This window comes from Streptomyces formicae, assembly GCF_002556545.1.
GTDB classification, from domain to species: domain Bacteria; phylum Actinomycetota; class Actinomycetes; order Streptomycetales; family Streptomycetaceae; genus Streptomyces; species Streptomyces formicae_A.
This window is the reverse complement of the sequence record NZ_CP022685.1, coordinates 3,161,372-3,219,042: the sequence shown is the minus strand read 5'-3', so window position 1 is coordinate 3,219,042 and position 57,671 is coordinate 3,161,372. Positions and strand designations below refer to the sequence as shown.

The 57,671-nt window shown below is 71.6% G+C and carries 47 protein-coding genes, 2 tRNA genes and 1 pseudogene (2 of these 50 running past the window's edge); 41 read left to right on the top strand and 9 right to left on the bottom strand.

The features are described from left to right. Both KY5_RS13760 and KY5_RS13755 read right to left on the bottom strand, forming a co-directional pair. Nucleotides 1-724, bottom strand: partial view of a sensor histidine kinase gene (locus KY5_RS13760; RefSeq protein ID WP_159072524.1) — the 5' portion only. 413 nt of this gene lie to the left of the window's left edge; 724 of the gene's 1,137 nt are visible here — the first part of the coding sequence; its start codon is at nucleotides 722-724; the stop codon falls past the left edge of the window. Nucleotides 725-733: 9 nt separating this feature from the next. Continuing rightward, nucleotides 734-1,372, bottom strand: coding sequence for a hypothetical protein (locus KY5_RS13755; protein ID WP_199843067.1), 639 nt, complete (start codon nucleotides 1,370-1,372; stop codon nucleotides 734-736). Between the two features lie 159 nt (nucleotides 1,373-1,531). Here KY5_RS13755 and KY5_RS13750 point away from each other — a divergent pair, with 159 nt between their 5' ends. Next, nucleotides 1,532-2,692: a sensor histidine kinase gene (locus KY5_RS13750; protein ID WP_098247236.1), complete on the top strand. Its 1,161-nt coding sequence runs from the start codon at nucleotides 1,532-1,534 to the stop codon at nucleotides 2,690-2,692. A 246-nt stretch (nucleotides 2,693-2,938) separates the two neighbouring features. On the opposite strand, the gene KY5_RS13745 is transcribed toward KY5_RS13750, so the two are convergent. Beyond that, nucleotides 2,939-3,955, bottom strand: a complete 1,017-nt coding sequence (locus KY5_RS13745; protein WP_098242517.1) for a rod shape-determining protein — start codon at nucleotides 3,953-3,955, stop codon at nucleotides 2,939-2,941. Nucleotides 3,956-4,099: 144 nt separating this feature from the next. On the opposite strand from KY5_RS13745, the gene folC reads away from it, so the two are divergent. The 18 genes from folC to obgE all read left to right on the top strand — a co-directional run bounded on the left by folC (nucleotide 4,100) and on the right by obgE (nucleotide 27,592). After that, nucleotides 4,100-5,632 (top strand): bifunctional tetrahydrofolate synthase/dihydrofolate synthase, encoded by a 1,533-nt coding sequence (folC, locus tag KY5_RS13740; protein WP_098247235.1) that lies wholly within the window; start codon nucleotides 4,100-4,102, stop codon nucleotides 5,630-5,632. Nucleotides 5,633-5,637: 5 nt separating this feature from the next. Then, the gene (locus KY5_RS13735; RefSeq protein WP_098242516.1) at nucleotides 5,638-5,982 is read left to right on the top strand and encodes a DUF4233 domain-containing protein; all 345 of its coding nucleotides are present in this window, start codon (nucleotides 5,638-5,640) and stop codon (nucleotides 5,980-5,982) included. Between the two features lie 140 nt (nucleotides 5,983-6,122). Continuing rightward, nucleotides 6,123-6,536 carry a nucleoside-diphosphate kinase gene (gene ndk, locus KY5_RS13730; protein ID WP_098242515.1) on the top strand — a complete coding sequence of 138 codons (414 nt, stop codon included), beginning with the start codon at nucleotides 6,123-6,125 and terminating at the stop codon, nucleotides 6,534-6,536. 303 nt (nucleotides 6,537-6,839) lie between these two features. Beyond that, the gene (locus KY5_RS13725) at nucleotides 6,840-7,859 is read left to right on the top strand and encodes a rod shape-determining protein (protein WP_030362602.1); all 1,020 of its coding nucleotides are present in this window, start codon (nucleotides 6,840-6,842) and stop codon (nucleotides 7,857-7,859) included. Nucleotides 7,860-8,030: 171 nt separating this feature from the next. Then, the gene (gene mreC / locus KY5_RS13720) at nucleotides 8,031-8,984 is read left to right on the top strand and encodes a rod shape-determining protein MreC (protein ID WP_098242514.1); all 954 of its coding nucleotides are present in this window, start codon (nucleotides 8,031-8,033) and stop codon (nucleotides 8,982-8,984) included. A 12-nt stretch (nucleotides 8,985-8,996) separates the two neighbouring features. Continuing rightward, nucleotides 8,997-9,668, top strand: coding sequence for a rod shape-determining protein MreD (gene mreD / locus KY5_RS13715; protein WP_098242513.1), 672 nt, complete (start codon nucleotides 8,997-8,999; stop codon nucleotides 9,666-9,668). 76 nt (nucleotides 9,669-9,744) lie between these two features. Then, entirely contained in the window at nucleotides 9,745-11,919 is a 2,175-nt protein-coding gene (gene mrdA, locus KY5_RS13710; RefSeq protein WP_098242512.1) for a penicillin-binding protein 2, read from the top strand. After that, on the top strand, nucleotides 11,919-13,112 hold the full coding sequence (gene rodA / locus KY5_RS13705) for a rod shape-determining protein RodA (RefSeq protein WP_098242511.1): 1,194 nt from the start codon (nucleotides 11,919-11,921) through the stop codon (nucleotides 13,110-13,112). Before mrdA ends, rodA begins: the two co-directional genes overlap by 1 nt. 74 nt (nucleotides 13,113-13,186) lie before the next feature. Next, the gene (locus KY5_RS13700) at nucleotides 13,187-14,821 is read left to right on the top strand and encodes a CYTH and CHAD domain-containing protein (protein WP_098242510.1); all 1,635 of its coding nucleotides are present in this window, start codon (nucleotides 13,187-13,189) and stop codon (nucleotides 14,819-14,821) included. Nucleotides 14,822-14,884: 63 nt separating this feature from the next. Beyond that, nucleotides 14,885-16,807 (top strand): TIGR03960 family B12-binding radical SAM protein, encoded by a 1,923-nt coding sequence (locus KY5_RS13695; RefSeq protein ID WP_199843065.1) that lies wholly within the window; start codon nucleotides 14,885-14,887, stop codon nucleotides 16,805-16,807. A gap of 16 nt (nucleotides 16,808-16,823) precedes the next feature. Further along, entirely contained in the window at nucleotides 16,824-17,369 is a 546-nt protein-coding gene (locus tag KY5_RS13690; protein ID WP_418952772.1) for a GNAT family N-acetyltransferase, read from the top strand. A gap of 6 nt (nucleotides 17,370-17,375) precedes the next feature. Next, entirely contained in the window at nucleotides 17,376-18,560 is a 1,185-nt protein-coding gene (locus KY5_RS13685) for a hypothetical protein (protein WP_098242508.1), read from the top strand. 47 nt (nucleotides 18,561-18,607) lie between these two features. After that, complete coding sequence (locus KY5_RS13680; RefSeq protein WP_098242507.1) at nucleotides 18,608-19,408, top strand: TIGR03936 family radical SAM-associated protein; 801 nt, start codon at nucleotides 18,608-18,610, stop codon at nucleotides 19,406-19,408. A 237-nt stretch (nucleotides 19,409-19,645) separates the two neighbouring features. Next, entirely contained in the window at nucleotides 19,646-23,623 is a 3,978-nt protein-coding gene (locus KY5_RS13675) for an Rne/Rng family ribonuclease (protein ID WP_098242506.1), read from the top strand. A gap of 220 nt (nucleotides 23,624-23,843) precedes the next feature. Next, nucleotides 23,844-25,196 (top strand): phospholipase D-like domain-containing protein, encoded by a 1,353-nt coding sequence (locus KY5_RS13670; RefSeq protein ID WP_098242505.1) that lies wholly within the window; start codon nucleotides 23,844-23,846, stop codon nucleotides 25,194-25,196. A 197-nt stretch (nucleotides 25,197-25,393) separates the two neighbouring features. Then, nucleotides 25,394-25,714, top strand: coding sequence for a 50S ribosomal protein L21 (gene rplU, locus KY5_RS13665; RefSeq protein ID WP_055555985.1), 321 nt, complete (start codon nucleotides 25,394-25,396; stop codon nucleotides 25,712-25,714). A gap of 14 nt (nucleotides 25,715-25,728) precedes the next feature. Next, on the top strand, nucleotides 25,729-25,986 hold the full coding sequence (rpmA, locus tag KY5_RS13660) for a 50S ribosomal protein L27 (protein WP_055555987.1): 258 nt from the start codon (nucleotides 25,729-25,731) through the stop codon (nucleotides 25,984-25,986). Between the two features lie 166 nt (nucleotides 25,987-26,152). After that, entirely contained in the window at nucleotides 26,153-27,592 is a 1,440-nt protein-coding gene (obgE, locus tag KY5_RS13655) for a GTPase ObgE (protein ID WP_098242504.1), read from the top strand. A gap of 124 nt (nucleotides 27,593-27,716) precedes the next feature. Here the strand turns inward: obgE and KY5_RS13650 are convergent, their stop codons facing one another. Continuing rightward, nucleotides 27,717-29,813, bottom strand: coding sequence for a hypothetical protein (locus KY5_RS13650; RefSeq protein ID WP_098242503.1), 2,097 nt, complete (start codon nucleotides 29,811-29,813; stop codon nucleotides 27,717-27,719). A 294-nt stretch (nucleotides 29,814-30,107) separates the two neighbouring features. Between KY5_RS13650 and proB the strand changes: the two genes are divergently transcribed. The 5 genes from proB to KY5_RS13625 all read left to right on the top strand — a co-directional run bounded on the left by proB (nucleotide 30,108) and on the right by KY5_RS13625 (nucleotide 35,142). Continuing rightward, nucleotides 30,108-31,235, top strand: a complete 1,128-nt coding sequence (gene proB, locus KY5_RS13645; RefSeq protein ID WP_098242502.1) for a glutamate 5-kinase — start codon at nucleotides 30,108-30,110, stop codon at nucleotides 31,233-31,235. A 214-nt stretch (nucleotides 31,236-31,449) separates the two neighbouring features. Further along, a complete protein-coding gene (locus tag KY5_RS13640) occupies nucleotides 31,450-31,938 on the top strand; it encodes a hypothetical protein (protein WP_199843063.1) in 489 nt (162 codons plus the stop codon). A gap of 60 nt (nucleotides 31,939-31,998) precedes the next feature. Then, nucleotides 31,999-33,291 carry a glutamate-5-semialdehyde dehydrogenase gene (locus KY5_RS13635; protein ID WP_098242500.1) on the top strand — a complete coding sequence of 431 codons (1,293 nt, stop codon included), beginning with the start codon at nucleotides 31,999-32,001 and terminating at the stop codon, nucleotides 33,289-33,291. An 82-nt stretch (nucleotides 33,292-33,373) separates the two neighbouring features. Next, nucleotides 33,374-33,985, top strand: a complete 612-nt coding sequence (locus KY5_RS13630; protein WP_199843062.1) for a hypothetical protein — start codon at nucleotides 33,374-33,376, stop codon at nucleotides 33,983-33,985. Between the two features lie 92 nt (nucleotides 33,986-34,077). Further along, nucleotides 34,078-35,142 carry a hypothetical protein gene (locus KY5_RS13625; RefSeq protein WP_098242498.1) on the top strand — a complete coding sequence of 355 codons (1,065 nt, stop codon included), beginning with the start codon at nucleotides 34,078-34,080 and terminating at the stop codon, nucleotides 35,140-35,142. A gap of 33 nt (nucleotides 35,143-35,175) precedes the next feature. Here KY5_RS13625 and KY5_RS13620 read toward each other — a convergent pair whose 3' ends face one another. After that, nucleotides 35,176-36,288 carry a M48 family metallopeptidase gene (locus KY5_RS13620; RefSeq protein ID WP_098242497.1) on the bottom strand — a complete coding sequence of 371 codons (1,113 nt, stop codon included), beginning with the start codon at nucleotides 36,286-36,288 and terminating at the stop codon, nucleotides 35,176-35,178. Nucleotides 36,289-36,386: 98 nt separating this feature from the next. Here KY5_RS13620 and KY5_RS41415 point away from each other — a divergent pair, with 98 nt between their 5' ends. The 7 genes from KY5_RS41415 to KY5_RS13585 all read left to right on the top strand — a co-directional run bounded on the left by KY5_RS41415 (nucleotide 36,387) and on the right by KY5_RS13585 (nucleotide 40,832). Further along, nucleotides 36,387-36,710: a hypothetical protein gene (locus KY5_RS41415; RefSeq protein ID WP_107645697.1), complete on the top strand. Its 324-nt coding sequence runs from the start codon at nucleotides 36,387-36,389 to the stop codon at nucleotides 36,708-36,710. A gap of 86 nt (nucleotides 36,711-36,796) precedes the next feature. Then, on the top strand, nucleotides 36,797-36,961 hold the full coding sequence (locus KY5_RS42140) for a hypothetical protein (protein ID WP_098242496.1): 165 nt from the start codon (nucleotides 36,797-36,799) through the stop codon (nucleotides 36,959-36,961). 65 nt (nucleotides 36,962-37,026) lie between these two features. After that, the gene (gene nadD, locus KY5_RS13605; protein ID WP_098242495.1) at nucleotides 37,027-37,653 is read left to right on the top strand and encodes a nicotinate-nucleotide adenylyltransferase; all 627 of its coding nucleotides are present in this window, start codon (nucleotides 37,027-37,029) and stop codon (nucleotides 37,651-37,653) included. Nucleotides 37,654-37,669: 16 nt separating this feature from the next. After that, nucleotides 37,670-39,442, top strand: coding sequence for an LCP family protein (locus tag KY5_RS13600; protein WP_098242494.1), 1,773 nt, complete (start codon nucleotides 37,670-37,672; stop codon nucleotides 39,440-39,442). Nucleotides 39,443-39,595: 153 nt separating this feature from the next. Next, a complete protein-coding gene (gene rsfS, locus KY5_RS13595) occupies nucleotides 39,596-40,039 on the top strand; it encodes a ribosome silencing factor (RefSeq protein WP_098242493.1) in 444 nt (147 codons plus the stop codon). Continuing rightward, nucleotides 40,036-40,677, top strand: a complete 642-nt coding sequence (locus KY5_RS13590; RefSeq protein ID WP_098242492.1) for a histidine phosphatase family protein — start codon at nucleotides 40,036-40,038, stop codon at nucleotides 40,675-40,677. The genes rsfS and KY5_RS13590 overlap by 4 nt, the downstream gene beginning before the upstream one ends. Before the next feature lie 82 nt (nucleotides 40,678-40,759). Then, a tRNA-Ala gene (locus KY5_RS13585) sits at nucleotides 40,760-40,832 on the top strand. A 22-nt stretch (nucleotides 40,833-40,854) separates the two neighbouring features. On the opposite strand, the gene KY5_RS13580 is transcribed toward KY5_RS13585, so the two are convergent. Beyond that, entirely contained in the window at nucleotides 40,855-41,811 is a 957-nt protein-coding gene (locus tag KY5_RS13580; RefSeq protein ID WP_098247233.1) for a helix-turn-helix transcriptional regulator, read from the bottom strand. A gap of 130 nt (nucleotides 41,812-41,941) precedes the next feature. Between KY5_RS13580 and KY5_RS13575 the strand changes: the two are divergent. The 3 genes and pseudogenes from KY5_RS13575 (at nucleotide 41,942) to KY5_RS13565 (ending at nucleotide 43,899) form a co-directional block, all read left to right on the top strand. Next, nucleotides 41,942-43,409: pseudogene (locus KY5_RS13575) on the top strand (MFS transporter). A gap of 70 nt (nucleotides 43,410-43,479) precedes the next feature. Next, nucleotides 43,480-43,662 (top strand): hypothetical protein, encoded by a 183-nt coding sequence (locus tag KY5_RS13570; RefSeq protein WP_098242491.1) that lies wholly within the window; start codon nucleotides 43,480-43,482, stop codon nucleotides 43,660-43,662. Nucleotides 43,663-43,665: 3 nt separating this feature from the next. Continuing rightward, nucleotides 43,666-43,899 (top strand): hypothetical protein, encoded by a 234-nt coding sequence (locus KY5_RS13565; protein ID WP_023588762.1) that lies wholly within the window; start codon nucleotides 43,666-43,668, stop codon nucleotides 43,897-43,899. Here KY5_RS13565 and KY5_RS13560 read toward each other — a convergent pair. After that, complete coding sequence (locus KY5_RS13560; protein ID WP_098242490.1) at nucleotides 43,868-45,085, bottom strand: glycosyltransferase 87 family protein; 1,218 nt, start codon at nucleotides 45,083-45,085, stop codon at nucleotides 43,868-43,870. The two genes, KY5_RS13565 and KY5_RS13560, sit on opposite strands and share 32 nt — an antisense overlap. A 121-nt stretch (nucleotides 45,086-45,206) precedes the next feature. On the opposite strand from KY5_RS13560, the gene KY5_RS13555 reads away from it, so the two are divergent. After that, nucleotides 45,207-45,279, top strand: a tRNA-Ala gene (locus tag KY5_RS13555). Between the two features lie 101 nt (nucleotides 45,280-45,380). Here the strand turns inward: KY5_RS13555 and KY5_RS13550 are convergent. Both KY5_RS13550 and KY5_RS13545 read right to left on the bottom strand, forming a co-directional pair. Beyond that, nucleotides 45,381-46,973, bottom strand: coding sequence for an NADH-quinone oxidoreductase subunit NuoF family protein (locus KY5_RS13550; protein WP_098242489.1), 1,593 nt, complete (start codon nucleotides 46,971-46,973; stop codon nucleotides 45,381-45,383). Beyond that, nucleotides 46,970-48,037 (bottom strand): hypothetical protein, encoded by a 1,068-nt coding sequence (locus tag KY5_RS13545; protein ID WP_199843061.1) that lies wholly within the window; start codon nucleotides 48,035-48,037, stop codon nucleotides 46,970-46,972. The genes KY5_RS13550 and KY5_RS13545 overlap by 4 nt, the downstream gene beginning before the upstream one ends. Before the next feature lie 428 nt (nucleotides 48,038-48,465). Here KY5_RS13545 and leuS point away from each other — a divergent pair, with 428 nt between their 5' ends. The 6 genes from leuS to KY5_RS13515 all read left to right on the top strand — a co-directional run. Continuing rightward, nucleotides 48,466-51,366, top strand: coding sequence for a leucine--tRNA ligase (gene leuS, locus KY5_RS13540; RefSeq protein ID WP_098242487.1), 2,901 nt, complete (start codon nucleotides 48,466-48,468; stop codon nucleotides 51,364-51,366). Nucleotides 51,367-51,516: 150 nt separating this feature from the next. Continuing rightward, complete coding sequence (locus KY5_RS13535) at nucleotides 51,517-52,257, top strand: hypothetical protein (protein WP_098242486.1); 741 nt, start codon at nucleotides 51,517-51,519, stop codon at nucleotides 52,255-52,257. 130 nt (nucleotides 52,258-52,387) lie between these two features. After that, nucleotides 52,388-53,233: a DegV family protein gene (locus tag KY5_RS13530; protein WP_098242485.1), complete on the top strand. Its 846-nt coding sequence runs from the start codon at nucleotides 52,388-52,390 to the stop codon at nucleotides 53,231-53,233. A 101-nt stretch (nucleotides 53,234-53,334) separates the two neighbouring features. Continuing rightward, nucleotides 53,335-54,489, top strand: coding sequence for a ComEA family DNA-binding protein (locus KY5_RS13525; protein WP_098242484.1), 1,155 nt, complete (start codon nucleotides 53,335-53,337; stop codon nucleotides 54,487-54,489). Continuing rightward, nucleotides 54,486-57,107, top strand: a complete 2,622-nt coding sequence (locus KY5_RS13520; RefSeq protein WP_098242483.1) for a ComEC/Rec2 family competence protein — start codon at nucleotides 54,486-54,488, stop codon at nucleotides 57,105-57,107. Before KY5_RS13525 ends, KY5_RS13520 begins: the two co-directional genes overlap by 4 nt. 192 nt (nucleotides 57,108-57,299) lie before the next feature. Beyond that, nucleotides 57,300-57,671, top strand: the 5' end (the start) of a protein-coding gene (locus KY5_RS13515) for a serine hydrolase domain-containing protein (RefSeq protein ID WP_199843060.1). 819 nt of this gene lie beyond the right edge of the window; 372 of the gene's 1,191 nt are visible here — the first part of the coding sequence; the start codon lies at nucleotides 57,300-57,302; its stop codon lies off the right edge, out of view.

The following is a 57,671-nucleotide window of genomic DNA, read 5'->3' as shown; positions in this document are numbered from 1 at the left end:
AGATCCCCGCGGCCTCCGCGCGCGGCAGCAGCTCGCTGGTGAGGCGCCCGAGGAGCCGTGCCATGTCCACGCGCGCGTACGTCGTCTCCGCGCGGGCGCCCGCGCGCGTCGAGGCGTGCAGGAGCCCGTCGACCATCTCCTGCATCCGGTGGGCGTTGCGCTGGATGGTGTCCAGGTAGGTGCTCTGGGTGGGGGACAGCGGCCCTGCCGACGGCGGCGTGAGCAGTTCGCAGAAGCTGAGGATCGTGGCGAGCGGGGTGCGCAGCTCGTGCGAGGCGCGGGCGGTGAACTCGGCGCGCTCGCGGGCGAGGTCCCCCAGGGTGTGGACATGGCGCCGCAGGTCGCTCTCGCGGCGGCGCTGGTCGGTGACGTCCCAGACCAGCCAGAGGACGCCGACGTGCTCGCCGTCCACGTCGATCGGTCTGCGACTGGTCCGCGTGACCCGGCCGTCGAGGAACCGGAACTCGGCTGTCCGGGGAAAGTGGCGCTGGTTGATCTGGCGCAGGGCGGTGCTGCCCGAGGGCAGTTGCTCCGCGACGGCGTCGGCGAGCGGTTCGATCGGCGCGCCCGGCGAGGTGTCGACGTCCTGGAGCCGTGCCAGCTCGATGAGCTGCTGGTTGACGGCGACCACGCGGTTGTCGGCGCCGACCAGGAGCGCCCCCTCGGGCACCGCCATGAGCAGCGCTTCGGCGACTTGCGAGGTCAGCCTCATGTTCCGGGGCACGGACGCGGCCTATCCGACCGGGTCCGCGACGGTCTCCGCGGCCTGCGCGGGGACCGGGCGGCCGGGCGGGCACGGCGCCGCGGGAGGCGGTGGGGCGAAGGCGAGCCCGAGCCGTTCCAGCTCGGCGGCGGCCAGCGCGTCCAGGGTCTCCGGGTCGCCGTGCCGCCAGCCCCAGGCGAGGCTGCCCGGCGTCGCGTCCGGGATCTCCGAGGCGGTCACGGCGACCTCGTCCAGCGGCCTGAGCAGCGAGCGCAGGGCGAGCAGTTCACGGCCGTCGTCACAGGTGGCGAGGTCCCTCGCGGCGCCCGCCTGCCGGATCCAGCGCAGCCGCCTGGGCAGCCAGAGGACGAGGACGAAGGCGACGGGCACGACGAAGAGGGCGACGGCGCCGACGGCCACCGCGCTCCTGACGGCCACCGGGTCCATCGTGTCGACGAAGCCCGCCACGCGCCGCAGCGCGGTGTCGGCGCGCCCGCCGATCAGGGGCAGCGGCCTGCTGTGCTCCTGGAGGGCGCGGGGGAGTGCGAGCAGACAGGCCAGCCGGTACGCGATGACCGCGGCGGTGGCCCACAGCGCGGTCCACAGGAGCACACCGGCGTCACCGGCGAGCTGATGGGTCCGCCTGGCGGAGTTCTGGGCATACCACATGGTCCGATTTGACCCCCGGTGCGGCCCGGGGCCGGTCAGCCGCGCCGTACGTACGCCCGTTGTGGCGATGCCCGGCCAAAGCGGAGCAGTGCCGCAAATCACCAAATCAAGGACGTTGGTCCGGTGAAACGGGTCGAAAGACCTTGGATGATGGAAGACATGCGCAACCTGCCCGCCGCCCAGGCGATCCGCCAGGCGACGGCCACCGCCGGTCGCCTCGCGGGGCGCTGGGCGCAGGCACCCCGCGCGCTCGACGTGCTCACGGCCCTGAGCGCGTTCGCCCTGATGAGCCTGGACGTGCCGGGCCTCGCCGAGGCGGACAACTCGCTGAACGGACCGCTCGCGGCCCTGGCCCTCGCGGTCGGCGCGGCCTCGCTGCTCGTGCGGCGCGGGGCTCCCTGGCTGACGTACCTCGTCTCGCTGTTCTTCCTGGGCTGGCTGCACGAGCTGACGCTCGCGCAGTTCGCGCTGTACTCCCTGGGCCGCTACCGGGGCCGCCGTGCGGGTGCGCTCGGCGTCATCGGGTACGTCGCGTTCGCCTACGTCATGTTCAACCAGCCCGGCTGGCCCGCGCACCGGGGCGACACGCTCAGCTCGTTCCTCAGCCTGGTCGTCCCGATCGGCGTGCTCGCGGCGGGCGTCGGCGTCGCCGCGAACCGGCGCGACCTGGTGCACGCCCTCGAGGCGCAGCGCGCCGAGACCGACACCCTGCACGCCGTCCAGCAGGAGCGCGCCCGCATCGCGCGCGACGTGCACGACTTCGTCGGGCGCGAACTGACGCTGCTCAGCGTGCGCTCGCAGGTCCTGGCGCGGCGGGCCGCGGACGGGCCCTTCGAGGAGGGGTTCGAGGAACTCTCGGAGACGGCGCGCAGCGCGCACCGCATGCTCAACGAGATCATCGTGCAGCGCGGCTGCGACGGGAGCCCCACGCCCGGGCTCGACGCGCTCCCCGACCTCGCCGAGCGCAGCGGCCGGGCGGGCAGCCCCGTGGAACTCCTGATCGACGGCGCGGCCCACCGCCTCTCACCGCTGCGGCAGGCGGCGGTGCACCGGGTGGTCCAGGAGTGCCTGACCAACGCCGCCAAGCACGCCCCCGGCCAGCCCGTCTCGGTCCGCGTGGAGATCTCGGAAGGACACCTGACCATCACGGTCCGCAACGCCCTGCCCGCCACGGCCCCCACCTCCGCCCCGATCTCCGCGGGCACGGGCACCACGGGCATGGCGGAGCGGATCCGCGCGGTCGGCGGCATGTTCTCGGCGGGCCCCCGCGCAGACACGTACGAGGTCCGGGCCCGCCTCCCCGCGGGCGACCTGACCTGACACGGGGCTGCCACCGGAACGTCCGGGCAGGGCCGGGTAGGTCAGGGGTGCGGCGATCGGGGGGCCGGGCCACGCCTGGGCTGTTTGGGGGCGCGGGGAACTGCGCGACCGGCCACGTCGGGGTCGCGGCGATCGGGGGGCCGGGCCACGCCTGGGCTGTTTGGGGGCGCGGGGAACGGCGCGACCAGCCACGACGAACCCGCACACACCCACCGGCAACGCGAAACCGCCCAAGCCAGCGCAGCGTCACGCCGCGGACATCACCCGCTCCAACCCGTCGAAGTCCTCCACACACTTCCCGCACCCCATCGCCACGCTGTCCAGCGGATCCTCGGCCACGAACACGGGGATGCCGGTCGCGGAGGCCAGCCGCAGATCGAGCCCGGGAAGCAGCGCGCCCCCGCCCGTCAGCACGATCCCGTGCTCCATGATGTCGCCGGACAGCTCCGGCGGGCACTCCTCCAGGGTCGTCTTCACGGCCGCGATGATCTGCTCGACGGGCTCGTCGAGCGCGGCCCGCACCTCACGCGCCGTCAGGTCGAGCGTCTTCGGCAGCCCGCCCACCTTCTCCCGGCCCCGCACGGTGAACGTCCGCATCTCCAGGGCGTCCTCGCCAGGAACCGGCCACGCCGACCCGATGCCGACCTTGATGTCCTCCGCGGTGCGCTCGCCGATGAGCAGCGCGTGCTCCTTGCGGACGAAGTCGGTGATGGCCGCGTCGAGCCGGTCGCCGCCCACCCGCAGCGACTGGGCCGTGACGATGCCGCCCAGGGAGATCACCGCGACCTCCGTCGTGCCGCCGCCGATGTCGACGACCATCGACCCGCGGGGCTCGGCAACGGGCAGGCCCGCCCCGATCGCCGCCGCCATCGGCTCCTCGACCAGGTGCACGGCCCGCGCCCCGGCCCGCTGCGAGGCGTGCACGATCGCGCGCCGCTCGACGGGCGTGACGCCGCTCGGCACGCAGACGACCATGCGCGTACGGGGGCGGCGACCCGGCACGGCCTTGCGCACGAAGTGCCGGATCAGCTCCTCGGCGGCTTCGTAGTCACTGATCACGCCGTCGCGCAGCGGGCGGATGGCGGTGATGGACCCGGGCGTCCGCCCGATGGTCTCCTTGGCCTCCGCCCCCACGGCGAGCACCCCGCTCTTGCCGCCCTTGTCCGCCCGCACGGCGACCACCGACGGCTCGTTGAGCACGATCCCCTTGCCGCGCACGTAGAGGAGGGTGTTCGCAGTGCCGAGGTCGATACCTATGTCCATGATCGCCAAGTTTGCCCAACGGCACCCCGAAGCGGAGGGACCAAGGTCCCGAATCGGACGGGTCGAAGGTCCCGACGAAGGTCCCGGACCGCGAGGGGGCGGTCCGGGCCGCGCGTGTCGGTGCCGCTCCGTAGACTGGCGTACGTGAGTGACCTCCCCCCGCGCGACGACGACCGCGACCCGACCGACCCCACCGACTCCGACGACGCCTTCGAGGGCATCGTCGACGCCGAGACCGACCGGGACCCCGACCTCGCCGTGATCGAGGCGGGCAGCCGCACCCTGCGCACCCAGGCGGGCCCGCCGCAGGGAGACATCCCCGCGCGCCCCACCGATCCGGAGGTGGACAGGGCGCTGCGCGAGGTCGAGACGGAGCTCGCGGGCCGCTGGGGCGAGACGAAGCTCGAGCCGTCCGTCAGCCGCATCGCCGCGCTGATGGACGTGCTCGGCGAGCCCCAGCGCGCGTACCCCTCGATCCACATCACGGGGACGAACGGCAAGACGTCCACGGCCCGCATGATCGAGGCCCTGTTCGCCGCCTTCGACCTGCGCACCGGGCGCTACACCTCGCCCCACGTCCAGTCGATCACCGAGCGCATCAGCCTGGACGGCGCCCCCATCGAGGCCGAGCGCTTCGTGGAGACGTACCACGACATCAAGCCGTACGTGGAGATGGTCGACTCCCAGCAGGAGTACCGCCTCTCCTTCTTCGAGGTGCTCACGGGCATGGCGTACGCGGCCTTCGCGGACGCCCCCGTGGACGTCGCCGTCGTCGAGGTCGGCATGGGCGGCAGCTGGGACGCGACGAACGTGATCGACGGCTCGGTGGCCGTCGTGACCCCCATCGACCTGGACCACACGGACCGCCTGGGCTCCACGCCCGGCGAGATCGCCACCGAGAAGTCCGGCATCATCAAGCCGGACGCGACGGTGATCATGGCCCAGCAGCCGGTGGACGCCGCGCAGGTGCTCCTGAAGAAGGCCGTCGAGGTCGACGCGACGGTCGCCCGCGAGGGCCTGGAGTTCGGCGTGGTGGCCCGTCAGGTCGCCGTCGGCGGCCAGCTCCTGACGCTGCGCGGCCTCGGCGGGGAGTACGAGGAGATCTTCCTGCCGCTGCACGGCGAGCACCAGGCGCACAACGCGGCGGTGGCCCTCGCCGCGGTCGAGGCGTTCTTCGGCATCGGCTCGCAGCACGCGCGCCCGCTGGACATCGAGAACATCCGCAAGGCGTTCGCCACGGTGACGTCGCCGGGCCGCCTCGAGGTCGTGCGCCGCTCGCCGACCATCGTCCTCGACGCCGCGCACAACCCCGCGGGCGCCCGCGCCACCGCCGCCGCGATCAGCGAGGTCTTCGACTTCAGCAACCTGATCGGCGTGGTCGGCGCGAGCGAGGGCAAGGACATGAAGGGGCTGCTCGAAGCCTTCGAGCCGATCTTCGCCGAGATCGTCGTCACGCAGAACACCAGCCACCGCGCGATGGACGCGGACACGCTGGCCGCGCTCGCCGTCGAGGTCTTCGGCGACGACCGCGTCCAGGTCGAGCCGCGCCTGCCGGACGCCCTGGAGGCGGCGATCACCCTCGCCGAGGAAGAGGGCGAGTACGCGGGCGGCGGCGTCCTGGTCACCGGCTCCGTCATCACGGTCGGCGAGGCCCGGCTGCTCCTGGGAAGGGGCTGACACCTGTGCGTACGCTCTGTGCTTCGACGCTGATCGGCGAGTTCTTCATCATCGGCTTCGCCGGTCTGGTCGCCATGAAGGACCCGGACCTGACCATGGGCACGGTCTGGACGGTCAGCGGCATCGCGATGCTCCTGTGCGTGCTGCTGTGCGGCGTGATCACCCGGCCCGGCGGGGTGCAGCTCGGCTGGGCTCTGCAGATCGCGCTGATCGCGAGCGGGTTCGTGGTGCCGATGATGTTCTTCATGGGGGCGGTGTTCGCCGCCCTCTGGTGGGCGTCGGTCCACTTCGGGCGCAAGATCGACGAAGCGAAGGCCAGGTTCGCCGCACAGGCCGCGGAAGCGGCTTGACGCCACGGTTCTGGTTGATCGGCACCGGGGCTGTGCCCACCCGTGCCGCCCTGCGGCACGATTGCCCACAGAGCATCGGTATCGTGCGGCCCATCCCTTGTGATCGTCAAAGATCTTAAAAACACCTCTTGGAGCCGCACATGAGCCAGCGCACCCTCGTTCTCCTCAAGCCCGACGCCGTTCGTCGTGGTCTGGTCGGCGAGATCATCGGCCGGATCGAGCGCAAGGCGGGCTGGACGATCTCCGCGCTGGAGCTGCGTTCGCTGGACCAGGAGACCCTGGAGCAGCACTACGGCGAGCACCAGGGCAAGCCTTTCTACGAGCCGCTGGTCGCCTTCATGTCGTCCGGCCCCGTCGTCGCCCTCGTCGTCGACGGTGAGCGGGTCATCGAGGGCGTGCGCACGCTCGCGGGTCCGACCGACCCGATCGCCGCGGCGCCCGGCTCGATCCGCGGCGACTTCGGCACCATCGTCCGGGAGAACCTGATCCACGCCTCGGACTCCGAGGAGTCCGCCGAGCGCGAGCTCAAGATCTTCTTCCCGGGGCTCGCGTAACCAGCTCGTATCGTCTTCTGACATCACGTCAGCGACACGCCGCCTCGACCAGGGACGGCCGATGAAATTCGGCCGTCCTTTGGCATATGCACCCCAATTGGGGGAACCCGTGCCTCCGATGGCACGTCTCCAAGGGCGGGGCGGTACATCATCTGCTGACAATGGCGAAGACCCTCGCGCCGTCTCAGCGCGGCCGAGACTACGATGGAAGCCTCCACCGCCACACAGCACCCACCTCGCCTACCTAAAAAGCCCTTACACGCTCCACTAGGGAAGGCCAGACGCATCCTCATGGGGAACAACATGTCGTTCATCGGCCGTGACATGGCTGTCGACCTCGGGACCGCCAACACGCTGGTGTACGTCAGGGGTCGGGGGATCGTACTCAACGAGCCGTCCGTCGTCGCGATCAACACCAACACCGGTGGCATTCTCGCGGTCGGCGCCGAAGCGAAGAAGATGATCGGGCGCACGCCCGGCAACATCGTTGCGGTGCGCCCGCTGAAGGACGGCGTCATCGCCGACTTCGAGATCACCGAGCGCATGCTCCGCTACTTCATCCTGAAGATCCACAAGCGGCGTTACCTCGCCCGCCCGCGCGTCGTCGTCTGTGTGCCCTCGGGCATCACGGGAGTCGAGCGCCGCGCCGTCATCGAGGCCTCCTCGCAGGCCGGCGCGCGCCAGGTGCACATCATCGAGGAGCCCATGGCCGCGGCCATCGGCTCCGGCCTGCCGGTCCACGAGGCCACGGGCAACATGGTGGTGGACATCGGCGGCGGCACCACCGAAGTGGCCGTCATCTCGCTCGGCGGAATCGTCACGGCACAGTCGATCCGCGTCGCGGGCGACGAGCTGGACAACGCGATCATCCAGCACATCAAGAAGGAGTACTCCCTCCTCCTCGGCGAGCGCACGGCCGAGCAGATCAAGATCACCATTGGTTCGGCGTACGACATGGACGCCGACGAGCACACCGAGATCCGCGGCCGGGACCTGGTCTCCGGGCTGCCCAAGACCGTCGTCATCTCCGCCGCCGAGGTCCGCAAGGCCATCGAGGAGCCGGTCAACGCCATCGTCGACGCGGTCAAGACGACCCTCGACAAGTGCCCGCCCGAGCTCTCCGGTGACGTGATGGACCGCGGCATCGTTCTCACCGGGGGCGGCGCTCTGCTGCGCGGCCTCGACGAGCGACTGCGCCGGGAGACGGGCATGCCGATCCACATCGCCGAGGACCCGCTGGACAGCGTGGCGCTCGGCTCGGGCAAGTGCGTCGAGGAGTTCGAGGCGTTGCAGCAGGTGCTCGACGCCCAGCCGCGCAGATGATCACGCGCGGATGACCTGACGCGAACACCCTTGGAAGGGGTCCGCCGTACGAGTGCCTGCCACCTCGTGCGGCGGACCGTTGATATAGAGGCAAGGCAGAGGGATCCCCCAGACCCCCCGTGGGACGCGCAGATTCCACGGAATCCGATTGAGGAAGGCACGCCGCCGCACGTGAGGGACACACGAGAGAGCCGGCTGCTCCTGGTGCTGCTGGTAGCCATCGCGTTCGCATTGATCACGGTGGACATCCGCGGCGGCGAGGACTCACCGGTCGACGGTGCCCGCCAGGCCGCCGCCACCGTCTTCGGCCCGGTCGAGGAGGGTGTCTCCTCCGCCGTCGACCCGGTCGGCAACGCGATCGGCGCGGTCCGCGACTCCGGCGACCGCCACGACCGCATCGCCGAACTGGAGCGCCAGAACGCCGCGTTGAAGGCGAAGCTCGGCAGCGACGACCGCAACCGCAGCCGCGTGCGGCAGCTCGACAGCATGCTGAAGAAGGCCGGCGCGGGACAGTACGGCATCAAGGGTGCCGAGGTCATCGGCATAGGAGCGGCCCAGGGCTTCTCCTGGACCGTCACCATCGACGCCGGCGCGAACGACGGACTCAAGCGCGACATGACCGTCCTGAACGGCGAGGGCCTCGTCGGCCGCGTCACCACGGTCGGCCCCGACACCGCGACCGTCCTGCTCGCCAACGACCCCGACTTCACCGTCGGCACCCGCATGGAGAAGACCGACGAGCTCGGCTTCGCCACCGGACAGGGCGACCGACCGCTCTCCGTCCAACTGCTCAACGGCAAGGCCAAGGTCAAGAAGGGCGACCGCTTCGTCACCTTCGGCTCGCAGAAGGACAAGCCGTTCGTGCCCGGCGTGCCCGTCGGCGAGGTCGTCCGCGTCGACCCCTCGGGCGGCGACCTCACCCGCAACGTCTACGTGAAGCCGTACGTCGGGTTCACCAAGCTCGACATCGTCGGCGTCGTCGTCCAGGCGCCCCGCGAGGACCCGCGGGACACGGTCCTGCCGCCCAAGCCCGCCAAGCCCAAGCCGACCCCGACGGTCACCGTCACGGCCACCCCGCCGGGCAAGCCCGAGGGCGACGGCGCCGACAACGGCAACGAGCAGTAGGAGACCGGACCCATGCGCTTCAACCGAATCCTGCTCTCCGCCACCCTGGTCGTCGTCGCCCTGGTCATCCAGGTCAGCGTCCTGGCCAGACTCCAACTGCCCGGCGCGGTCCCCGACCTGGTGCTGCTCACCGTCCTCGGCCTCGCCCTGGTCTACGGCCACGTCGGCGGCGCCCTGGTCGGCTTCGGCGCCGGACTGCTCTGCGACCTGGCACCGCCCGCCGACCACGCGGCAGGGCGCTACGCGCTCGTGCTCTGCGTCATCGGCTACCTCGCGGGCCTGGCCAAGCCCGAGACCGGACGGCTGCGCTCCGCGAGCGGCCCGCTCGTCGTGGTCGTCGGGGCCGCGCTCGGCTCGACCCTGCTCTACGCGGGCGTCGGCGCCCTCGTCGGCGACACCGCGGCCCGCCACGTGGGCCTGGGCGGACTCCTCTTCACCGCGGCGCTCTACGACCTGCTGCTCGCGCCGTTCACCGTGCCGCTGATCATCGCCCTGGCCCGGCGCGCGGAGAACGACCCGCTGGGCGAGGGCTCCCCGGCCAACAAGGCCGCCGACGTCTCCGCGGGCTGGCTCTCCTCCGGCACCGGACTGCGCATCGGCAACCAGCGCGGCGGCCTGCGGGCCAAGGCGGCCAAGGCACGCGTCGCACGCGCCGGACGCATCAAGGGGGTCAAGCGCCTGTGAGGTCGCAGCACTTCGCCGACCGCACCGCCGATCGCACCGGGGGACCGGGCATGGCCCACACCAGGGGAGGGGAGAAGTGACCAACATTCCGGAGACCGGCCGGACCCCACGGGTCCAGATCCGGCTCGTCGTCATCCAGATCCTCGTCGTATCCCTTCTGCTCACCCTCGGCGGGCGCCTCTGGTACCTCCAGATCCGCAACGGCGAGGAGTACGCCAAGGAAGCGTCGGGCAACCACGTCCAGCAGGTCGTCCAGCCCGCCGTGCGCGGCTCGATCCTGGACGCGCGCGGCGTGCCGATCGCCGACAACCAGACCCGCCTCGTCGTCTCCGCGTCCCGCACGGACCTGATGAAGATGAAGGACGACGGCAAGGCGGTCCTCGCCAAGCTCGCCGACGTGCTCGGCATGAGCCCCAAGGACGTCGGCGACAAGGTCCGCCTCTGCGACGCCAAGACCCCTCAGCCCTGCTGGAACGGCTCGCCCTACCAGCCGATCCCGATCACCGACGAGGCCACGCCCAAGCAGGCCCTGCAGATCCGCGAGCGCTCCGAGGACTTCCCCGGCATCACCGCCGAACCCACCGCCGTGCGCCGCTACGCCGCCCCCGGCAAGTCCAACACCGCGCAGGTCCTCGGCTACCTCTCCCCGGTCACCGACGACGAGATCAACAAGGCCAAGGACAGCGACTCGCCCTACCTCCGCTCCGACCAGGTGGGCCGCTCCGGCCTTGAGCGCACGTACGACAAGCAGCTGCGCGGCAAGGCGGGCGTCACCCGCTACGAGGTGGACAACCTCGGCCGCGTCATCGGCAAGGCCAAGTCCGACAAGGCCGAGCCCGGCGCGAACGTGGTCACCAGCATCGACGCGCGCGTGCAGGCCGTCTCCGAGTACTGGCTCAACGACGCCATGAAGAAGGCCCGCCACGAGTTCGACAAGAACACCGGCGAGAACTACAAGGCCGACGCGGGCGCCGTCGTCGTCATGGAGAACAAGACCGGACGGATCGTCTCCATGGCGTCCAACCCGGCGTACGACCCGAACGCCTGGGTCGGCGGCATCTCCGGCAAGGACTACGCCAGGCTCACCGGCAAGAAGTCGAACTACCCGCTCCTGAACCGCGCGATCCAGGGCCAGGCCGCACCGGGCTCGATCTTCAAGGTCATCCCGACGACCGCCGCGGTCAACGCGGGCTACGAGTTCAACGGGCGCTATCCCTGCCCCAGTTCGTACTCGATCGGCGGCCAGACCTTCAAGAACTTCGAGTCCAAGGGCCACGGCAACATCACCCTCGGCCAGGCACTCGAGGTCTCCTGCGACACCGTCTTCTACAAGCTCTCGCACGACCAGTGGGCCAAGGACGGCGGCAACAAGCCGAAGAAGGACGCCAAGGACTGGTTCTACAAGACCGCCCACCAGTTCGGCCTCGGCAAGGAGACCGGCATCGACCTGCCCAACGAGGTCACAGGACGCGTCCCGGACCGCCAGTGGAAGAAGGACTACTGGAAGGCCAACAAGGACGGCTGGTGCAAGCAGGGCAAGAAGAGCGGCGACTACACCGAGCGCATCGCGTACGAGAACTGCCTCGAAGGCATGAAGATGCGCGCCGGTGACTCGGTCAACTACTCGATCGGCCAGGGCGACACCCTCGTCACCCCGATCCAGATGGCCACCATCTACTCGGCCATCGGCAACGGCGGCACGCTCTACAACCCCACCGTCGGCAAGGCGATCATCAGCGCCGACGGCAAGCAGGTCCAGGAGATCGCGCCCAAGTCGCACGGCAGGCTGCCGATGAACGCCGCGCTGCACAAGGACATAGACGGTGCCCTCGCGGACGTCGCGACCCGCGGCACCGCCGCCTGGCGCTTCGGCGGCTGGCCCCAGGACAAGATCCCGATGCACGCCAAGACCGGTACCGCCGAGGTCTACGGCAAGCAGACCACCTCGTGGTTCGCGACGTACACCAAGGACTACTCGATCATCATGACGATCTCCCAGGGCGGTACGGGTTCCGGCGCCTCGGGACCCGCCGTCCGCAAGATCTACGACGCGATCTATGGCCTGGACGACAGCGGCAAGCAGGACCTGAAGAAGGCGCTCCTGCCCCAGCCGCAGAAGGACCTGCCGAAGATCGAGACCGACGGCTCCATCGACTCGCCCAAGCTCAAGCCGTACAAGCCCGAGGCCCCCAAGCCCCCGGCCGGACAGCAGGAACTGGCCGGCGCCCCGAACAACTGGAGGCGGGACTGATGACCGGCAGTGGCTTCTCCGTCTCCGGATACGGACCCGAACGCTCCAACATGTCGCGGCTGCTCGCCCGCGACTCGATAGTGCGCCGGCTCGACTGGCCCATGCTGCTCGCCGCCCTCGCGCTCTCCGCGATCGGCGCCGCGCTCGTCTACTCCGCGACCCGCAACCGCACCGAGCTGGTCGGCGACGACCCGTACGCCTTCCTGATCAAGCACGTCATCAACGTCGGCATCGGCCTCGCCCTGATGGTGGGCACGGTCTGGCTCGGCCACCGCACCCTGCGCACCGCCGTGCCGATCCTCTACGGCGTCTCGGTCTTCCTCGTCCTGCTGGTCCTGACCCCGCTCGGCGCGACCATCAACGGCGCCCACGCGTGGATCGTGATCGCGGGCCAGTCGCTCCAGCCGTCCGAGTTCTGCAAGATCACGATCATCCTGGGCATGGCGATGCTGCTCGCCGCCCGGGTCGACGCGGGCGACAGGGAACACCCCGACCACCGCACGGTCGTCCAGGCCCTGGGCCTCGCCGCCGTCCCCGTCATGATCGTCATGCTGATGCCCGACCTCGGCTCGGTCATGGTGATGGCGATGATCGTGCTCGGCGTCCTGCTCGCCTCCGGCGCCTCCAACCGCTGGGTCTTCGGCCTGCTCGGCGCGGGCGTCGCGGGTGGCGTCGCCATATGGCAGCTCGGCGTCCTCGACGACTACCAGATCGCCCGCTTCGCCGCCTTCGCCAACCCCGCGCTCGACCCCGCGGGCGTCGGCTACAACACCAACCAGGCCCGCATCGCGATCGGCTCGGGCGGCCTCACCGGCACCGGCCTCACCCACGGCTCCCAGACCACCGGACAGTTCGTCCCCGAGCAGCAGACGGACTTCGTCTTCACGGTCGCGGGCGAGGAACTCGGCTTCGTCGGCGCGGGCGCCATCCTGCTCCTGCTCGGCGTCGTCCTGTGGCGCGCCTGCCGCATCGCGCGCGAGACCACCGAGCTCTACGGCACGATCGTCGCCGCGGGGATCATCGCCTGGTTCGCCTTCCAGGCCTTCGAGAACATCGGCATGACGCTCGGCATCATGCCGGTCGCGGGCCTTCCGCTGCCCTTCGTGTCGTACGGAGGCACGTCGATGTTCGCGGTCTGGGTGGCCGTCGGACTGCTCCAGTCGATCAAGGTGCAACGGCCGATGTCGGCGTAGCGCCCTTCCGGGACGTCTTTTCCGGGGCATCTTTGGTACTGCCCAGCGCCCCGGATCGCGTCTAGATTCGGTTCATGGCGGAGACGAAGCGCGAGATCGAGCGGAAGTACGACGTCGGGGCGGATGCCGAGCTGCCCGACCTGTCCGGCGTCGCCGGAGTCGCGGACGTCGTCGACAAAGGCGTCGTCGAACTGGACGCCGTCTACTGGGACACCCCCGACCAGCGCCTCGCCGCCGCCTCCATCACCCTGCGCCGCCGCACCGGCGGCGACGACGCGGGCTGGCACCTCAAGCTGCCGGTCTCGCTCGCGGAGGGCGTGCGCGACGAGGTCAGGGCCCCGCTCTCGGACGCCGTGCCGCGCGCCCTGCTCGGCCTGGTGCGCTCCCGGGTGCGCGAGGCCCGACTCGTCCCCGTCGTCCGGCTGTTGTCGGCCAGGAACCTGCGCCACCTCCTCGACGCGGACGGCGCGCTGCTCGCCGAGGTCAGCATCGACGGCGTACGCGCCGAGCGGCTCACCGGGGGCGGCGCCACCACCGCGTGGTCCGAGGTCGAGGTGGAGCTCGCGGACGACGGCGACCCCGCGCTCCTCGACAAGGTCGAGAAGAAGCTGACGAAGGCGGGCGTGCGGCGCTCCTCCGCCGCGTCGAAGCTCGGCAGGGCGCTGGCGGAGACCGCGCCGAAGGGACGCAAGTCCAAGAAGGGCGGGCCCGAGGGGGCCGAGCCCGGCAAGGCCGTGCCCGAGGGAGCCGTCAGGCGCGGGAAGAAGGCGGGCAAGGCCGAGGCCGTCGCCGACGCGGTGCGCGAGGCCGTCGGCGAGGGACCGGGCACCGCCGCCGACCACGTCCTCGCCTACCTCCGCGCCCAGCGCGACGCCATCGTCTCCCTCGACCCGGCCGTCCGCCGCGACCTGCCCGACTCCGTGCACCAGATGCGGGTCGCCACGCGGCGGATGCGCAGCGCCTTCAAGACGTACCGGAAGATCCTCGACCGCACCGTCACCGACCCCGTGGGCGACGAACTCAAGTGGCTCGCGGGCGAGTTGGGCGTCGACCGCGACCAGGAGGTGCTCACCGAGCGGCTCACCGCCCGCATCGACGCACTGCCAAGGACCCTCCTGCTCGGGCCGGTGCGCGGCCGCCTCCGCATCTGGACCGTCGCCCGCCGCACCGGGTCCCGGCGCAGGACCGTCGCCGTGCTCGACGGCAAGCGGTACCTGGCGCTCCTGGACACCGTCGACGCGCTGCTCGCCGCGCCCCCGCTGCGCGGTGCCGCCACCGCCGCGCCCTCCGACGCCCTCCCCAAGGCGCTACTCAAGGAGTACGCGCGCCTCGCGGCCCGCGTCGAGCACGCCCTGGAACAGCCGCCGGGCACGGCGCGCGACCTCGCGATGCACGACGCCCGCAAGGCCGCCAAGCGCGCCAGGTACGCGGGCGAGGCGGCGACCCCGGCCCTCGGTAAGCCCGCCAAGCGGTTCGCCAAGCGGATGAAGTCGGTCCAGACCGTGCTGGGCGACCACCAGGACAGCGTGGTCGCCCGCGAGGCCCTGCGGGCGCTCGCGATCCAGGCCCACCTGGCCGGGGAGACGGCCTTCACCTGGGGGCTTCTGTACGGGCAGGAGGAGGCGTCGGGGACGGAGCGGGAGCGGGAGCTGCCGGGGGTGTGGGCGCGGGCGTCCGAGGGGAAGGTGCGGGCGGCGCTGGGCGGCTGAACGCCGGGGTACGCTTGATGGTCACCCCTGCCAGCTCATGAGAACCTGCCGAAAGACGCTGTGATGCCTGTCGAGTCCGTCTTCCCACGCCTGGAAGCGCTTCTCCCGCACGTCCAGAAGCCCATCCAATACGTCGGCGGAGAGCTCAACTCCACCGTCAAGGACTGGGACTCCTGTGACGTCCGCTGGGCGCTCATGTACCCGGACGCGTACGAGGTCGGGCTGCCCAACCAGGGCGTCATGATCCTTTACGAGGTGCTCAACGAGCGTGAGGGCGTCCTCGCCGAGCGCACGTACAGCGTGTGGCCCGACCTGGAGGCCCTGATGCGCGAGCACCAGGTCCCGCAGTTCACCGTTGACGCGCACCGCCCCGTCGGCGAGTTCGACGTCTTCGGGCTCAGCTTCTCCACGGAGCTCGGGTACACGAACATGCTGACCGCCCTCGACCTCGCGGGCATCCCGCTGGAGTCGAAGGACCGCACCGTCGACGACCCGATCGTGCTCGCCGGCGGCCACGCCGCCTTCAACCCCGAGCCGATCGCCCAGTTCATCGACGCCGCGGTCATCGGCGACGGCGAGCAGGCCGTGCTCGACATGACGGCGATCATCCGCGAGTGGAAGGCCGAGGGCCGCCCCGGCGGCCGCGAGGAGGTCCTCTTCCGGCTCGCGCGGACCGGGTCCGTCTACATCCCGGGGTTCTACGACGTCGAGTACCTCCCCGACGGCCGCATCGGCCGCGTCGTGCCGAACAGGTCCGGCGTCCCGTGGCGCGTGTCCAAGCACACCGTCATGGACCTCGACGAGTGGCCTTACCCCAAGCAGCCCCTCGTGCCGCTCGCGGAGACCGTCCACGAGCGCATGTCCGTCGAGATCTTCCGCGGCTGCACCCGCGGCTGCCGTTTCTGCCAGGCCGGCATGATCACGCGCCCCGTGCGGGAGCGAAGCATCACCGGCATCGGCGAGATGGTGGACCGCGGTCTCAAGGCGACCGGCTTCGAAGAGGTCGGCCTGCTCTCGCTCTCCTCCGCGGACCACACCGAGATCGCCGACGTCGCCAAGGGCCTCGCCGACCGGTACGAGGAGGACAAGATCGGCCTGTCCCTCCCCTCGACCCGCGTGGACGCCTTCAACATCGACCTCGCGAACGAGCTGACCAGGAACGGCCGCCGTTCGGGTCTGACGTTCGCCCCCGAGGGCGGCAGCGAGCGGATGCGCAAGGTCATCAACAAGATGGTCTCCGAAGAGGACCTGATCCGCACCGTCGCGACCGCGTACGGCAACGGCTGGCGCCAGGTGAAGCTGTACTTCATGCTCGGCCTGCCCACCGAGACCGACGAGGACGTCCTGCAGATCGCGGACATGGCGGCGAACGTCATCGCCAAGGGCCGCGAGGTCGCGGGCAACGACATCCGCTGCACGGTCTCCATCGGCGGCTTCGTGCCCAAGCCGCACACGCCGTTCCAGTGGGCCCCGCAGCTCTCCTCCCAGGAGACGGACGCCCGTCTGGAGAAGCTCCGCGACAAGATCCGCGGCGACAAGAAGTACGGCCGCTCGATCGGCTTCCGCTACCACGACGGCAAGCCCGGCATCGTCGAGGGCCTGCTCTCGCGCGGCGACCGCCGCATCGGCGCCGTCATCCGCGCCGTCTACGAGGAGGGCGGCCGCTTCGACGGCTGGCGCGAGTACTTCTCGTACGAGCGCTGGATGCGCTGCGCCGAGAAGACGCTGCCCGAGGTGGGCGTCGACGTCGACTGGTACACCACGCGCGAGCGTACGTACGAGGAGGTCCTGCCCTGGGACCACCTGGACTCCGGTCTCGACAAGGACTGGCTCTGGGACGACTGGCAGGACTCGCTCGACGAGACCGAGGTCGACGACTGCCGCTGGACCCCCTGCTTCGACTGCGGTGTCTGCCCGCAGATGCAGACCGAGATCCAGATCGGCCCGACCGGCAAGAAGCTCCTGCCGCTCACGGTCGTGAAGTAAGCCGAGACACCTGACAGTGCCTCAACTCGCCCCGCCCTCGGGCCTGGTGCACCGCTCCTTCATCGCCGCGATGGAGGAGTTCCGGGCCGAGGGGCGCGGCGGCCCCGACGACGACACGACGCTCGGCCGCACCCTGTGCGACTACGGCGGACGGTGGCAGGACCCCGCCGTCTTCGCGTCGTACGTCGCCGAGGTCCGCTCCGCCGCGTACCCCGCAGAACCGCTCGGCGTCCCCGTCACCACCCTCTGGTACAGCGAAGGCGCCGACTACCTCGGCCGCATCTCCGTGCGCCACAGCGTCGCCACGCGCTTCCTGCGCGAGTACGGCGGCCACATCGGCTACGACGTGCGCCCCACCGCCCGCCGCCGCGGCCACGCCACCGACATGCTCCGCGGCGCCCTGCCGCACGCGGCCGGTCTCGGCCTGGCATCCGTCCTGGTGACCTGCGACACCGACAACGTCGGCTCCCGCAAGGTCATCGAGGCCGCGGGCGGCGCCTTCGAGGACGAGCGCGGCGGAAAGCTGCGCTACTGGATCCGAACCGACACCGCACGCGTCTAGGACGACATGGACCTGGAGAAACGGCCTGTCGAGCAGGCCGAGCAGCCCCCGCGGCCCGCCGCACCGCCGCAGGCCGAGGGCTGTCTCGCCGTCGCGATCCGTGTCCCGGTGCGGATCGTGGTGCTCGTCCTCGTCGTCCCGGTGCGCCTGGTCTGGGACGCGCTCGCCGTCTGCGGCCGCTTCGTCTACGCCAACGCCCTGCGCCCGGTCGGGCGGGGCCTCGGCGTGGTCCTGACGTGGTTGCTGAAGGCCGTGTTCGTGTGGCCGTGGGTGGGTCTTTGGCGGTACGTGGTGGTGCCGGTCGGCATCGCGCTCGCGTGGCTGGGGCGGACGCTGATCGTGGTGCCCGCGGTGTGGCTGTACGAGAACGTGCTGACCCCCCTCGGGCACGGGCTCGCGTGGCTGGGGCGGACCTTCGTGGTGGTGCCCGCCGCATGGCTGTACGCGCGCGTGCTGACACCGATCGGACACGGCCTCCGCTGGCTGGCCCGTGCCTTCGGCACCGGCGTCGCCGCTGCCGGGCGGGGTGTCGGCGCGGTCCTGACGTGGTTGCTGAAGGCCGTGTTCGTGTGGCCGTGGGTGGGTCTTTGGCGGTACGTGGTGGTGCCGGTCGGCATCGCGCTCGCGTGGCTGGCGCGGACGCTGATCGTGGTGCCCGCCGTGTGGCTGTACGCGTACGTCCTGACGCCCGTCGGCCGCGGGATCGCCTGGCTCCTGCGCATGCTCCTCGTGGTGCCCGTCGTCGCCCTGTGGCGATGGGTGCTCGCGCCGGTCGGGCGGGCGATCGCCGTCGTCGCGCGCGAGGTCGGCGACGCGCTCGGGCACGCCTGGCGCGTCGCCGGGCACCTCTCGCTCGTCGTGGGCCGCTTCCTCGGCAGACTCCTTCGGTGGATCTTCGTCGAGCCGGTCCGCTGGGCGTACCGGACGGTGTTCACACCCGTCGGGCACGTGGTCCGCGACCTGGTGTGGCGCCCGGCCGCCGCGGCCGCCCGCAGTGTCGGCCGCACCGCGCGGGCGGCCATCGCATCGGCCCGCGCCAGCGTCCGCCAGGCCAGGGCCGACGTGCGGCGGATGCTCTTCGGGGCGCCGAGGGAGCCCGTGCCGGTACCGGTACCGGCGGCCCGGCGGGAACAGGACACGCCGGAGACACGTACTCTAGGTAGCAGTACGACCGCACTCATGAAGGACTGACGACACTGGGCAAGCGACAGCCCGTAGGCCCGCCGCCCGCACCCGCGGTGCAGCGCATCCGTCTGCGCTACACCAAGCGCGGCCGCCTCCGGTTCACCAGCCACCGTGACTTCCAGCGTGCCTTCGAGCGCGCGTTGCGCCGCGCCGAGGTGCCCATGGCGTACTCGGCCGGGTTCACTCCGCACCCCAAGGTGTCGTACGCCAATGCCGCACCCACCGGCACCGGCAGTGAGGCCGAGTACCTGGAGATCGCGCTCACCGCGCCGCGCGACCCGGAGAAGCTCCGGGCGCTCCTCGACGAGTCGATGCCCGCGGGGCTCGACATCGTCGACGCCGTCGAGTCCCACACCTCCGGACTCGCCGACCGTCTGACCGCTTCCGTCTGGGAGCTGCGCCTGAACGGCGTGGAGCCCGCCGAAGCGGAGCGCGCCGCCGGTCTCTTCCGGGCCGCCGAGACGGTCGAGGTGCAGCGCCGCACGAAGAACGGCATGCGCACCTTCGACGCGCGCGAGGCGGTCGTGAGCCTCGCGGTGGTCACCGATGACGAAGTGATCACTCACGACACTGATAGGCCGAGCGACAAGCCCTGTGCGATACTGCGGCTGGTTGTTCGGCACGTGACACCTGCCGTACGACCTGACGACGTCCTGTCCGGTCTCCGAGCTGTGGCCGACCTGGCGCCGCCGGTCCCCGCAGCGGTGACCAGGCTGGCGCAGGGGCTTTTCGATGAAGAGACCGGCACGGTGACCGACCCGCTCGCGCCCGACCGCGAGGCAGTCACGGCCGCAGAACCTACGGCCGCCGTACCTGCCGCCGCGAAGGCGCCGGCGCCGGAAGGCCCCCGCTAAAGGACGTACGTCAAAGCGCCGCCCTCGTACTCGGGAGCCACCTGGGTCGGGCAGCGCACTGACCGAGACTTTCGCCAGGCCGTCCGCACTTGGGCGTACGGAACCGGCGAGACAAGACATAGAGAGCTCCCGTGCGGCGCCCACGCCCCCGGATGGCGGCCCCGCGCACCTAGCGCGAGCCGCGGACATCACCGGATCAGGCGCGGCGCCCGGGAGCGTGACGGGAGAACCGCCCGCATGCTTGAGCCGAACGAACCCGCCGAGGGCTCGCAGAACAACAACACCCCCAGCGACACCCTGCCGCCGCGCCGTCGGCGCCGTGCCGCGTCGCGCCCCGCGGGTCCGCCCGGGGGCAAGGCCGCGGCCGCCGAGGCTCCGGCCATACCGGCCGCCCCCGCCGCCGACGAGATCGACGAGGTCGAAGAGACCGAAGAGGTGGCCGAGACCACCGAGGCTCCGGCGCAGGCCGCCGAGCCCACCCCCGAACCCGAGGCCGCCCCGGCGCCGCGCACGCGCCGTCGTGCGACCCGTCGGGCCTCCGCCCCCGCCGGTGCGCCGCAGGCCGCCGCCGAGGTGACGGAGCCCGCCGAGGCCGCCGCGCCCGCCGCCGAGTCCACCCCGGAGCCCGAGGTCGCCCCGGCGCCGCGCACGCGTCGCCGTGCCACCCGTCGCGCCTCCGCTCCCACCGGTGCGCCGAAGGCCGCCGCCGAGGAGACCCCCGCGGTCGAGGAGGCCCCCGCCAAGGCCGAGCCCGTCGCCGAGCCGGTCGCCGACGAGGCCGCTCCGGCCGTCGAGGAGGCCGCGCCGCGCCGTTCGCGCCGCCGTGCCACCCGCACCGCGTCCGCGCCCGCCGGTGAGCCGAAGGCCGCCGAGCAGGCGCCCGTCGAGCAGCCCGCTGCCGAGAAGGCCGCTGCCGAGAAGCCCGCCGTCGAGGAGGCCGCCGAGGCCGAGGCCGCTCCGGCCCCGCGCCGTCGCCGCGCCACCCGCAAGACCGCCGCCACCGGTTTCTCGGCGCCCGCCGGCCACAGGGCCCGCAAGGCCCAGAACGCCGACGACTCCGGCGAGGACGGCGGCCGCAAGCCCCGCCCCGCCGTCGCCGTCTTCCAGGCGCCGGTCTTCGCCGCGCCGATGTTCCAGACCCCCGAGAGCGCCGCGGCGGCTGCCGCGGCCGAGGCCGCCGAGGAGCGCGAGGAGCGCGTCGAGCCGGTCGAGGCCGCCCCGGTCGCGCAGGAGGAGGCGGCCCCGCGCCGTCGCCGCCGTCGTCGTGCCGCGGACGAGCAGCCCGCGGCCGAGGAGCGCGAGCCCGTCAAGGCCGCCGCCGAGCAGCCCGCCGCCGAGCCCGTCGAGGAGGCCGCGGCCGAGCAGTCCGAGGCCGACGACGACAACGAGGACTCCGGCGAGCGCCAGGGCCGTCGCCGTCGTCGTGGTGGCCGTCGCCGTCGCCGCGGTGACTCCGCCGACCAGGACGGCGAGCAGAACGACGCGTCCGACGAGGCCGCCGCCGAGCAGTCCGACGAGGACGCCACGGACGAGGCCGAGCAGGACGCCGACGACGCGGAGGAGACCGAGTCGGCTTCGGAGTCCGGTGGTTCCGGCTCCAGCAGCAGCCGTCGCCGTCGCCGCCGTCGTCGTCGCGCCGGTGACTCCGCCGAGGGCGAGCCGGGCGACGGCGACCCGGAGCGTACGGTCGTCAAGGTCCGTGAGCCGCGCAAGAAGGAAGAGCGCGAGCCCGGCACCGGCGCCGACGAGGTCCAGTCCATCAAGGGCTCGACCCGTCTCGAGGCCAAGAAGCAGCGCCGCCGCGAGGGCCGTGAGCAGGGCCGTCGTCGTGTGCCGATCATCACGGAGGCCGAGTTCCTGGCCCGCCGTGAGGCCGTCGAGCGCGTGATGGTCGTCCGCCAGAACGGCGAGCGCACCCAGATCGGCGTCCTCGAGGACAACGTGCTCGTGGAGCACTACGTCAACAAGGAGCAGGCCACCTCCTACGTCGGCAACGTCTACCTGGGCAAGGTCCAGAACGTGCTGCCGTCCATGGAGGCCGCCTTCATCGACATCGGCAAGGGCCGCAACGCGGTCCTGTACGCCGGTGAGGTCAACTTCGAGGCGCTCGGCATGGCCAACGGGCCGCGCCGCATCGAGTCCGCCCTGAAGTCGGGCCAGTCGGTCCTCGTGCAGGTCACCAAGGACCCGATCGGCCACAAGGGCGCCCGCCTGACCAGCCAGGTCTCGCTGCCGGGCCGCTACCTGGTCTACGTGCCCGAGGGCTCGATGACCGGCATCAGCCGCAAGCTGCCCGACACCGAGCGCGCGCGTCTGAAGACCATCCTCAAGAAGATCGTCCCCGAGGACGCGGGCGTCATCGTGCGCACCGCCGCCGAGGGCGCGAGCGAGGACGAGCTGCGCCGCGACGTCGAGCGTCTGCAGCAGCAGTGGGAGGACATCCAGAAGAAGGCGAAGGCGGCGTCGACGAGCTCGCCGAGCCTGCTGTACGGCGAGCCGGACATGACCGTCCGCGTCGTGCGCGACATCTTCAACGAGGACTTCTCCAAGGTCATCGTGAGCGGTGACGACGCCTGGGGGACCATCCACGGATACGTCTCGCACGTCGCGCCCGACCTGGCGGACCGCCTCTCCAAGTGGACGTCCGAGGTCGACGTCTTCGCGACGTACCGGATCGATGAGCAGCTCGCCAAGGCGCTCGACCGCAAGGTCTGGCTGCCCAGCGGCGGTTCGCTGGTGATCGACAAGACCGAGGCGATGATCGTCGTCGACGTCAACACCGGCAAGTTCACCGGGCAGGGCGGCAACCTCGAAGAGACCGTCACGAGGAACAACCTCGAGGCGGCCGAGGAGATCGTGCGCCAGCTGCGCCTGCGTGACCTCGGCGGCATCGTCGTCATCGACTTCATCGACATGGTCCTGGAGTCCAACAGGGACCTGGTCCTGCGCCGCCTGCTCGAATGCCTGGGCCGCGACCGCACCAAGCACCAGGTCGCCGAGGTCACCTCGCTGGGTCTCGTGCAGATGACCCGCAAGCGCGTCGGCCAGGGCCTCCTGGAGTCCTTCTCCGAGACCTGCGTCCACTGCAACGGCCGCGGCGTCATCGTGCACATGGAGCAGCCCACCTCCGCCGGTGGCGGCGGCAAGCGCAAGAAGCGCGGGCGCGGCGGCTCCGAGCACGGTCAGGACACCGGCCACGAGCACACGCACGAGCACGAGTCCGACCACGCGGAGCACTCCGAGACCGAGGCCGAGGTCGCGGCGGAGGTCGCCGCTCCGGTGGCGCTGCCCGAGCCCGAGTTCGTCCCGGACGAGGAGCTGTACAGCAGCGCGGCCGAGGCCGAGGCGGCTGTTTCCCGCGGCCGTTCGCGGCGCCGGGCGACCCGTCGCGCGTCGGCTCCCGCCGGTGCGCCGCGGGCGGAGTCCGCTCCGGTCGAGGCCCCGGAGGCCGAGGTCGAGCCCGAGCGGGCCGAGGCCCCCAAGGCCGCTTCGAAGAGGTCGGGCAAGAAGGCCAAGGCGGCGCAGAAGGCGGCCAAGGCCGAGGCCGCTGAGGTCGCCGAGGCCAAGGAGCCGGTCGTCGTCGAGGACGAGGCGCCGCGTGCGGCCGCCCCGGCCGCCGAGGACCCGGTCGTCGGTACGCCCGAGGCCGCGCAGGAGGCCGCCGCCCAGGCGCCCGTGGACGACGCCGCGCCCAAGGGCCGTACGCGTCGTCGCGCGGTCCGCAAGGCGACGTCGCCCGCCGGTTCGCCGAAGGCCGCCGAGAGCGTCGAGGCCGCCGAGGTGGTCGTGGCGCAGGCGCCCAAGGAGGCCGTCGAGGCCGAGCCGGTGGCGGAGCCCGTCGCCGAGCCCGTGGCCGACGCCGCGCCCGCCCGTCCGCGCCGCCGTGCGGTGCGCAAGGCCACCGCGCCGACCGCGTCCGAGGAGTCGGCCGTCATGGTCGTCCCGTCGGAGAAGGAGAAGGCCGCGGAGCCGACCGCGTCCGACGCGGCCGCCGACGCTCCCGCCGAGGAGGCCGCCCCGGCCAAGAAGGCGGCGCGCAAGACGGCCAAGAAGGCGACGGCGAAGAAGGCCGCCACCACCAAGAAGACCGCGGCCAAGAAGACGGCCGCCAAGAAGACGACGGCCAAGAAGGCGTCGAAGACGACGGCGAAGAAGGCCGCGGCGGCGGAGCAGTCGCCGTCCGGTGTCTCCGCGACCGCCGCCAGCGAGGGCTGACCCCTTCGCGCCTCCGGTGCCCCCTGTTCGGCGATCTCGCCGGCAGGGGGCACCGCTGTGTCAGGGGAACGGCGTCGCCGCAGCTCGAAAGGCTGAAGTGCGGCCCCTGGCCTTGGAGCGGGGGGAGTTACCTGTAAAACTCATGCGATCCGATAAGAGCACGGGGGCGTGAGTGCGAGGTGGGGGAGACCGCGCGTCCATGCCGGGGGAGGGATGGCGGATGGCGCACGCGCGCCTGTGGGGCACGGGGCGACACCGTGCGGTGAAACCGGTCAAGGGCGCCCGCCGGGCGGTGGCGCTCGCCACGGTCCTCTCGGCGGCGGGGCTCCAGGCCGTGGGGTCCGCGGGGGCCGCTCGGGCGGACACCGCGCCGACCTGGACCGAGGGCCCGATCTTCAACGATCCGAAGGGCGACGCCGACCACCAGTACGCGATACGCACGCGGCTCCTCGAACTGACGAACTCCGCAGTCCCTGGCTCGACGATCAAGGTCGCGGTCTACCACGTGTGGGAGGCCACCGTCGTCGACGCGCTGGTGGCCGCCAAGAACCGCGGTGTGCACGTGCAGATCCTGCTCGACGAGACCAGCAGGAGCGACCGGCCGGCGAACACCTCGTACAACACGCTCAAGACGGCGCTCGGCACCGACAGGAGCAAGCCGTCGTTCGTGTCGCTCTGCCCCGCGGGGAAGTCCTGTCTGGGCGATCCGCGGTACGGCAAGTCGATCATGCACAACAAGTTCTGGCTGTTCTCCGAGGTGGCGGGCGCCAGGGACGTCGTCGTACAGACCACGTCGAACTCGACGCCGTCGGCGCACACCAAGTTCTTCAACGACGCGCTGCTGCTGCCCGACAACCCCGCGATGTACGACGCGTACGCGGACTACTTCACCGACATGCTCGGCAAGCGCTGGCAGGACTGGGACTACCGCACGGTCAGCAGCGGCCGCTACAAGTCGTACTTCTTCCCGCGCAACGGCACGGTGAACGAGACCGACACCATGTACTCGGTCCTGAACAACGTGCGGTGCGTGTACAAGGACGCGGCGGGCGTGCAGCAGCAGACCAAGGTGCGGGCCGCCATCTTCAAGATCACGCGGAAGCAGATCGCCGACAAGCTCGTCGCGCTGAAGAAGGCGGGCTGCTCGGTGAGCATCCTGTACGCCGAGACGGACAGCGCCAGGAGCCAGAACGGCACCCCGGGCACCTGGGAGCAGCTGCACAAGTCCGGCGGCCCCTCCGTGCGCTGCTACAACGACGACAGGGACCCGCTGCACCCCGGCAGCAGGCTGGGGACGCCGTACATCGTCCACTCGAAGTACCTGCTGGTCGACGGCATGTACGACGGCAAGCGGAACAAGCTCTCCTTCACCGGTTCGCAGAACTACACGGCGCCCGCGCTGCGCGAGAACGACGAGGCGATCGTGAAGGTCGACGACGACTCGGTGCACGACACCTACCGCGCGCACTTCGACCGCACGCGGGCGGTGGCCTGGCCGGGCAGCGCCGACAAGACCGATCTGTGCAAGGGCGTCAAGCCGCTGCCGCCGGACGGCGAGAATCCCACCACGTGAGCGGGGGCGCGGGGCCGGTTTGACCCTCGCGGGCGGGCCCCGTAACCTTGACCGTCGGCGTGTTCATATGCACGACCACCCCCTGTAAACCTTTTTCCTTCCGGGCCGCGGGCACTGCTCCGGGCCTGGGAGAGGCCGTCTGCTTCTGTGGGCGGCTGGACTGCGGGGGTCCCGTTCCGAGCGAGAGAGAGATCCGCGTGTACGCCATCGTGCGCAGCGGTGGTCGCCAGCACAAGGTTGCTGTCGACGACATCGTTGAGGTTGACAAGATTTCCACTGCCAAGGTTGGCGACACGGTCGAGCTCTCGACCCTGCTCGTTGTCGACGGTGACGCTGTGACCAGCGACCCGTGGGTCCTTGCCGGCATCAAGGTGCAGGCCGAGGTCGTGGACCACCACAAGGGCGTCAAGATCGACATCCTTCGGTACAAGAACAAGACCGGCTACCGCCGTCGTCAGGGTCACCGTCAGCAGTACACGGCGATCAAGATCACCGGTATCCCGACGGCTGCGAAGTAAGGGACTGAGACAAGATGGCACACAAGAAGGGCGCATCGTCCACTCGGAACGGGCGCGATTCCAATGCTCAGCGGCTCGGCGTGAAGCGCTTCGGCGGTCAGGTCGTCAACGCCGGTGAGATCCTGGTCCGCCAGCGCGGTACCCACTTCCACCCGGGCTCGGGCGTCGGCCGCGGCAAGGACGACACCCTGTTCGCGCTGGACGCGGGTGCGGTGGAGTTCGGCACCCACCGTGGCCGCAAGGTCGTGAACATCGTTCCGGTCGCCGTCTGAGTCTGTCTTCACGACTGACTGGGCGCTCGTCGAGCGAGTTCTGCGAGTTTCTGCGAGGGCGGACCTCTCTTCCCGATGATCGGGAAGCGGGTCCGCCTTTCGCGTGTTGTAAATAGTTACAGCACACGGTTAAGACATTTCCGCACGTTTCTGGAGGCACCGAACCATGACCACCTTCGTGGACCGCGTCGAGCTGCATGCCGCCGCGGGTAACGGGGGCCACGGCTGTGCCTCCGTCCACCGTGAGAAGTTCAAGCCGCTCGGCGGCCCCGACGGTGGCAACGGCGGTCGTGGCGGCGACGTGATCCTGGTCGTCGACCAGGACGTCACCACGCTGCTCGACTACCACCACAGCCCGCACCGCAAGGCCACCAACGGCCAGCCCGGCGCCGGTGACAACCGCTCCGGCAAGGACGGCCAGGACCTGGTCCTGCCCGTCCCCGACGGCACGGTCGTCCTCGACAAGGAAGGCAACGTGCTCGCCGACCTGGTCGGCCAGGGCACCACCTTCGTCGCGGGCCAGGGCGGCCGCGGCGGCCTCGGCAACGCGGCGCTGGCCTCCGCCCGGCGCAAGGCCCCCGGCTTCGCGCTGCTCGGTGTGCCCGGCGAGGAGCGGGACGTCGTCCTGGAGCTCAAGACCGTCGCCGACGTCGCGCTCGTGGGCTACCCGAGCGCGGGCAAGTCCTCGCTGATCTCCGTGCTGAGCGCGGCGAAGCCGAAGATCGCGGACTACCCGTTCACCACGCTCGTCCCCAACCTCGGTGTGGTGACGGCGGGTTCGACCGTCTACACCGTCGCCGACGTGCCCGGGCTCATCCCCGGCGCCAGCCAGGGCCGCGGCCTGGGCCTCGAGTTCCTGCGGCACGTCGAGCGGTGCAGCGTGCTCGTGCACGTCCTGGACACGGCGACCCTGGAGTCCGACCGCGACCCCGTCTCCGACCTCGACGTCATCGAGGCCGAGCTGCGGGAGTACGGCGCGGGCCTGGAGAACCGTCCCCGCATCGTCGTCCTCAACAAGATCGACGTACCCGACGGACAGGACCTCGCGGACCTCGTCAGGCCCGACCTGGAGGAGCGCGGCTACCGCGTCTTCGAGGTGTCGGCCGTGGCGCACAAGGGCCTCAAGGAGCTGTCCTTCGGCCTGGCCGAGCTGGTCGCCGCGGCGCGTGCCGCCAAGCCGAAGGAGGAGGCGACCCGCATCGTCATCCGTCCCCAGGCCGTCGACGACTCCGGCTTCACGGTCAAGCGCGAGGACGACGGTATCTTCCGCGTGCGCGGCGAGAAGCCGGAGCGCTGGATCCGCCAGACCGACTTCAACAACGACGAGGCCGTCGGCTACCTCGCGGACCGGCTCAGCCGCCTCGGCGTCGAGGACGAGCTGATGAAGGCGGGCGCCCGCAACGGCGACGGCGTCGCCATCGGCCCCGAGGAGAACGCGGTCGTCTTCGACTGGGAGCCGACGATGATGGCCGGTGCGGAGATGCTCGGCCGTCGTGGCGAGGACCACCGTCTGGAAGCGCCCAGGCCCGCCGCTCAGCGGCGCAGGGACCGCGAGGCGGAGCGGGACGAGGCACAGAAGGCGTACGACGACTTCGAGCCGTTCTAAGCGCCCGAAGGGGCGCGGGGAACCGCGCCACCAGCCACGACGCACCCGCGGATGTGGACTGTGCTGCCACGCAAGGAACGGGCCCCGGAGCTTCTGCTCCGGGGCCCGTCTCGTATGTCGGCGCTTACGCCGTGACCGCGTCCTCCGCGCCGTTCTGCTCCGCGGCGGTCGGGTCCATCTCCATCTCCTCCGCCGCGTCCTCCGCGGCGCGCTGGCCGGGGATCTCCGCGTCGACGCGGGCCGACATGCGCACCCGGCGCTCGTCGGCCTTGGCGCACAGGGCCAGGGCCGCCGCGTTGAAGCGGACGAGCGAGGGCGGGTCGGAGGGGCCGAGGAGGTGCTCCTTGAGCCCGGCCCTGGCCTCCGCGTACGCGTCGAGCTCAGGGTCGCGCACGGCCCTCAGGAGGTCCGCGACGCCGTCGGCCTCGGGGGCGAGGATCGTCGCCGCCGACGCGGTGGGGAAGCTCGCCCGGAACTCCGCCTCCGACATGCCCGCCGTGTTGGCGACGGCGTACGGCTTCTCGCTGGTCAGCCAGTCGGAGACGACCGAGGAGACATCGCTGATCAGCAGGTCGGCCTGGTTGAAGCAGGAGAAGATCGCCGGTCGCGCGGAGGTGATGATCTGGTGCTCCCACTCGGGGAAGGAGGCCCAGAACGCCGCCTCCCAGGCGGCCGTCGCCTCGGCCACCGCGGCCTGTGCGTCACCGTCGGGGGCGCCCTGGAGCATCATCCGCTCCTGTTCGTCCGCGCTCTTGCGGAACTTGCGGGCGGTCAGCTCGTCCAGGGCCGCGGTGCGCCGCTCCAGCTCGGCGGCGGCATCGGGGCCGGGGCGCGCGCCGGAGCGCTTGGTGTTGGCCGCCAGGATCATCGCCTTGATGCGCTCGTTGGCGGCGCCCGCCTCCGGGTTCTGCGAGCCGGTCATCGGGTGCGGCTTGTAGAGGAGGCGCACACCGGGGTCGGCGAGCAGCTCGCGCACGATGTTCTCGCCCGCGAGGACCACCGAGGTGTTGCCGGGGTTGCCGTCCCAGCCCTCCCAGGTGGGGGCGTACAGGACGGTGGTGTAGGCCCCGGTGGGCGCGCCCGTGGACGGGCGGATCGGGGACAGCTGGGGGCGGCCGACCTCGACCACGTCCTTGTCCTCGACGCCGATGTCGGCGGCCTGGTAGCGGTCGCGCGCGGCGGGCCCGGCGACCCACACCTCGTCGTACGCCTTGGCGTAGGGGTTGCAGGACGACAGCTTGTCGCTCTCGCCGTGGTTGATGAAGGCGTGCTTGATGCTGGGGATGCGCAGGACCTGCGAGGTCTTCGCGGCGTTCGCCGGGTGCAGCATCATCTTCAGCGTCGAGGTCTCCAGCGAGAACAGCGTCGCGACCTTCGGGAAGCAGATGATCGGCACGTCCGTGGCGTCGATCTTCTGCACCATGAACCGCTCGCGCAGCACGATCAGCGGCTTGCCGTCGAGCTGGGAGAGGGTGGAGAGCCACATGTTGGCCTGGTAGGCGGACGTGGTGCCGCCGGAGAAGTACATCGCGACGGTCGGCTTGTAGTCGGCGAGCCACTCGTCGAGCCACTCCAGGACCCGCTGGTCGTTCTTCGCGCGCTTCTTCGGCAGCAGCCAGGTGGCGAGGTAGAGGGCGCCGGCGCCGATGAGCGCGATGGAGATGCCGAGTCCGATGCCGCCCCAGTAGGCGTCCGTGGTCACCGCGGTGAGCATCAGGCCGATGGTGGCGGGCACCGAGAAGGTCAGCAGGCGGTGGGCCTGGCGGCGCGAGAGGATCCGCGGGGGAGCGGCCGTGAGGTGCAGCTTCGAGGTGTCCACGTTGCGCGTGACGATCGGCAGCGCGCGGCTGCGGCGCACCAGGACGGCGGCGGCCTGGCAGCCGAAGTGCAGGGCGTAGAAGGCGAGCAGCGCGATCGTCAGGGGGGACTGCTCGGACAGCGGCGAAATGCCGTCGATGCGCAGCAGTCCGACCAGGATCAGCATGTCGCGCAGGAGCTGGCGCACCGTGACGTCGAAGCGGATCTTGCCAAGGAGGGAGAGCAGCCCCGGCTGCTTGTACTGCAAGTAGATGTCGAGCGCGAGGTTCGCCACGGCCGCGGCGACGAATACCGGGACGTAGGGGAGCAGCGCGGTCACGAGCTGGGTCGTGAAGAGCGCGAGCATCGCGAACAGCGCGGTCAGCTGCACGATGCGACGGGGGGCGAGTCCGGCAGAGGGCACGGGCTTGGGCTCCTGGCGGGGATGGGGGAGAGGGACTGGGGGGAAGGCGACCACTGACCGTATGACGTGCGGAGGCTCCCTAGCAATTTTTCGTGACGACAATCACCGATTAAAGGGGCAAAGAGACTGAACCTCGGAGGCCCTTTCTCCCTCTGACTTAAATACACCCGCCGAAAAGGACCTCGTTCCGCCCCTCGGAATGCGGGGGCGTTCCCGCCGCTCCCTCGCGTAGATTGCTGGTCCGGAGCGCGGGGACCACGGCTCCGACGCAATCGGGATCACTTGGGGAAGCGCGTGGCAGCGGCAAGGCAGTCAGTGGCAGAGGCGCGGCGGGTCGTCGTCAAGGTCGGTTCCTCATCCTTGACCACCGCATCGGGGGGCCTGGACGCGGACCGCGTTGACGCCCTCGTCGACGTACTGGCCAAGAGCCGCGGCGGCGGGGAGCGCGAGATCGTGCTCGTCTCGTCCGGTGCCATCGCGGCGGGCCTCGCGCCGCTCGGTCTGGTGCGGCGCCCCAAGGACCTCGCCCGCCAGCAGGCCGCCGCCAGCGTCGGCCAGGGCCTGCTCGTGGCCCGCTACACGGCGTCCTTCGCGCGCTACGGCGTACGGGTCGGGCAGGTGCTCCTGACCTCGGACGACATGGCGCGCAGGGCCCACCACCGCAACGCGTCCCGCACCCTCGACCAGCTCCTGGCGATGGGCGCGCTGCCCGTCGTGAACGAGAACGACACCGTGGCGACCGACGAGATCCGCTTCGGCGACAACGACCGGCTCGCCGCCCTCGTCGCCCACCTCGTCCACGCCGACCTGCTCGTCCTGCTCTCCGACGTGGACGGCCTCTACGACGGGGACCCCGCGAAGCCGGGCACGTCGAGGATCTCCGAGGTCACCGGGCCCGCCGACATAGCGCACGTGCAGATCGGCAGCGCGGGCAAGGCGGGCGTCGGCACCGGCGGCATGGTCACCAAGGTCGAGGCCGCGCGGATCGCCGCGGCCGCCGGGATCCCGGTGGTGCTGACCTCCGCGAGCCAGGCGGGCGACGCGCTCGCGGGCCGCGCCACGGGGACGTACTTCCACCGCACGGGACGCCGCTCGGCCGACCGGCTCCTCTGGTTGCAGCACGCGTCGGAGCCGCGCGGCGCGCTCACCCTGGACGACGGGGCGGTCCACGCGGTCGTCCAGGGGCGCAAGTCGCTGCTCCCCGCAGGGATCGCCGCGGTCGAGGGCGACTTCACCGCGGGCGACCCGGTCGAGCTGAGGGACGCCCAGGGCCGCCCGGTCGCGCGCGGCCTGGTGAATTTCGACGCCAAGGAACTCCCGCTGCTGCTCGGCCGCTCCACCCGGGACCTGGCGCGCGAACTCGGACCTGCGTACGAACGAGAGGTCGTGCACAGGGACGACTTGGTCCTGCTGCACGGGTAGCCGCGCATCGTCCGAGGTCGCGATGGCTCATCCGTCACACGAGCCCCATCCGTCCCGGCCGAAAACCGTCGCGAACGCTTCGCGCGGACCGGCCCGTGGGAGGTGAAACTCCCCAAAACCGCCCCGCGGGACCGCTTGGCCTGCTCAACTTTGTTGAAGACAGTTCCGCACGACCGTTGCGTATCCGGACCACCATTGCGTAAAGGAGGCCGTCGTGAGACGAGTGCGCCCGGGGGCGGCGTCCCGCGGTTCGGCTGAGCGGGCGCTGACGAGCGTCGCCGCGGGAGCGGCATACGAGAGCGACTCGTACGAGGCGCACGAGGGCGAAGCGCGCGAGAGCCGGGAGGGCGAGACGGTGGAGGCGCCTCGACTGTGGCACGTCACGCTGAGCGTCTCCGGCGCCGAAGCCCCGTTGAAGGAGGTCAGGCGCGGTCTCGAGCAGCTCGCCCACGACCACCCCTTTCTCCTCACCAGCAGGTACGCGCCCGACCACGCGGAGATCCGCTACTGGGAAGAGGCCCGCGATCTGCACGACGCGGCCGCGGTCGCGCTGCGGCTCTGGGGCGAGCACCGGCAGAGCGCGCAGCTGCCGCCGTGGGAGATCGTGGGGCTCGAAGTGATCGACCGTGACACGTACCACCAGCGCATCGCGGAAGGGTACGGCCCGCTGCCCGCGACGCCGGTGGGCGTGCACCCGTTTTGAGCCGTCTCGGGGGCTGGAATATCGGGTGGTCGGCCGCCGCGCGGGGATTACGCTGCGGGCATGACGTCGCTCTCTCCCGTCTCGCCCTACGACAACCTCTCGCCGGTCGCCCAGGCCGCCTACCGCGCCCGAGGCGCCGGAGCCACGCTCGCGCCACTGCCGCGCTCCGCCAAGGACGACGCGCTCCTCGCGATCGCCGACGCGCTCGAGGTGCGGACCGCCGAGATCGTCGAGGCCAACGCCAAGGACACCGCGCGGGCCCGTGAGGCGGGCACCAGCGAGTCGATCGTCGACCGGCTCACGCTCACCCCCGAGCGGGTCCGCGCCATCGCCGCCGACGTGCGCGACGTGGCGGCCCTGCCCGACCCGGTCGGCGAGGTCGTCCGCGGCTCGACCCTGCCCAACGGCATCGACCTGCGCCAGGTCCGCGTCCCGCTCGGCGTCGTCGGGATCATCTACGAGGCCCGCCCGAACGTCACCGTCGACGCGGCCGCCCTCTGCCTGAAGTCCGGCAACGCCGTGCTCCTGAGGGGCTCCTCGTCGGCGTACGCGTCGAACACGGCCCTGGTGCGCGTCCTGCGCGACGCGGTGCACGGCGCGGGCCTGCCCGCCGACGCCGTCCAGCTCGTCCCCGGCGAGAACCGCGACTCCGTACGGGAGCTGATGCGCGCCCGCGGCCTCGTCGACGTGCTCATCCCGCGCGGCGGCGCCTCCCTGATCAAGACCGTCGTCGAGGAGTCCACCGTCCCGGTCATCGAGACCGGCACCGGCAACTGCCACGTGTACGTGGACGCGCTCGCCGACCTCGACATGGCCGTCGACATCCTGATCAACTCCAAGGCCCAGCGCCCCAGCGTCTGCAACTCCGCCGAGACGCTGCTCGTGCACAAGGACATCGCCGACGCCTTCCTGCCGCGCGCCCTCGACGCCCTTGCGGAGGCGGGCGTCACCGTCCACGCCGACGAGCGCGTCCTCACGTACGCCGAGGGCAGCAAGGCCACCGTCGTGCCCGCGACGACCGAGGACTGGGAGACCGAGTACCTCTCGTACGACATCGCCGCCGGTGTCGTCGACACCCTGGAGCAGGCCGTCGAGCACATCCGGCTGTGGACCTCCGGGCACACCGAGGCCATCGTCACCACCTCGCAGCAGGCCGCGCGCCGCTTCACACAGCTCGTGGACTCCACGACGGTCGCCGTGAACGCCTCCACGCGCTTCACCGACGGCGGCCAGTTCGGCTTCGGCGCCGAGATCGGCATCTCCACGCAGAAGCTGCACGCGCGCGGGCCGATGGGACTGCCCGAACTGACCTCGACGAAGTACATCGTGACGGGCGACGGTCACGTCAGGTGACCCGCGTGGGCGGTGAGCGTCACATCCGCTGAATTCCCGTACCGTCTGCCCAAATTGCCCCTTCCAGGTCTACGCTGGAAGGGTGCCGGAGGACGTGGGGGGCACGCCGTCGTTCCCTGACGGCGGGGAGCCCGACGACGACCGCGACCGCGGGGGTGCGGACGAAGAGTTCGCCTCCGTGGTCTTCGACGAGGACTTCGTGCGGGCCGCGGAGATCCATGAACCGACCGCCGTGGAGCGGCTGTTGGCCGCCGCCCAGGCCCGCGCCGAGGCGTCGGAGGCGGAGGCCCGCAGGGCCCGCACCCGAGGGCCCGGCCACGAATCCCCGGACGACGATCTCTACGAGGACGGCTTCGGCGTCGACGGCGTGGAGTTCGGCGCCGACGACGACCTCGACGACGCGTACGAACACGACCCCTTCGAGGAGCGGTACGGCCGCCAGGGCCGCCACCCGGGAAGAGCCCGCTGGCACCGCCCCGTCGCCTGGATGCTCGCCCTCGTGATGGGCATCGGCATGGTCGCGCTCGCCTTCACCGCGGTGTACCGGGGCGCCTCGTCGAGCCGCCAGGAGCGGGTCCCCGCACCCGCCTCCACCGAAGTCGGGCAGAGCGCCGAGAAGGAGGCGTCGACCGCGCCCTCCGCCTCCGCCGAGTTCGGCGGCGCCGCCGTCCCCGCGGTGCCGCGCACGCCGTGATGGCGTGAACCCGCTCCCACCCGTGGGGAGTTGTCGAAACTTGTCGTGTACCAGGGCGTTTACCTGGGGTCCCCGCGACCTAACCTGAAGGTATGGGCGGGCCAGGAGACCCACCTGCGGGGGAACCCGAAGGCGCTCCCAACGGTGGTGAGGACGAGTACCGATCCGTCGTCTTCGACGAGTCGTTCGTCCGTGCTGCACGGCTCCAGGAGTTCTCCGCGCAGGAGCGCATGGGGGACCACGCGCGCGCCGTGCGCCGCCGGTCCACGGTCCGGCGCAGGCTCTCCCGGCAGGCCGTGATCCTCGTCGTCCTGATCGCGGTGGCCTTCGGCACGGCGATCTACATGGGCGTACGCAGCCCGGGCCCCACCCCGCTGGGCAAACCGCCGGAGCCGCTGCGGATGACGGTGATACCGCTCGCCCCGCAGGGCCGGGTGCCGGGCTCGCGCAAGGTCGCCGATCTCTACGCGCACAGCCCGGCCGCGCAGTTCGACGCGGGCGCCGACGGCATCAACCTCCCCGCCGTACACCGCACTTCGCACTTCTCGGACAGCCAGGTGATGAGCGCGCTGACCACCGTCAAGGACTACCTCGTCGAGTCCTCGCTCGACGCGGACGTGCTCACCGGAGGCTCCACGCGCCCCGTGCGGATCCTGGTCGACCCCGGCCAGCTCGACCAGTTCGACCGGAGCTTCACGCACCCGGTGGCGGACGGGCGGCACGCGGCCACCGGCTGGCTGGTGCGGTTCGACCCGACGAAGGTCGCCCTCGCCGACGAGCGGGTCAGGGTCCAGGGCACCCTGCGGGCCGCAGAGGTGGACAGGAGCACCCTGGAGGTGACCTCCGACCACACCTTCGTCTACGCGCTGCGGCCGGCCGGCGAGGAGGACGCCGAGGCGTCCCTGTTCACCGTCCGCCGCCAGCTCCAGTTCCGCTTCGACCGCGACGACCTGCGGATCCGCCAGACCGAGCTGCTCGCCAGCTACCTCCAGGCGGGCCCGCTGGCCTGCCCCGCCGACTCGGCGAACCACCTGCGGCCGCTGCTCGCGGGGCAGAAGGCGCAGGCGGGCGGGCCCGCGGGCACCGATCCGTACGCGACGGGCGGCGCGACGGCGCTGTGCGGGACGCTGGCGGCTTCGGCGCAGCCTTCTCTGTGATCGGCAGGTGACCGGCGGGGATGACCGGCAGGGTTACTTCGCGCCGTCGTCCGGGCCGTTGTCGGGGCCGTCGCCGGGGCGGTCGTCGTCCGGGGCGCTCCGGTCTCCCGTGAACTTGCCGCGCAGCTTGCCGCCCAGGTCGCCCGCGCCGCCCGCGATGTCGCTGACCAGCTTCATCAGCGGGTCCTTGCTGTTGCGGACGTTGTCCGCGTACGACGAGGCCGACTGGCGGAAGGAGTCCGAGACCGAGGTGTCCTTGTCCTCGTCGCGGCGCGGGTAGTGGCCGTCCATGATCCGCTGGTAATCGCGGGACTCGGCCCACTTCTTCAGCTCGGCGGCGCGGACCGTGGCGAAGGGGTGCGTGCGCGGCAGGACGTTGAGGATCTTCAGGACGGAGTCGCGCAGGTCGCCCCCTGCCTCGTACTCCTCGGCCTGCTCCAGGAACGCGTCCACGTTCATCTGGTGCAGGTGGTTGCCGCCCGCGAGCTTCATCAGGCCGCGCATGGACGCCTGGAGGTCCTGGCCGACCAGAAGGCCCGCCCGGTCCGCCGACAGCTCGGACTTGCGGAACCACTCGCGCAGCGCCGTCACGATCGCCATGATCGCGACATTGCCCAGCGGGATCCACGCGACCTTCAGCGCGAGGTTGGTCAGGAACAGCAGGATCGTGCGGTAGACGGAGTGGCCGGAGAGCGCGTGGCCCACCTCGTGGCCGACGACCGCCCGCATCTCCTCCTCGTCGAGCAGTTCGACGAGGCCCGTCGTCACGACGATGATCGGCTCGTCGAGGCCGATGCACATCGCGTTCGGGACCGGGTCCTGGTTGACGTACATCGGCGGGACCTTCTCCAGGTCCAGGATGTAACAGGCGTCCCGCAGCATGCCGTTGAGGTGCGCGAACTGCGCGTCGGACACCCGGACCGAGTCCGAGAGGAACAGCAGCCTGAGGCTGCGCTCGGGCAGCAGTCCGCTGAGCGCCTTGAAGACCGTGTCGAAGCCGCTGAGCTTGCGCAGGGCAACCAGGGCCGAGCGGTCCGCCGGGTGTTCGTACGCCCGTGACGAGATGCCGGGGAAGCGCCTGCGCTGCCGGCTCGGCACGTGTTCGTGGCCGCCGTTCTCAGGGCCGCCGTTGTGGTCGTCGGTCATGCCGCATCCCCCATGTCTCGTCCTCTCCTGCCCCCGAGGTGGGACCCAGCGTAGGCGGAGATACCGTGACAGGGCAGCACACCTAAGGAGTAGTCCTCATGGAGCACACCCCCACGGCCACCTGGGTCACCGAGGCGGCCAAGGCCGCAGGACATCAGGGGCCCGGCAATCTGCTGCGCGTCGTACTGATCGTGAGCATCGTGGGGTGCGTCCTCGTCGCCTGGGTGCTGCTGCGCGGGTACCGCCAGGGCGCGGACGACGAGGGCGCGGGCACGAACAAGCCCTCGCAGGACACGAAGGAGCCCTCGCAGGACGCGAAGGAGCCCTCGGCGAGCGCGAACAAGGCGTCCGAGGGTGCGCGTGAGCCCTCGGAGAGCGTCAACCAGGGCCGCGGCGACGCGGACGAGGACCGCAACGGCTGAGTCGGCGTGAGCCGGAGCGAGGCCCCCGCTTACGATGGGCCCGAAATCTTTATGTCCATCCCACCTCCGGATAGGTCCTGCCTGAGATGAGCTTCCACAGCACCGCCGCCCAGCTGGCCACCCTCGCCTCCGAGGGTGGGGAGCACAGCGGCAACCACGAAAGCCTCAGCCCCCTCCTGACCGGCGGTGGCGCGTTCGTCGCGCTCCTGCTGCTTCTGTGGATCACCACGCGCTTCAACCGGGACCGCTGAGCGACCACCCCGGTAAGGGGCAGCCGAAACGGAGCCCGTCGACCGGGCCGGTAGGGTCTGCACGCATGGGAGAGCAGGACATGCCTACCGGTCCGGTGAGCAACGGCAAGCGCCGCTTGGGCGTCATGGGCGGAACGTTCGATCCGATCCACCACGGACACCTGGTGGCGGCCAGTGAGGTCGCCGCGCAGTTCCACCTCGACGAGGTGGTGTTCGTGCCGACCGGACAGCCGTGGCAGAAGAGCGACAAGCTGGTGTCACCGGCCGAGGACCGCTATCTGATGACGGTCATCGCGACCGCCGAGAACCCGCAGTTCTCGGTGAGCCGCATCGACATCGACCGCGGCGGTGCCACGTACACCACGGACACCCTGCGCGACCTGCGCGCGCTCAACCCCGACACGGACCTCTTCTTCATCACGGGCGCCGACGCCCTCGGCCAGATCCTCACCTGGCGGGACACCGAAGAGCTGTTCTCCCTCGCGCACTTCATCGGGGTCACCCGGCCCGGACACACGCTGGCCGATCCCGGCCTGCCCAAGGGCGGCGTCTCCCTGGTCGAGGTCCCCGCCCTGGCGATCTCCTCCACGGACTGCCGCGCGCGGGTCTCCAAGGGAGACCCCGTCTGGTACCTGGTGCCCGACGGTGTGGTGCGTTATATCGACAAGCGCGAGCTGTACCGCGGCGACTGAGCCGAGAGGGGCACCGGTGAACGACCGACAGTACGACCCGTATGCGGGCAGCGACCCGTACGCGGGCGAGTACGCGGCTGATCAGTACCAGATCGTCGGGTACGACGAGTACGGGCGGCCGGTGTACCAGCAGGTCCCTCAGCAGCAGCCACCGCAGACGCCGCAGCAGCCGCAGCAGCAGCCGCAGGGGTACGGGTACGACCCGTACGCGGGCGGGCAGCAGCAGGGGTACGACACCGGGGCCTACGGCAACGGGGCGTACGGGAACGGGTCGTACGACCCGTACGGCGGCGGCGCGGCGACGTCGTACGACACGGGAGCCGGGACCTCGTACGACACCGGCACGGGTACCGGCACCGGGACCGCGCACGACGCCGGATGGATCCCCCAGCAGCAGCCCAGGCAGCAGGTCCCACAGCAGGCCCCACAACAGGCCGCCCCGCAGTCGCCGTCGCAGCAGCCGTCGCAGGTGCCCGAGCCCGCGCCGGACGAGCCGCGGCGTGATGCCGAGGCAGGGTCCAAGGGCGAGTACGAGACCCAGCAGTTCTCGTTCATCGAGGAGCCGGACGAGGAATCCGAAGACGTCATCGACTGGCTGAAGTTCACCGAGAGCCGCACCGAGCGGCGCGAGGAGGCCAAGCGGCGCGGCCGCTCCCGCGTCGTCGCGCTCGTCGTCGCCCTCGTGCTCGTCGTCGTGGGCGGCGTCGGCTACCTGTGGTTCGCGGACAAGCTGCCCGGCCAGTCGGCCGAGCAGGACGGAGCCGCCGCGGCGGCGGGCCCGCAGAAGCGCGACGTCGTCGTCATCCACCTGCACAACACCAAGAACAAGGCGACCTCCACCGCGCTCCTGGTGAACAACGCCACCACCAAGCAGGGCGCCACCGTCCTGCTGCCCAACTCCCTCGCCGTCCCCGACGACAACGGAGCATCGACCACGCTCGGCAAGTCCGTCGACGACGACGGCTCGACCGGCACCCGCGAGTCGATCGACACCGTGCTCGGCACCGAGGTCGAGGGCACCTGGCGCCTGGACACCCCCTACCTCAACAACCTCGTCGAACTCGTCGGCAACATCGACGTCGACACGAACACCGACGTACCCGACCCGAAGGCCAAGAAGGGCCAGGCCCCCCTGGTCAAGAAGGGCGAGCAGCAGACCCTGAGCGGCCCGATGGCCGTCGCCTACGCCACCTACCGGGCCTCGGGCGAGGACGAGAACGCCCAGCTCACCCGGTTCGGCCAGGTCATGCAGGGCATCCTGCGCAAGCTGTCGTCCGACCCGCAGGCGGCGACCACCACCGTGCAGTCGCTCGCACAGATCCTCGACCCCTCGCTGGAGGAGAAGGACCTCGGCGCCTTCCTCGCCAAGCTCGCCGACCGCGCGAAGGGCGGCGACTACAAGACGACGCTGCTGCCCGTGCGGCAGGACGGCACGCTGAGCGAGAAGGTCGGCGAGGGCGTGGTCAAGGACGTCCTCGGCGGCGCGGTGAAGAGCCCGGACAAGGACGCGGCCGTACGGGTCGGGGTCAAGAACGCCTCCGGGGCGAAGGACGCGGCGCAGGAGGCCAGGGTCACCCTGGTCAACGGCGGCTACGCCTTCATCGACGGCGGCGCGGGCGCGGCGGCCCAGCCCACCTCGCAGGTCACCTATGCCGACGAGGCCAAGAAGACGCAGGCCACCGAGGTCGCCAAGACCCTCGGCCTGCCGACGAGCGCGGTCCGCAAGGGCAAGACCGCGGCCAACGCGGACGTGTCCGTCGTCCTCGGCCAGGACTACAAGGCGGGCTGACGCCGCCGAGACGGGTCGGTACCGGCCCTCCCGTCACCCCGTCCGCAGGGCGGGGTGACGGAGCAGACAGGGGGATCGAGTAATCGTCTGGGGCGTCGTCGGCGGTCCGTGAGACCCTTGGGGTGTATCCACCAGCCGAAGGAAAGCTCTCTAGTGACCGCCACGGACCGCTCCACCGAGCTCATCAACGTCGCCGCCCAGGCGGCTGCCGACAAGCTCGCGCACGACATCATCGCGTACGACGTCAGCGACGTGCTGTCGATCACAGACGCCTTCCTGCTCGCCTCCGCGCCCAACGACCGCCAGGTCAAGTCGATCGTCGACGAGATCGAGGAGCAGCTGAACAAGCAGCTCGGCGCCAAGCCGGTCCGCCGCGAGGGGGACCGCGACGCCCGCTGGATCCTCCTCGACTACGTGGACATCGTGGTGCACGTCCAGCACAGCGAGGAGCGTGTCTTCTACGCTCTGGAGCGCCTGTGGAAGGACTGCCCCGAGATCGAGCTGCCCGCGGACGCCAAGGCGACCCGCGGCAAGGCCGCCGAGCACGCCGAGCAGCGGGCCGCGGAGGAGGCCGACCTGGACGGTGAGCTGCGGTGAGCAACCGCGGCCTCCGAGTCATCCTGTGGCGGCACGGCCAGACATCCTGGAACCTGGAGCGCCGCTTCCAGGGCTCCACGGACATCGAGCTGATCGAGACGGGTGTCTCCCAGGCCCGGCGCGCCGCCCGGCTGCTCGCCTCCCTGAAGCCGGACGCCATCGTGGCCTCCGACCTCAAGCGGGCGGCGGCCACCGCGGCCGAGCTCGCCGCCGTCACGGGCCTGTCCGTGACGCACGAGGAGGGGCTGCGGGAGACGTACGCCGGTGAGTGGCAGGGCCTGACGCACGACGAGATCATCGCGCGCTTCGGCGACCAGTACGCCGCGTGGAAGCGGGGCGAGTCGGTGCGCCGCGGCGGCGGCGAGCTGGAGACCGAGGTCGCCGACCGGGCCGCGCCCATCGTGCTCCGCCACGCCGACAAGCTGCCGGACAACGGCACGCTGGTGGTGGTCAGCCACGGCGGCACCATCCGCACCACGATCGGTCGCCTCCTCGGTCTCGACTCCTCTCACTGGGAGGGGCTCGGCGGTCTCTCCAACTGCTGCTGGTCGGTCCTCGGCCAGGGCGCGCGAGGCTGGCGGCTCCTCGAGCACAACGCGGGCACGCTGCCGGAACCGGTGCTCGGCGACGACGACTGAGCGCCCCGGACCCGGATTTCACATTCCGGCTGGTCGCAGGCTAAAGTTCTTCTTGTTCGCCCGCCGAGCGGGAAGAACACAAGGGGCTATAGCTCAGTTGGTAGAGCGCCTGCATGGCATGCAGGAGGTCAGGAGTTCAATTCTCCTTAGCTCCACAGTTCCGAAGATCCCGTCCCCTCAGGGGGCGGGATTTTCTGCTTCCCGGTTCAGGTCCCGGTCCTGGCCCTGGCCCCGTTTCTGGTCTTGGCTTCTGCTTCGGCGCAGCTCCCACAGCTCCGTCGTGCGGCGGCTGCTCTCGTCGTCGTCCGGGGTGTACACGACGATCCGGCACTCCGGCATGCCGTTGACGGAGAGCGAGACGGACGTCATGCGCAGCTCGCCGATGGTCTCGTGCCGGAACGTCTTCACGCGCCGCCCCGGCGGTATGACGTCGCCGCTCTCCCACAGCTCGGTGAAGCGCGGGCTGGCCTCGGAGAGGACCCGGACGAACTCCTCCCAGACGGGCTCACCCACGTGCCTGCCGTACGCCCCGCGCAGGGTCGCCACCATGATGGGCAGCTCCGTGTCCCGGAAGACCAGGGGGCACTCCGGCTCGGGCACGGTGAACAGGCTCCACAGCACGTTCGGCACGCGGGAGGCCATCGTCTCGGGGACCGGTATGGAGAAGAGGTCCTCGTACGCCGGGTTCGTGGCGAGGATGTCGTAGCGCGCGTTGTAGACGACGGCGGGGCGTGGGTCGAGGGCGTCGATGATGCCCTGGATCTCCGCGCCGACCACCTCGGCGGCCCGCTCGCGGTCCGGGGCGTACGGCACCTCGGCCAGGTGGTACAGATGCTCGCGCTCCGGCTGGTCGAGGCGCAGCGTGCGCGCCACGGCGTCCAGGACCTGGGCCGAGGCGTTGATCGGGCGGCCCTGCTCCAGCCAGGTGTACCAGGTGATGCCGACGCCGGAGAGCTGCGCGACCTCCTCGCGGCGCAGCCCCGGGGTGCGGCGGCGCAGGCCGGGGGCCATGCCCACGTCGGCGGGTGTCACCCGGGCCCTGCGGCCGCGCAGGAACGCGGCGAGCTCCGATCGGCGTCGCTGTGTCGTCCTCGTGGAATTCGTGGTCTGCGTGGTCCTCGTGGTCCCCGTCATCGCCATCGTCACGTCCCCCGTCGTCACGCTCTCCATGGTCCGCGCCCGCCGCGGTGCTTGCCAGGTGCTGTCAGTACCAGCATCAGCGGGCTCTCGTTACCCGTACCGGATCGTCGGCACGCTCGACGGCATGACGACGACCACCTCACCCGCCCCCGCGGGTCCAACTCCCGCATTCAGTAAAGCGTCCGGCACTGACAATCGCCGCGGGCGGCTGCTCGCGGTCGTGCTGGCCGCCCAGTTCATGGCCCTGCTCGACGCCTTCATCGTCAATGTCGCCGCGCCCACCATCCGCACCGAACTGCACGCGTCCGGCGGCGGGTTGCAGCTGGTGATCGCCGGATACACCATCACCTACGCCGTACTCCTGATCACCGGCGCCCGGCTCGGCGAGCGCTTCGGCCACCGCCGCGTCTACCTCGGCGGGCTCGCGGTCTTCACCGCGGCGTCGCTGGCCTGCGGACTCGCCCAGGGCACCGGCGAGTTGATCGCCTTCCGGCTGGCGCAGGGCGCGGGCTCCGCGGTCCTCATCCCCCAGGTGCTCAGCCTGATCCAGCGCCACTTCGCGGGCGAGGCGCGGGTGAAGGCGCTCGGCGCGTACTCGGCGGTCCTCGCGACCGGGGCCGCGGCCGGGCAGGTGCTCGGCGGGATCCTCGTCAGCGCCGACCTGTTCGGCACCGGCTGGCGCCCGGTGTTCCTGGTCAACGTGCCGGTCGGCCTGGTCCTGCTCGTCATGGCGGTGCGCGTGCTGCCGCGCGACGAGGGCGGCCGACGAGGCGCGCGGGCGGCGGCGCGTGGGCTCGACCTGCCGGGCCTCGTGCTGCTCGGCGCCGCCGTCTCGCTGTTCACGGTGCCGCTGGTGCTCGGGCAGGAGGCGGACTGGCCGCTCTGGTCCTGGCTGTCGATGGCCTGCGCCGTGGCGCTCTTCGCCCTCTTCTGCGCGTACGAGTCCCGGCTCGCGCGCCGCGGCGGCGCGCCGCTGATCGCGCCGCGGGTCCTGCGCGCCGGGCATCGGCCTGGCGATCTTCCGGATCGCCGCGGGGATGGCGGTCAACGCGGGCTTCCTGTTCGCGCTCACGCTGCACCTCCAGGGCGGGCTCGGCCACAGCCCGCTGCGCGCCGGTCTCACCTTCGCGCCGACCGCCGCGGTCTTCGGCCTGGTCGGCGTGGTGTGGCGGCGCTGGCCGGGGCCGCTCCAACGGGTGCTGATCCCGGGCGGGTTCGTGCTGACCGCGGTGTCGACGGCCGCGGTGGGGCTGCTCCTGCGCGACGGCTCCGACGGCGGGCCCTGGCTGTACGTCGCCTTGACGGGCGTGGGCGGCGGGCTCTCCCTCGGCTTCGGCCCGACGCTCACGCGAGCGCTCGCCGGGGTGCGCGCCGAGGACGCGGCGGACTCCAGCGGGCTGCTCGCGACGGTCACACAGCTCGGCCAATTGACCGGAGTTGCCTGTTTCGGAGCGCTCTTCTTGAACCGGCTTGCGTCGCAAGGGGCCCCTGGGGCGTATTCATCCGGCAACGCGCTCCTGGTGTGCTTCTACGCGCTGGCCTCGGTGGCCGCACTGGGCGCCGTGTCCGGACTGGTACGAATGCGTCGCTGACCGGGTTGCTCAGAGCGTGGCAGAATCGGACGGCCGGAAGGGGACGCAGCCCGACGGGAGGGAGAGCGCGATGCCTGCGAGCATCATCGGAGAGGTCGACCACCTCTCCGACGCGGCGGCGATACGGAACCGAGCCGCGCTCCGCACCCTCCTCGACTGCCCTTCCTGCGGCTCGTCCCACGTCGCCCAAGTGCTCGGTGACAACGGCGGAGTCTCGTACGTCTGCACCGCCTGCGGCCACAGCTGGAGCTGATCGATGGGTGCACACAGGCGAAAGTGCGACTGGTGCGGCAGTGGTACGCCGATCGTCCGCGACATGGAACCGGTCAACCCGGAGTACCAGTACTGGTGCGAGGAATGCGCACGGGCGCTGATCATAAAGGGCGACCCCATCGAGACCTACCGCGAACTCGAAGGGGAGCCGATCTACGGTCGGCTGCTCGACGAGCACTGCACGCTCAAGCGGTTCTACTCGTTCGCGACCGCCTGAGCGCGAGCAGCAGGAACGTGCAAGCGGTCACTACGTAGAGGGCCGACAGCGTCATCTGGCCATAGTTCTGGGCGAGTTCCAGCCGACCTTCGCCGTGCGGCACCCACCACAGGGAGTACGAGCAGAAGGCCAGGGACGCGGCCCCGGCGACGGCCCACCGGACCCGGCCGCCCCGGCGCAGCGCCTCCGCGCCGAGCAGCAGCACCATCGGCACGCACCACACCCAGTGGTGCGACCATGACACCGGACTGACGAGGAGCGCCGTCGCCGCGCAGGACAGGGCGGCCCAAGCCCGGTCCCCGCGCAGCGCGGCGGCCACCGCGGCCCCGAGACCCGCCGCGGCCACCAGTGCGGCCACCGCCACCCACCACGCGCCCGGATCGCCGGTGTGCAGCAGCCGGGCGAGGACGCCGCGCAGCGACTGGTTCGCGGTGTCCTCGGCGAGACCGACCCGGCCCGCCTCGAAGACCATCCGGGTCCAGAACCGGAACGAGTCGTGCGGCAGGACGGCGGCCGCGAGCAGGGTCGCGCAGGCGAACGCGGCGACCGCCACGCACGCGTGGCGCACGGGGGGTCGCCACGCACCGCGCCGCAGTGCCTCGGCGCCGCCGGTCAGCAGCAGGAACACCACGAAGAGCGCGGGCGTGAGCTTGACCGCCGCCGCGAGCCCGGTCCCCACGCCCGCCCAGCGGTGCCCCGGGCCGCCGGGGCGCCGGGTCAGGTCCCACAGGACCAGGACGGCGAGCAGCAGATTGACCTGCCCGTACCGCAGGGTCGTCCAGACCGGCTCGCACCAGACCGCGGCCGCGGAGACCCACAGGACGCTCCGTCCGTGCGCGGGCAGCCCGGTGAGGCGCAAGGAGAGGCGCACCAGCGCGACCAGCAGGAGCAGGTTCCCCAGCGTCGCCAGGGGGCGCAGGTCCGCCGTGTCCAGGAGCGTCAGTGGGGTGAACAGGAGGGCGGCGAACGGCGGGTACGTGGTGGGCAGCCTGGCCTCGGTGGTGCGCAGCGCGTAGAGGTCCCCGCCCGCGCGCACGGTGGCGCCCTCGGCCCGGTAGACCAGCAGGTCGATCATCGAGACGTCGGCGGCGCGCTGCGCGAGCCAGAAGGCCGTGAAGGAGAGCAGACAGGCCCAGGTGGCAGGCGGTACACGGCGGTGGACGGCGGCGAGTGCGAGCACGGTCACGAAAGGCGACAGTACCGGTCGGTACCGGGCGTATCGGGCCAGAACGGAAACGATTTGGTGGAGCACGGGGGAGACCGTGTAATGTTGGCGAAGCCGCCGGGGGAACCGGGCGGACAAGCAAGGGGCTATAGCTCAGTTGGTAGAGCGCCTGCATGGCATGCAGGAGGTCAGGAGTTCAATTCTCCTTAGCTCCACAGGGATTGAGGAAGAGCGGGCCACCCGGATCGGGTGGCCCGCTCTTCTGTGTCGTATCCGTGGTCTCTTCTGCGCCGGGTCCGTCGTGTCGCGCCCGTCGTCACGCCCTTCCGCTGCCGAGTGCCCTGCGGCCGCGTCCGGGAGGGAGCGCGGTCGGCGCCGCCGCGCGAGCCGTGGGCGCGGCCGAGGGGTCCTCCTCGATGCGCAGGGCGAGCGCGGGACAGCGGCGCACCGCACGAAAAGCGCGTGCTTCGGAGTAGCGCGGTACGCCGGCATCCGCCACCGAGGGGAAGCCGTCGGGGCCCAGCTGGATCAGCTCAGGGACGATGTCCGCGCACAGCCCGTGCCCCTGGCAGAGCGTCCAGTCCACGGCCAGCCTGCGGCCGGAGGGCGTCTCCCCCTGGGGAGTCTCCTCCTGGAGGGGCAGGACGCCCTCGACGGGGCGGCCGCAGCCGCCCCCCAGGACGTGCGCCGCGAGATCGTCCGTGAACGCCGAGATCGTCGACTCCAGGAAGGCGGCCGAGCCGTCGGGGTGCTTGCACGCGCCGCGCCCCTTGACCGCCCTGGTCACCTCGCGCAGTGCCTCCAGTGCGGTCGGGCCGCCGCCGTGCAGTACGTCGGAGAGGCCGCGGGCGGCGGCGGGCAGGCCGAGGTAGCAGGGGCCGCACTGCCCGGCACTCTCGGCGGCCAGCCACTGCGCCACCCGCAGTGACTCCCCGAGCGGGCAGGTGTCCTGGCCGATGGGCAGGATCGCGCCCGCGCCGAGCGCGCCCCCGCAGGCGTCCAGGGAGGCGCGCGAGACCACCGCGTCGTGGGCGGTGGCGGCGTCGAGCCACTTGCCGTGATAGCCGCCGGTCAGCACGCCCTGGGGGAGCGCGGGGGCACCGGCGAGCTGGAGGACGTACGACAGCGGCACCCCGGTGGGCACTTCGAGGACCATCGGCCTGGCGACCGCTCCGGAGAGGGTCAACAAGACCGTTCCCGGTTCGTCGCGCAGCCCGGTGCGGCAGTAGCGCTCGGCGCCGGTCCGTGCGGCGACCGCGAGCTGGGCGAAGGTCTCCGCGTTGGACAGGAGCGTGGGCGCGCCGCCCACTCCGGAGTCGGAGGTGCGCACCTTGCGGCCGGGCGGCAGCGGTGGGCCGCCGTCCGCCGAGCGGACCAGGGCGGAGGACTCCCCGGTGACCATGCGGACCGGATTGCGCTGCACGCGCGCGCGCAGGCGCGATCCGCGCCGGTTGCCGAGGCCGCGCTCGGCGAGGGCGGCGGACATCGACGCCTCGGTGGAGTCGCGGGTCACGCCGATGACGAGGGTGCGCGCGCCGAGGGCCTCCGCGGCGAGCAGGGCGCCGTCCAGGATGAGGTGCGGGGCGCGGTTGATCAGGACGGTGTCCTTGCGGCAGGCGGGTTCGTCCTCGCTGCCGTTGACGACGACCACGGGGCGTACGCCACGGCGGATCGCCGCGTCCGCGACGGATCGCAGCTTGCGCGCGAAGGGGAAGCCCGCGCCGCCCCTGCCGCGCAGCGCGATCTGCTCGGCGAGGGCGGCGAGCGGCTCGCCCGCCATCGGCTCCAGGGGGCCGTGCACCTTCAGGTGCATGCCGAGGTCGAGGCGTTCGACCAGGTCGAAGCCGGAGGTGAGCAGGGGCAGGCCGACGACGCGGACTTCGGGGACGTCGGGCAGTGGCGCGTTCACTGGTGGCCTCCGGTGGCGGCGTTCCAGGGCTCGCCCGAGCCGGGAGCCTGAAAGGGCCGGGGCGGCGGTTCGGCGACGGGGTCGTAGACGGGCTGCGGGGCGGTGTCGTACGTCGGCTGAGGGGCCACGTAGGGCGACTCGACAGGTGGTGGTGGGGAGGGCGCGGGCCAGCGCTCCGCGTGCCCGGCGCGGGGCGGGGGATCGGCGAGGCGGCGGGCCTCGGCGGTGGCAAGGGCCTGGTAGGCCGCCGCGATGCCGACGACCGGGTCGGTGGCGGTCGCGGCGGCCGCGCCGGGGAGCGGCACGGAGGCGGTGTCCCGCACCGGCGTCTCGGCTCGGCGCGGGACACCGCCCTCCGGTTCGAGCAGGGCCAGGATCCTGGCGGCGACCTTCCGCTTGACCGACGGCGGCGCCGAGCGCAGCGCGAGCGCCCCGGCGACCGCGACCAGGCACAGGCAGTACAGGGCGATCACCCAGGGCTTCGGCGGGCGGCCCGCGTACAGGCCGTGCAGCAGCGCCGCGCACCAGGCGGGGTAGGACAGCATGTGCAGCGCCCGCCAGCGCGATGCGACCTTGGCGGGCGAGGCGAAGGCGCTGCGCAGGGCCCCGGTGACGCTCGTGAGCACCATCAGGAGGCCCGCGAGCGAGCCGAGCCCGATGAGACCCGCGCTGCCGCTCACGCCGAGTCCGAAGGGCACCAGGGCGCCCAGGAGCGACACGTGGTCGAGCGCGACCTTGACGGTGCCGTGCAGGAGCAGGAAGCCGACGGAGGCGACCGCGGTGGCCCGGTGCACGGCCTGGGCGAGCAGGCGCTGGCGCGAGCGCAGGAAGAGGCGGTCCGTGGCGACCAGGCCCCAGACCACGGCCGCGGTGAGGGAGACCAGGCACAGGACGCCGGTGGTGAAGTCGAGCGCCGCGCGGAAGCCGTCACCGCTCGCGAAGACGAGGACGGGTATCAGGAGCAGCGCCCCGGTGCCCAAGGATCTCCGGGTGTTCCTGCTCGGGTCCAGGAAGGCGGGGCGGCGCGAACGGGGGAGCGAACGGCGCGGTTTCAGAGGGTTCATGGGGCGGCTCCGAATGGGTTCGATCGCCGCATGCTAAGTCGCTCCATACCGGCGGGTACGGGGTTTGAGTTATTGCGTTGTTATCAAAGCGCGACACGATCTTTGTGTTGCCCCGATAGGGGACGGTACGCGGAGTAATCCTTGGCCAGGGTTGAGGCCTCAGAGTGGTGCGGGAGCGGCCGGGCGGTGGTGGTGGGCCCGGCGTGGAAGCCCGTCGCGGGGCGCGCGAGGGCTGCGGTACCCTGACGCCATGCGTGCCGTACGCCTTCTGCTTAGCGGGCCGCGCTGATCAGTCCCGACCGCCGGTGAATCGCGGTCGGAATCGGCGCGGCGTCCCCTCCTGTGCGAGGGGCATTTTTGTTTGACCTGGGCCGCCGTGGTGCCGGTCAATTCCGCAGGCAGAGACGATCGATGGAGCTTTGAGGATCATGAGCGAGACGAATTCTGCTGCCGCCTCCGAGGTGGCCGCGCCGCACCGCTACACGGCCGCTCTGGCCGCTGACATCGAGGCACGCTGGCAGGACTTCTGGGACGCCGACGGCACCTACGAGGCGCCGAACCCGAACGGTGACATGGCCGCGCGCGGCGAGGCGGAGGCGGCCCTGGTCGCCAAGCCCAAGAAGTTCATCATGGACATGTTCCCGTACCCCTCCGGAGCGGGCCTGCACGTCGGCCACCCGCTGGGCTACATCGCCACCGACGTCTTCGCGCGCTTCCAGCGGATGACCGGCCACAACGTCCTGCACACCCTGGGCTTCGACGCCTTCGGCCTGCCCGCCGAGCAGTACGCCGTGCAGACGGGCACCCACCCGCGGGTCTCCACCGAGGCCAACATGGAGAACATGAAGGCGCAGCTGCGCGCCCTGGGCCTGGGCCACGACAAGCGCCGCTCGTTCGCGACGATCGACCCGGACTACTACAAGTGGACCCAGTGGATCTTCGTCCAGATCTTCAACTCCTGGTACGACGCCGACGCCGCGAAGGCCCGCCCGATCGCCGACCTGGTCGCGCAGTTCGACAGCGGTGAGCGCGCCGTACCCGGCACCACGCGCGCGTGGAGCGAGCTGGACGCCGCCGAGCGCGCCGAGGTGCTGAGCCAGTACCGCCTGGCCTACGCCTCCGACGCACCGGTCAACTGGTGCCCCGGCCTGGGCACCGTCCTGGCCAACGAGGAGGTCACCGCCGACGGACGCTCCGAGCGCGGCAACTTCCCCGTCTTCAAGGCCAAGCTGCGCCAGTGGAACATGCGCATCACCGCCTACGCGGACCGCCTGCTCGACGACCTGGACGCGCTGGACTGGCCCGAGGCCATCAAGCTGCAGCAGCGCAACTGGATCGGCCGCTCCGAAGGCGCCCGCGTCGCCTTCCCCGTCGGCTCCGAAGGCGATGCCATCACCGTCTTCACCACCCGCCAGGACACCCTGTTCGGCGCCACCTACATGGTCCTGGCGCCCGAGCACGAGCTGGTCGACAAGGTCGTCCCCGCCGCCTGGCCCGAGGGCACCCACGAGACGTGGACCGGCGGACACGCCACGCCCGCCGAGGCCGTCGCCAAGTACCGCGCCTTCGCCGCCGCCAAGTCCGACGTCGAGCGCCAGGCCGACGCCAAGGAGAAGACCGGCGTCTTCACCGGCGTCTACGCCACCAACCCGGTCAGCGGCGAGCAGGTCCCCGTCTTCATCGCCGACTACGTGCTGATGGGTTACGGCACCGGCGCGATCATGGCCGTCCCCGCGCACGACAGCCGCGACTTCGCCTTCGCGCGCGCCTTCCACCTGCCGATGCGCTGTGTGGTCGAGCCGTCGGACGACCGCGGTACCGACACGTCGACGTGGGACGGGGCCTTCTCCTCGTACGAGGCGAAGCTGGTCAACTCCTCGAACGAGGAGATCTCGCTGGACGGCCTGGACGTCGCCGGCGCCAAGGCACGCATCACCGGCTGGCTGGCCACCCGCGGCATCGGCGAGGGCACCGTCAACTTCCGCCTGCGCGATTGGCTGTTCAGCCGCCAGCGCTACTGGGGCGAGCCCTTCCCGATCGTCTACGACGAGGACGGCGTCGCCCACTCGCTGCCCGAGTCGATGCTGCCCCTGGAGCTGCCGGAGGTCGACGACTACTCCCCGCGCACCTTCGACCCGGACGACGCGGACACCTCTCCGGAGACGCCGCTGTCCCGCAACGAGGACTGGGTCAACGTCACGCTGGACCTGGGCGAAGGCCCCAAGAAGTACCGCCGCGAGACCAACACCATGCCCAACTGGGCCGGTTCCTGCTGGTACGAGCTGCGCTACCTGGACCCGCACAACGACCAGAAGCTGGTCGACCCGGCCATCGAGCAGTACTGGATGGGCCCGCGCGAGGGCCAGCCGACCGGCGGCGTGGACCTGTACGTGGGTGGCGCCGAGCACGCGGTCCTGCACCTGCTGTACGCGCGCTTCTGGTCGAAGGTCCTGTTCGACCTGGGCCACATCTCGTCGGCCGAGCCGTTCCACAAGCTGTACAACCAGGGCATGATCCAGGCGTACGTCTACCGGGACGCGCGCGGCTTCCCGGTGCCCGCCGCCGAGGTCGAGGAGCGCGACGGCAAGTACTTCTTCGAGGGCGAGCCGGTCAAGCGCGAGCTGGGCAAGATGGGCAAGTCCCTGAAGAACGCCGTCACCCCGGACGAGATCTGCGACGAGTACGGCGCGGACACCCTGCGCCTGTACGAGATGGCGATGGGCCCGCTGGACGTCTCCCGCCCCTGGGACACCCGCGCGGTCGTCGGCCAGTACCGGCTGCTGCAGCGCATGTGGCGGCTGATCGTCGACGAGTCCACCGGTGAGGTGACCGTCGCCGACGTCGCCGAGGCCGACATCGACGAGAGCACGCTGCGCGCGCTGCACAAGTCGATCGACGGGGTGCGCCAGGACCTGGACGGCATGCGGTTCAACACCGCCATCGCCAAGATCACCGAGCTGAACAACCACCTGACCAAGGTGGGCGGCGTGGTGCCCAAGTCCGTCGCCGAGCGCCTGGTGCTGCTGATCGCGCCGCTGGCCCCGCACGTCGCCGAGGAGCTGTGGCGCAGGCTGGGCCACGCCGACTCGGTCGTCCACCAGGACTTCCCGGTCGCCGACCCGGCGTACGTCGTGGACGAGTCCGTGACCTGCGTCGTGCAGATCAAGGGCAAGGTCAAGGCGCGTCTGGAGGTCTCCCCCTCGATCTCCGACGAGGAGCTGGAGAAGGTGGCCCTGGCCGACGAGAGGGTCGTGGCCGCGCTGGACGGCGCCGGGATCCGCAAGGTGATCGTGCGGGCGCCGAAGCTGGTGAACATCGTTCCCGCGTGATCGTTCACGCGTGACCGTCGCCGCGTGATCGTCCTCGCGTAGCGGCATCGGGGTCTTCCCCTACGGGCAGGTTGGGGGTTCCGTTGGAACCTCCGGCCTGCCTTCTCCGTTTACGGTGGAAGGACGGTTGCTGGATCGGAGAGGGGCGTCATGGAAGCCGTGGTCGCTGTCGTGGCGCTGCTCGTCGTGCTCTTCCTCGTCTTGGGGGTGTACATGACGGTCAAGGCCGTCAAGGCCGTCAAGCGCGGGGTGGACCGCACGATCTCGGAGGCCCGCCGGACGGTGGAGGACACCACGCTCCGCGCGAAGACCTTCTCGATCGGCGCCGCGAGCGAACTGGCCCAGCTGCGGCTCTCGTTGCGTACGTCGATGCGTGCCACCCAGGACGTGCTGCACGCGGGAGTGGTCGAGGACGCGTCGTTGCAGGAGTCCCTGGGACTCTTCGAGCGGCTCAGCGCGCACGGCCACGAACTGGACGACGAGCTCCGGCGCCTGGAGCGCGACCCGGACAAGGCCGCCCTGGCCCAGCGCCTCCCCGGCCTGCGGGAGCGCACGGAACAGATCACGAGGGCCGCCGACTCGCTGCGCTGGGCGGCCCGCGACCGGGCCCGCAGGTTCGCCGAGGACGACGTGGACTCGCTGAGCACCCAGATCGACATGGAGGCGGGTGCGCTGCGGCACTGGACGACGGAGCCGACGCCCGAGCGGACCCCGCCCCCCTGGCCCGAGCCCACGGCCGAGCCCGGCAGGACCGCCGAGCAGACCTGGCCCGAGCCGTCCGAGCGGAGCGAGCAGAGGTCCCAGGAGCCGACGCGGCCCGCCATCACACCGCCGACCCCTCGGCCCACGTATTCGTGGCAGAAGGAGACGAAGCCGGAGAGCACCACCTGAGCCTCCTGTGACGCGTGCGGAGTGCCGAGGCGCTGGTGAGAAGCCGGGACGTCCGAGCGTGGAGTTCGGGGTTCCGGGCGAGCAGGGGCCGGGCTGCCGTCGGTCGGCCCAGGCGGGTAATCTCCAGCCCATGTCCCGCCATGTCGCGATCGTCACGGATTCAACGGCCTACCTGCCGCAGCGGGCGACGGAGCGGCACGGCATCACCGTGGTGCCCCTGACCGTGGTCCTGGGTGACGAGGCGCTCGAGGAAGGGACCGAGATCTCGGCCCGCTCCCTGGCTCTCGCGCTACAGAAGCGCAGGTCGGTGACCACGTCTCGGCCGAGCCCCGAGGTCTTCGCCGAGACCTACCGCAAGGTCGCGGAGGCGGGTGCGACGTCCATCGTCTCCCTGCACCTGTCCGCCGAGCTCTCCGGGACGTACGACGCGGCGGTGCTCGCGGCCAAGGACGCACCGGTACCGGTCCGGGTGGTGGACACCGGCATGATCGCGATGGCCCTCGGCTTCTGCGCCCTGTCGGCGGCGGAGGCCGCGGAGGCGGGCGACTCGGCGGAGGAGGCGGTGGCGGCCGCGGAGAAGCGGGCCGCGAACACGGCCGCGTACTTCTACGTCGACACCCTCGACTATCTGCGCCGGGGCGGCCGCATCGGCGCGGCGCAGGCGCTCCTCGGCTCCGCGCTCGCGGTGAAGCCCCTGCTCAAACTCGACGGTGGCCGCATCGACATGCTGGAGAAGGTCCGCACGGCGTCGAAGGCGATCGCCCGGCTCGAGGAGATCGTGGTGGAGAAGGCCGGGTCGGGCCGGGTCGACATCGCGGTGCATCATCTGGCGGCCCCCGAGCGGGCCTCGGTCCTCGCGGATCGGCTGAGGGAACGGGTCCCCGGCCTCGCCGAGCTGCACGTGAGCGAAGTGGGCGCGGTGATCGGGGCGCACACGGGTCCCGGGCTGCTGGGGGCTGTGGTTTCGCCTCGGTGAGGTCGCCCGTGTGGGTGGCGGGGATATCCACAACTGCCGAGTAATCCACGGGAATTGAGCAAGATCAACAAGATTCGGCGGCAGTGCCTAACGTCGTCGGCATGGCACTTCGATCACTTTCCCGAGCATCTTCCGCGACGAGTGGACCCGGGCGTGGCCCCGCGTCCGACGGCCGCGCGAGCAGCCGCCATGACCGAGGGCGCGCCCGGCGCAGGCGCGCTTCGACGGAGGCGGTGCGCTTGCGCGCGCAGAAACTCTTCGTCGACCTCGACGGTCAACCACCACCACCGCCACCGCCTGCTTCGCCGTCCGTCCCGCCACTTGTCCCACCGGCGTTGGACGTCGCGGGCGCTGACGTAGAGCTGCTGCCCCGGGCCCCGGAGAAGGCGCGGGAGCGGGAGCGGGCGGTGGACGAGGAGGCTGCCACCGGCTCCGGCTCACGCTCTGGTTCCGGCGTGCCGGTGGACGTGGCTCCCTCGCGGCGGGAGCGGTGGGGCCTCGCCGTGCGGGAACGGCTGCCGGTGTGGCTGCAGTCGCGGTGCGGCCTGGAGCGGCGCGGAGTGATCGCGCTCGTCGTGGTGCTTGTCGTCGCCGGACTCTTCGCCGCGCAGCACTTCTGGACGGGGCGTACCCAGCCGGTACGCCCTCCCGATGTGGTGCACGAGGCGGGTGCGGCCGTCGATCGCGGGGCGGATCCGGCTCCGTCGCCGGGGCCGCCGGTCGGGGCGGGGCGAGCGAAGGGCGGTGGGGGCGGAGGCCGTGAGGGATCACCCGGTGCGACCGGGGCGATCGTCGTGGACGTCAGCGGAGAGGTCCGCAGTCCGGGAGTTCACCGGCTGCCCGCCGGATCCCGGGTGGCCGATGCCCTGCGGGCCGCCGGTGGGCCCGAGCCCGGCATCGACCTGGGCGGCCTCAACCGGGCGCGGTTCCTCGTGGACGGCGAGCAGGTGGTGGTGGGAGGCCCCGCGCCCGCTTCAGGGGCGGGCGGACCGGGCGGACCGGGCGGAGCGGATGCCGGTGCGGTGGGAGTCGGGACGGCGGGAGTCGGTGGCGCGGCGGGCGCCGGACCGATCGGCCTGAACACCGCGAGCGCGGCGCAGCTCGAAGAACTGCCGGGTGTAGGGCCCGTGTTGGCTCAGCACATCATCGACTACCGCACCGAGCACGGCGGGTTCCGTACGGTCGAAGAGCTCCGTGAGGTCAACGGAATCGGCGACCGGCGCTTCGCCGATCTCCAGGATCTCGTACGGCCATGAGCCCCGGTTCCGGTGGGCCGCGAGGAGCCCCGGGCGCGCGCACCGCCATGCCACCGAGGGCGGCGGTTCATGCCGCGTCGGGTCATCGCCTCGGCGCCTCGCACCCGAGGCAGGAGGGGCCGGTCGACCTCCGTCTGGTGCCGCCCGCGCTCGCCGCGTGGGCGATGGCCGCGCTGATGCTGGACGCCCCGCCCCGGTGGGTGATCGCCACCGTGGTGATCTGCGGGGTCGCGGCCGGTGCCCTGCTGTGGCGCTCCCGGGGGTGGGCCTCATGGCGGCGGGTCTCGGTGGCCGGAGCGCTGCTCTGTGCGGCGGCCTCGACCTGCTCCGCCGCGCTGCACGGGGCGGATCTGCACCGAGGCCCCCTGCCCGCGCTGGCGGGTCGGTACGCGGAGGTCGATGCGGAGCTCAGTGTCAGCTCCGACCCGCGCCGCGTCCGGCCTCGTACGGCGGCGGCCCACGCCGTGCCGCCCGCCGTCGTGCTGGACGCGGAGGTCGTCCGCGTCACGGAGGCGGACGGCACGGAGACCGTGACGCGCACCCCGGTCCTGGTCATCGTGCGGACGAACGCAAGGACGGACGCAAGGACGAACGCTAGGACGGACGCAAGGACGAGCGAGAGCGGTCCGGCGACGGAGCGGGGCGCGCGCCCCGAAGCCGAGTGGCTCGCGCTGCTGCCCTCGACGCGGCTGCGGGTGCACGCGCGGCTCGAGCCACCGCTGCCGGAGAGCGACGAGGTCGCGGCCGTACTCAAGGTGTCCGGCGAGCGCGCGCCGCACGTGACCGGGCAGCCGAGCGGAGCGCAGCGCCTGGCGGGGGAGTTGCGGGCCGGGCTGCGCGAGGCCACGGACGGGCTGCCGTCCGATGCCAGGGCGCTCCTGCCGGGGCTGGTGATCGGTGACACCTCGCGGGTGCCGCCCGAGCTGGACCAGGCGTTCCGGGACACCGACCTCACGCACCTGCTCGCCGTCAGCGGTGCCAACCTGACGATCGTGCTCGCCCTGCTCATCGGGCCGCCGGGACTCGCCCAGCGGTCCGAGCGCCGGGGCCTCGCAGCGAAGGCGGGTCTCCCGCTGCGCACCACCGCGCTGTGCGGCGGGGCCCTCACCCTCGGCTTCGTCATCGTCTGCCGACCGGACCCGAGCGTGCTGCGGGCCGCGGCGTGCGGACTGATCGCCCTGCTGGCCTTGGCGACCGGGCGGCGCCGCTCCCTGATCCCGGCGCTGGCTGCCGCCGTGCTGCTGCTGGTCCTGTACGACCCGTGGCTGTCGCGGAGCTACGGCTTCCTGCTCTCCGTGCTCGCCACCGGAGCGCTGCTGACCCTCGCGCCGCGCTGGAGCGCGGCCCTGCGCGGGCGCCGGGTGCCGCCGAGGCTCGCCGACGCCCTGGCCGCCGCGGCAGCGGCGCAGGCGGTGTGCGCACCTGTCGTGGCCGTCCTCGCGGCCCGGGTGAGTCTGGTCGCCGTGCCGTGCAATCTCCTCGCGGAGTTCGCCGTCGCTCCCGCCACCGTGCTCGGCTTCGCCGCGCTGGCATCCGCGCCCGTGGCGATGCCCCTCGCCAAGGCCCTTTCCTGGTGCGCGAGTTGGCCGACGGGATGGATTGCTGAGATCGCCAGGAGCGGTGCGGCGTTGCCGGGGAGCGGGTTCGACTGGCCGGGCGGCTGGCCCGGCGGACTGCTGCTGGCGCTCGCCACGGCGGGCGTCGTCCTCCTGGGGACGCGGCTCGTGCGCCGCCCGTGGCTCTGCGCCGCCTGCGCGCTGCTGCTCCTCCTGGTGATCGTCCAGCCCCCGCCCCTGACCCGCGTCATCGCGGGCTGGCCGCCCGCGGGATGGCGGATGGTGATGTGCGACGTGGGGCAGGGGGATGCCACCGTGCTCGCGACGGGCGATGGAGCGGCGGTGGTCGTCGACGTGGGGCCGGACCCCGTGGCGGTCGACCGCTGTCTGCGCTCGCTCGGCATCACGCGCATCCCCCTCGTCCTTCTCACGCATTTCCACGCGGACCATGTGGCGGGGCTGCCGGGTGTGCTGCGAGGGCGCGAGGTGGGCGAGATCCAGACCACGGGGTTCGAGGAACCGAGGGAGCAGGCCGCGTTCGTGCGGGAGCGGGCGGCCGCCGAGGGGGTCCCCGTGACCAGGGCGGCAGCGGGCGAGCGGCGCCGCGCGGGGGCGCTGGACTGGCGGGTGCTCTGGCCCCCGCCGGAATCACCGGAGCTGACCACGCCGCGACCCGAAGGGCCGAACGACGCCAGCGTCACCCTGCTCGTGCGGACCGGAGGGCTGGAGCTGCTGCTCCTCGGTGATCTCGAACCACCCTCCCAGCGAGCCCTGTTGCGCAGCCCGGCCGCCGCGTTGCTCGGCTCCGTGGACGTGCTCAAGGTCGCCCACCACGGCTCGGCCCACCAGGATCCGGAACTGCTGCGCAGAGCGGCACCGAGGCTCGCGCTGATCTCGTGCGGGGCGGACAACTCGTACGGCCATCCGTCGCCGCGCACGGTCGACGCGCTGCGGGGCGGGGGCGCGGAGGTGCTGCGTACGGACACGCGGGGCGCGATCGCGGTAGTGGACGCGGGGTCGCGGACGGCGCCGCGACTCGAAGTGGCCACCCGGCCGCCCTAGGGCGACCCCGTGGCGAAGCGGAACTCGAAGCGGAACTCTCGGCCAACCGCGTGACTTTGGCCAACGTTGGGGCGCGGGTCAACTGCGCTGCTCCAAGGGGAGGTCCCTTCCGGTGAGAACGGATGAGAACGGATGGGCTGTCGCCAGCCCAGATGACTGGCGACAGCTGGGCTGAAGACGAGGGAGTACGGAATGGGAGTACGTCGACGAGTGCGCACGGGCATGGCGGGGCTGGCCGCCGCCGCGGTGGCCGTCACCGCCTTCGCGGTGCCCGCCCACGCCGAGTCGGGGAAGGGGCACGAGGCGACCCGGCGCGCGATGGACGCCGTCGTGGCCGGGGGCACCCCCGGTGTCACCGCGGCGGCGGTCGAGAAGGGCGCCGTCTGGAAGGGCACTTCGGGGGTGGGGAACTTACGGACGGGCGCACCGCGAGGAGCCGACGACCGGTTCCGGATGGGCAGCATCACCAAGACGTTCGTGGCGACCGTGCTGTTGCAGATGGAGGCGGAGGGGCGGCTCGACCTCGATGACACGGTGGAGCACTGGCTGCCCGGTGTCGTGCGG

What these genes read in the sequence shown, in the direction of transcription:
- KY5_RS13535 (WP_098242486.1), top strand. Translation starts at nt 51,517, where the DNA reads ATGGAAGCCGTGGTCGCTGTCGTGGCGCTGCTCGTCGTGCTCTTCCTC.
- KY5_RS13755 (WP_199843067.1), bottom strand. Translation starts at nt 1,372, where the DNA reads ATGTGGTATGCCCAGAACTCCGCCAGGCGGACCCATCAGCTCGCCGGT.
- KY5_RS13620 (WP_098242497.1), bottom strand. Translation starts at nt 36,288, where the DNA reads ATGACCGACGACCACAACGGCGGCCCTGAGAACGGCGGCCACGAACAC.
- KY5_RS13695 (WP_199843065.1), top strand. Translation starts at nt 14,885, where the DNA reads ATGCCTGTCGAGTCCGTCTTCCCACGCCTGGAAGCGCTTCTCCCGCAC.
- rpmA (WP_055555987.1), top strand. Translation starts at nt 25,729, where the DNA reads ATGGCACACAAGAAGGGCGCATCGTCCACTCGGAACGGGCGCGATTCC.
- KY5_RS42140 (WP_098242496.1), top strand. Translation starts at nt 36,797, where the DNA reads ATGAGCTTCCACAGCACCGCCGCCCAGCTGGCCACCCTCGCCTCCGAG.
- KY5_RS13625 (WP_098242498.1), top strand. Translation starts at nt 34,078, where the DNA reads ATGGGCGGGCCAGGAGACCCACCTGCGGGGGAACCCGAAGGCGCTCCC.
- rodA (WP_098242511.1), top strand. Translation starts at nt 11,919, where the DNA reads ATGACCGGCAGTGGCTTCTCCGTCTCCGGATACGGACCCGAACGCTCC.
- KY5_RS13565 (WP_023588762.1), top strand. Translation starts at nt 43,666, where the DNA reads ATGGGTGCACACAGGCGAAAGTGCGACTGGTGCGGCAGTGGTACGCCG.
- KY5_RS13525 (WP_098242484.1), top strand. Translation starts at nt 53,335, where the DNA reads ATGGCACTTCGATCACTTTCCCGAGCATCTTCCGCGACGAGTGGACCC.
- leuS (WP_098242487.1), top strand. Translation starts at nt 48,466, where the DNA reads ATGAGCGAGACGAATTCTGCTGCCGCCTCCGAGGTGGCCGCGCCGCAC.
- KY5_RS13520 (WP_098242483.1), top strand. Translation starts at nt 54,486, where the DNA reads ATGAGCCCCGGTTCCGGTGGGCCGCGAGGAGCCCCGGGCGCGCGCACC.
- KY5_RS13750 (WP_098247236.1), top strand. Translation starts at nt 1,532, where the DNA reads ATGCGCAACCTGCCCGCCGCCCAGGCGATCCGCCAGGCGACGGCCACC.
- KY5_RS41415 (WP_107645697.1), top strand. Translation starts at nt 36,387, where the DNA reads ATGGAGCACACCCCCACGGCCACCTGGGTCACCGAGGCGGCCAAGGCC.
- KY5_RS13545 (WP_199843061.1), bottom strand. Translation starts at nt 48,037, where the DNA reads ATGAACCCTCTGAAACCGCGCCGTTCGCTCCCCCGTTCGCGCCGCCCC.
- nadD (WP_098242495.1), top strand. Translation starts at nt 37,027, where the DNA reads ATGGGAGAGCAGGACATGCCTACCGGTCCGGTGAGCAACGGCAAGCGC.
- ndk (WP_098242515.1), top strand. Translation starts at nt 6,123, where the DNA reads ATGAGCCAGCGCACCCTCGTTCTCCTCAAGCCCGACGCCGTTCGTCGT.
- obgE (WP_098242504.1), top strand. Translation starts at nt 26,153, where the DNA reads ATGACCACCTTCGTGGACCGCGTCGAGCTGCATGCCGCCGCGGGTAAC.
- KY5_RS13675 (WP_098242506.1), top strand. Translation starts at nt 19,646, where the DNA reads ATGCTTGAGCCGAACGAACCCGCCGAGGGCTCGCAGAACAACAACACC.
- KY5_RS13745 (WP_098242517.1), bottom strand. Translation starts at nt 3,955, where the DNA reads ATGGACATAGGTATCGACCTCGGCACTGCGAACACCCTCCTCTACGTG.
- KY5_RS13580 (WP_098247233.1), bottom strand. Translation starts at nt 41,811, where the DNA reads ATGACGGGGACCACGAGGACCACGCAGACCACGAATTCCACGAGGACG.
- KY5_RS13670 (WP_098242505.1), top strand. Translation starts at nt 23,844, where the DNA reads ATGGCGCACGCGCGCCTGTGGGGCACGGGGCGACACCGTGCGGTGAAA.
- KY5_RS13530 (WP_098242485.1), top strand. Translation starts at nt 52,388, where the DNA reads ATGTCCCGCCATGTCGCGATCGTCACGGATTCAACGGCCTACCTGCCG.
- mreD (WP_098242513.1), top strand. Translation starts at nt 8,997, where the DNA reads ATGCGCTTCAACCGAATCCTGCTCTCCGCCACCCTGGTCGTCGTCGCC.
- KY5_RS13685 (WP_098242508.1), top strand. Translation starts at nt 17,376, where the DNA reads ATGGACCTGGAGAAACGGCCTGTCGAGCAGGCCGAGCAGCCCCCGCGG.
- KY5_RS13725 (WP_030362602.1), top strand. Translation starts at nt 6,840, where the DNA reads ATGTCGTTCATCGGCCGTGACATGGCTGTCGACCTCGGGACCGCCAAC.
- KY5_RS13635 (WP_098242500.1), top strand. Translation starts at nt 31,999, where the DNA reads ATGACGTCGCTCTCTCCCGTCTCGCCCTACGACAACCTCTCGCCGGTC.
- KY5_RS13700 (WP_098242510.1), top strand. Translation starts at nt 13,187, where the DNA reads ATGGCGGAGACGAAGCGCGAGATCGAGCGGAAGTACGACGTCGGGGCG.
- KY5_RS13570 (WP_098242491.1), top strand. Translation starts at nt 43,480, where the DNA reads ATGCCTGCGAGCATCATCGGAGAGGTCGACCACCTCTCCGACGCGGCG.